Below are 57,671 nucleotides of genomic sequence, written 5' to 3'. Positions count from 1 at the left end.
TTAGCGTACAAGTTTATCCCAACGTGGCCGATCTTATGGCCGATAATGGATCCTGGGAAAACACCCGCTCCAAACGATAGTTCAAGACCATTGTACGTGGCTGAAGTGATCCGAGAATTTGCCTTAGTAGTGCACAGAAAAGATCAGGCGTAAACGCCGGCATCGACAGCGTCGATGTACTTGAGCACTTCGCCCGCCCTCCCTTCTCGGACGAGTTGCATGGCCGTCTGGCCTGAGAAGCCCGATATTCGGCCTTTGCCCAATCTTGGACAGGGGTTGGGCTAGGATTGGCCGGCAGTGGACGGGCAGCTTTTAAGACCGACACCAAGAAAGTTGACATTACTGCGAAACGCAGTGACACGTCAGCAGCAGAAGCAACTATACTTAAGCTTATGATTTTGGGAAAAAATTTCCTTCTCTTCAGCAGGTAAAATGATGGCCCCTTCAGTGGCCCGCGTCGACAATTGTTGGAGTGGTTCGAGTGTTGGAGAACTCAACAACGCTCGCAAAATCCCATAGCGCATCAGATGCGGGGCCGCAGTCGGCTCATGCGGTCTCACGCTCCTGAGGGCTCATTCGGCAACCCGATTCTTGCAAGCCAGCAGTGTACCGCCAATTGCACTGCACCGCCCTCGCTAGGCAAGGGCGGGCAGGCAAATGGCGCTAGGGAGCGCTAGTCAGATTGACGCGGCTTCTAGAATCTCGCGTCGACGGTGACGCCGAACGTGCGAGGTTCGCCGATCCGATAGTAATCCATCCCGAACCCCGAGACGTCGCCACCATATCGTTTGTAGAATGTGTTGAAGATGTTCTTCACCCACAGGCCGACGCCGTAGCGCTCCTCACCGAAGCGATAGTTTAGCTGGCTGTTCACGATCCCCACGCCCTTCTGGGCGACGCGGTCAGTGTTGAACAGGTCGAAATATTGCTTCGAATTATAGTTGCCGTTGACACCCCAATCGAGCTTTCCGCCATTCCCCTCAAGGACGGTCAACTCGAAGCCGCCGGAGATGCTGAGTTTCGGTGCGATCGGAAGCTTGTTACCGACGATCGACGCGCCGCTGACGACACCTTCCTGGATCTTGGTATTGAGCAATCCCAGCCCTGCGTTCAGCCGAAGGCTACTGGTCGGGCGAACGATCAGCTCGAGTTCGGCGCCGTACAGACGCGACTTGGGAATGTTGACCAGGGTCTGTGCGAAGTTGGCCGGATCGAAGCTGAGCGCCTGCTGGTTCTTGTAATCATAATAGAACAGCGCGCCGTTCAGAGTCACCGCCCGATCAAGGAATTGGCTCTTGAACCCGACCTCGTAGGAGTTGACGGTTTCCGGCGCCGCAACGTTCAGCTCCACCGGCGAAAAGAGCGCCTGCGAGTTGAAGGCGTTGCCGCGGTAACCCCGGCTGTAGCTTGCATAAATCAGATCGCCATCGGCGAGCTTGAAGTCGACGCCCACCTTCCCCGTGACCGTGCTCTTCGCGAACCGAAGACCCGTGGTCGCGTCAAGGTCGACCGGATCGCCCGGAACGGTATTGGCGATGACAACCCCGTCGGCGCCCTTGAGCTGCGCGATATAGTCCGACAGTTTTCCGGTATCGCGCGTAAAGCGAAGGCCGCCGCGCAGGATGACGCTGTCGCCGATCTTGTAGTTGAAGTCCGAATAGGCAGCGATCGTCTTCTTCACCTGCTTGAAGCTGTTCGAATATGTGCAGGCGATCTGAAACCCCGAATTCGGATCGAGACAGTCGTTGAAATCCACGGCGCCGTCGCCGTTGACATCGACATCGTTGAAATACCGAAACTCATTAGAATTTCGCAGGGTCTCGATGTTATAGTATCCGCCCAGAATGAAATTGAACGGCCCATCGAAATCGCTGCTGATGCGAAGATCCTGGGCAAACTGCCTTCCCTTGGCGGAAAGCGGATCTTCGAGCACCTTGAGCGGGCTACCGTCTCCATCATCGGGCACGAAGAGCTTGCCATAATCATAGGAGGTGATCGACGTGACGGTCAGGCCGTCGGTCATCTGCCAATTGCCGGTCAGCGACGCGCTGTAGGTACGCGCGCGATGCCGCTCGACATAGTTGGATTCGGTTTCGAAGCGCCCGATACCGGTCCTGAAATAACTTGAGCCGACCCCGAACGCCTCATAGACGCCGGCACCGACACCGTCGGGGCCGGGCTCGGTGTACACGCCGTTTTCGAACGGATTGGCGAGGCTGGTCGACAGGCGAAGAATGAACTCCACCTTGTCGCTGGGCTTGAAAAGGAGCGATCCGCGGATGCCATATTGGCGCACGCCGCTGGGATCCGCCTTCCCGGGCAACTGATTCTTGAACCACCCGTCGGCGCGCGAGAAAGTGAAGGCGACGCGCGCGGCGAGCGTGTCGGTCAGGCCGGCCTGTACCGCGCCGTCGACATCGAACCGGTTGAATTTACCGTAGCCGAGCTTCAGATAGCCGTCGGTATCGAAATCCGGCTTTCGGCTGATGAAGTTGATAGCGCCGCCGGTCGTGTTCTTGCCGTACAAAGTTCCCTGCGGCCCGCGAAGGACCTCGACGCGCTCAAGATCGTACAGCCCCAGGCCAAGGAACGGGAAGCTGCCCTTGTAAACTTCGTCATAATAAGTGGCGACCGGCCCCTGCTGGTTGAAGCTGTAGTCGCTCATCGAGATGCCGCGAAGCGAGAATACCGGCGTACTCTCGCCGGCCACCGTCGATGCCTGGAGGTTGGGCACCGCTGAGGCCAGATCGCCAGCTTGCTGGATGCGCTGGTTGGCGAGCGTGTCGCCACCGATCGCGGTTATCGAAACCGGGACATCCTGCAGCCGCTCCGATCGCCGCTGGGCGGTAACGACGATATCGGAACCGTCCTGCTCTGCCGCATCGGCCGGCGTTGCGGGCGGTTCCGGCGCCACATCCTGGGCGAGGGCCTGGTTGGAAAATGCCAGAAGGCTCGCGCCCAGCAGCAGTCGGTATTGCAGTCCCGTCATTACCTCTTCTCCATTCCAGTCCGCGCGTTTGCGCTCCCTTTTTTCAACTCATTCACCGCGGCCGCCCTCATCGTGGCAGCCTGTCGATTGTTTGGAACGATGCGAGGTCGAGCTCTGTGGGAGCCCCCTCCCCGACCGTTGCTGGATTGACCAGCTTATGTGGTCAATGTTATTTTTAGTCAATCGATAAAATTATATGTCGGTTGCGGATTTTGGACAGCTCAAGGACTGGCGAGATATTCTCCGCGAAGATTATTGCGGCTGCCGAGTCGCCATCGCGTGCCAGAAACTCCTGTTTCTGCCCGGATTTAAAACCGGATGCCGGACGCCAGGCGCTGCAGGTTCCAGTCGACTATCGTGCGAGCGTATCGCGCCTCATCTGCCGAGTTTCAGCCCGATCCAGATTGTCCGGGGCACGCCGAGATCGAGCGAGCCGGCCTGATTACGCGTCACGATTCGCGTGCCGGTGATATTTTCGCCGCGCAGCACCACGCCGAGCCGGTTGGCTACTGGCACCTCAGCGTAAAGGTCGAGCGTCGTCGCACGACCGAGCGAATCTGTTTCCAGATCATCCTCATACTGCTTGCCGACATGGCGAAGGGTTCCCGCAAATAGCCAACCATCGCGAGGATGCAGGGTCAGCGTCGCGCTTGCCGACCAGCGAGGCGTCTGCGCAGGCCGCTTGCCGTCAAGCCCCGCCGCAAGGCCACTGCCTCTTGCTTCGGCGTCAGTATAGGCCGCAGATCCGCGCAAGCCCAGAATCCCGCGGGTGAAACCGCCCGACACTTCTATGCCGCGCGCCTCGATCGCATCGATGTTGAAGCGCTGCCGTAAATTGGGTGCAAGAGTGACGTTCGCGATCGCGTGCTTCACCTTGTTGTCGAAGACGGTGACTGACAGGTCTGCGCCATCGGCAGGTCGCAGATCGACGCCCGCCTCATAGCCGACGAGCCGCTCGTTCCCCAGCGCCGCATTGGCGCGGGTCGTGACCGGAAACACGACGAACGGCCGGTAGAGTTCATTGAGGGTCGGGAGCCGAAGTCCGCTGTATGCCGATGCTCGCAACCGCACCCCGTCGCTCGCCTGCCACAACGCGCCGCCGCGGAAGGAGCCTTGCCATCCCGAGCGGTTCCCGAAGCGCTGGTCCGCGACGATCCGGTGGGCTCCATCGCGCTCCGAAAAGAATCCGTCCGTGATTGCATAGCGGTCGGCGCGCGCGCCTGCGGTCAGGGTGAGTTCGCCGAGCTTCCAGTCATCCTCGATGAAAAATCCGAGATCGCTGTTGGTGCCCCCCGCATTGCGACGAGCGGTCACCGCGCCCGAACCTGCATTGAAAGCCGTTTCATATAGCTCGCCTTCGGCGCGCCGATAATCGATCCCAAGGCGCAGCAAGTGCCTGTCTCCGACAGGCGGGCGCAGTTCGAACTTGCCGCCGAGCCCGGTCGACGGCGTGTTGCGTTGGTCCAGTGTTGGCCTGAAGCTGCTCGACGAGATCACGACATTGCTGAAATTGCGGGCCTGAATATAGCCGAGCAGATCGAACTGCCACGCCCCGCGCCCCACGAACCGAATGCTCGCTTCCTGCCCTTCGCTCGTCGAATCGGCGCCCTTGAAGCGAAGGGTCCGGCGGTCGTCGAAAGCCATCGCGCGCGCCTGCAGCTCGATCGTCTCGGACAGGGGGGCAACGAGGCGGATCTGCGTCGACCAGCTGTCATAGGCTGCACGCGCTGTGGCCGGCACGCGCTGGTCGACAGGTGTCGTGTAATAGCCTTCGCCATGATCGCGCCGCGCGGACACAACGGCGGATCCGGAGCCGAGCGGCAAAGCCAGGGTGGCACTGGCCTCGGTTTCGCCGCGGTTGTCGACGAGCAGTCGGCCGCTGGCAGTATCTAGCGAAGCTGCATCGGCGCTCGTAAGCTCGATCGTTCCCGCAAGCGCCCCGGCACCGAACGGCCCCGAACCGCCGCCACGCGTGACCCGAATGCTCGCCAGCCGCTCGGGTGCCAGGGCAGAGAATGGTATATAGCCGAAGAAGGGATCGGCGACTGGCACGCCGTCGAGCAGCATCTGCGCACGGCTGGTGGCGTTGCCGCCAAGCGCGCGCAAGGTGATGCCCTGTGCGGAAGGGTTCGACGCGCGGCTGTCCGAACGCCGGAATTGCTGAAAGCCTGCGACCGAGGCGAGAACATCTTCAATCCTGCCCGATGCCGCGATATCAAGCATATCGCCATCGAGACGTCGCACGTCATAGGCGGGTGCCGCTGGCGGATCGGGGAGGCCCGTGCCCGTAACGACGATCACCGGGACATCCTTTTCCGGCAAGGCCTGGGCAGCAGCAGCACCGCTAAGGCAAAGCGCCAGACCGAACGCCGGTAGCGCAAGCCATCTGCTTTCGGAGCGAAGGCTATCTATCTTCATGGTCGAGCTTCCTAGCAACCGAGGCCTGTGGGCGGATCCTGCCGCGTTTGCGTCCGGCCCTTTCCGACGATCCCGGAAATTAATAATATCACATGTTATCTATAATAGTCGAACGCGATCGCGCAAGCTTTGCGCCGGGTGGGCGAGTGCCTCGATACGGGTCGCCGTCCAGCCCATATTGCCGCAGCGTGATCATGCGGAAGACAATGATTTCAGGCGATAATCCTTATAGTCATCGCGGAGTTGGCGCTTCAGCAGCTTTCCTGTCGCCGTATGCGGCAACTCGTCGACAAACAGGACCTCGTCCGGGAGCCACCATTTGGCGACCTTGTCCCTGAGATAGTCCAGAACGCTTGCCTCGCTTACCTCGGCTCCGGCTTTCTTGACGATCAGCAGGACAGGCCGTTCGTCCCATTTCGGATGATAGACCCCGACGGCCGCAGCTTCCTGGACACCGGGAGCTCCGACCGCAGCGTTTTCAAGTTCGATGGAACTGATCCATTCGCCGCCCGACTTGATGACATCCTTGGCCCGATCGGTGATCTGCATGACGCCATCGGGGTGAAGGATCGCGACATCGCCAGTGTCGAACCAGCCTTCGGAATCGACGGATTCGGTGTCCGCCTTATAGTAGCGCTGCAGGACCCATGGACCGCGAATCTGGAGCCGCCCGCTTGTTACTCCATCGCGCGGAAGGACAAGATCATTATCGTCCACGGTTCGCAGTTCGACACCGAACGGCACACTTCCCTGCCGGCAGACAAGATCGACCTGTTCGTCGAAGTTCAGGTCGTCCCAGTTCCAGGGTCGCTTTCCCATCGTACCCACAGGAGAAGTTTCGGTCATGCCCCAGGCGTGCCCGACCTCGACTCCCGCTTGCATGAAACGCTCTATCATCGCGCGCGGCGCCGCCGAACCGCCGATGACGACAAGCTTCAATTGGCCATAGTCGGCCTTCGTCGCATCCATGTGCGCGAACATCGAGAGCCAGACCGTGGGGACACCGGCACTGTGCGTGACGCCTTCTTCGCGAACCAGTCGGCACAAGATTTCCGCATCGTTCACCGCGGAGAAGACGAGCTTCGCGCCAACCGCAGCCGCCGCATATGGCAGACCCCAGCTGTTGGCGTGGAACATCGGTACGATCGGCAGGACGACGGCGCGGCTCGAAAGGCCGAAGGCATCGGGCTGGATGGTAGACAGCGCATGAAGCACGTTCGACCGATGCTCGTAGAGCACGCCCTTCGGGTTGCCGGTCGTGCCGCTCGTGTAACAAAGGCCCGCCGGATCGCGCTCGCCGAGTTCCGTCCATTCATATGAGCCGTCCTCGTCTGCGATCAGATCGGAATAGGAACGGTAGATAGCCTCCCCCTCCGGAGCATCGAACATTATGAAATGCTCGATCGTCTTTAGCTGAGGACGGATCCGTTCGACGACCGGGAGGAAAACCAAATCGAAGAAAAGGACCCGGTCCTCGGCATGGTTCATGATGTAGACCAGCTGCTCATCGAATAGCCGCGGATTGACGGTGTGGATCACCCCGCCCATCCCGGCGGCGCCGTACCAGCTCACGAGATGATGGCTGTGGTTCATCGCAAGCGTGGCAATGCGGTCGCCCTTCTTCATACCGAGCTTCACCATCGCTGCGGCGAAACGCCGGGCATCGATGCCCACCGTGGCCCAGTTCGTCCGGCTCATGCGGCCATCGGCCCAATGCGACACGATCTCTCTCGAGCCGTGCTCGCGCGCGGCATGATCGATCAGGGCGGTGACCAGCAGCGGCTGGTTCTGCATTCCGTGCATGGATTATGTCCTCTCCTGCGGGCGTCATCCCGCCGATATTTTTCGCGGCCGCCTCTTCGGGCGCGGCTCGCGCAATAGGTTGAAATGGTTCAAGGCAGGGACGTTATCCGCTCGATGAAGTCGGCGAGCGATATGGAGCCGCGCCGCCGCTCCGTGCCGGGCTCATGCGACAGCATCCCGGCATTGACCCATGCGTACATTTCCAGCATCGCCTTCGCCAATTCAGGCGGGGTTTCGTCGGCTTCCAACATCGCCGCATGCTCCTCCGCCGAGATCATTGTCGGAGTGACCGAACGCGCGGCGGACAAGGTCAGCGCCGCGGCGATATCGTCCGCGCTCACATCCTCCGGACCTTCGAGCTCGACGATCCGCTGGCCCGCCCAATCCTCGAGCAACAAGTCGGCGCACGCCCGCCCGATGTCGATGGCGCTTATCATCGCCACTTGCAGCGCGGGCTCGAAAAAGGTCGGAAAGCTGCCGTCCGCGATCGCGGCACGCGCGGTTTCCTCTATATCCTCGAAGAAATAGCCCGCTCGCACAAATGCGGTGGCCGGCGCCGCATCCCTCAACCGGGTTTCGAAGCGATACATGGTCGAGATGGCTCCCGTTCCGGATGCATGCTGCGCGCCCATCGATGTCAATATGACGGCTTTCGGCACCTCCGCCCAATACAGGGCCTCGGCGAGTGTTGCCCCGCTTCTGTCCGCTTTCGAAAACAGGTCGTCTGTCGCGGGGAGCGGGTCGAACAGAAATGTCGCCGAAGCGCCCTGGAGCGCGGCTGCTACGCCGCCGACATCCTCGAGGTTCGCGATGGCGACCTGCGCGCCGGCTTCAAGCCAGCGATCGCCTTGATCTGCACGGCGCAGGACGACGCGAACCGGCTCGCCGCGCTCGAGGAGCACACGCGCGACCTCGCCGCCGACCCTGCCGCTCGCTCCGAATATTACGTACATCGCCTTCCTCCCATCGTCGTGCTTCGCTGATGGGCATCGCCATCAGACGCTCCGCCGGCAAGGCGGCCTGTTCCTTCGCATGAGCCCCGGCAGTCGCCGGGAGGGCCAGGGCAGGGCCGACAGCGAAGGCAAAAATTGCGGCACCCTCGCCTCCCCTGGGAAGGTCGGAACGAGGATGCCGCTAGTCAGACCGAGCTTGCGCTTCGGCCAGCGGGATAGCCGGGAGAGTGGGCCGCCCGCCTGACAATCGATAAGCCCCTATCGATCGCCCAAAAGAATTGCTGAAAACCGTCGCATCCGTTGCGCGCCGTTCAGGGTGCTGCACCGCCGGCTTGGCAACCGCTCGAACACCCCCGGCCCGAGGTTTACCGAAGACCCGCCGGCCTCACGCCTCATTCAACCCGGCATTTATGTAGCCGGTAACCGACCGGTCGATCTCGAGCAGATTGTCGGACTTCATGCCGCGAACCCAACCGTACATCGGCGCGGCCTGGTACCCGATCAGGCGCTGGGCTTTTTCGGGAAGGTTTCGCGCCGCTTCCGGCGGGATGGTGAGGAGCTGGTTTTCTTCCGGTGTAAGCCAGTCGACACCGAGGGCACAGATGAACCCCGTCCTTGGTTGCTCGGTCCGGTTGCTGGCGCCGGCGTGAAGGGTGGTGCCGAGCCACATCGCCACCGAACCCTTGGGCATTACGGCACGTACGACTTCGCCATCTTCGGCCTTGCGGCCCTCCTCCCACAGGTGGCTGCCGGGAACCATCATCGTCGCGCCATTTTCGGGAGTGAAATCGGTGCCCGCCCACATCGCGAACAGGATCAGTTCCGCCTGGCTGGTATCGTAAGGCAGGAACGGCCTGTAGATATCCATTTCCCTGTGCAGGAACTGGTTGTCGCCGCCGGGCACGATCCGCATGCCGGTGCTGACCTGAACCCGATAGTTATGACAATGCGGACCAAGGATGCGGTCGGCGACCGCGAGGAACATCGGATTGAGAAGCAGCGTGTCGGCATAGACGGGATCGATGCCAAGCAACCCGGGCACGGCCTGCACGGTCGGCCTCGTCTCGGGCACGGCGTCCCTCGTACCCGACATTTCGGAACCGAACTCGGGCTCGATCGCACCCATGAGCTTCGCAACCGTATCGCTGTCGAGCACGTCGTTCACGATCACAAGCCCGTACGTGCGCAGCGCCGCCGCGATATCATCGACACCGGTCTCGTCAGGAGGGTTCGAGAATATGAAGGTCATATCAGATCTTTCGTCGCAATCGGTCTGCCATGGTTGCTCCGGCACACCGGATCCGATCCGGAGAGGCGAAGAGTGGGATACCGACAGTTGGAAGCTAAAGCGGAACAACAACGGCTGTCAACTTATATTTTTAGTCGGTCGATAAATATATGACGGATCGCCGGCAGCAGCTAGGTTAAACACGCGTGCTGCCGAAGGGAGACCGGCTTCGATCATGGCCATTATATTATTGATTGACTAGAAATAATTTTCAGGCAAAATCGCCCCCCGTCCGGAACACGGCACAATCACGCGCAGGGGCCGGATAATGCGGTTCACGGGGTGGCGTATTGTCGTGCCTGTGCTCGATGCTTTGCAACCTGTTATTCTAGTGCAAAATTTTGTTCGGTCGATAAAATTGAGTTGGCATGCGTGCCAAGCTGTGGTCCAGCATCGATCCGCAACAATGCAACAGGCTATGCGGCAACACGCCGCCTTGGAGATATTTTCGCCCCATGGAATCGGAGATGATCGAGTTTCCCGAAGAAGTTGGCGAAAAGACGACGCCATGCACCGGCACCGGCGGCCTCGCGCCCACTCCCACAAGCGGGCAAGTCCCGGCCAGGAAAGTCATGAAGATATGAGTGCGGAAGCAGCCAAACGACCAGTAGGACGACCGCGCGCCGATGGCCGCAATCCGGTCAGCAAGGAAGATATTCTGAGAACGGCAAGCCTGCTTTTTGCGCAGCATGGCTATGCAGGGACATCGGTCCGAATGATCGCCGACGATCTCAAGATACACCCCGCATCCATTTTTCATCATTTCCCGGCAAAGGAAATGATCGTCCAAGACCTTATCGAAACCGTGATCACCGGGACGTTCGACGTGTATCGCGAGATCCTGTCTATCGGACTTAGTCCCTCAGCCGCACTTTATGAAACCATATGGCTCGATTCCTACCTGACCCGCACCAATGCACAGGAACTGGCATGCGTGTTCTATATCCCCGAACTGCGAAGCGGGGCGATCAAGACCGAGCGGAATTTGGAAGAGATGATATTGGATCATTATTCGTCGCTGATCGCCGCCGGCATGGAGTCAGGTGAATTTATCAGCGTCCATAGCCGCACGGTTGCCGACGCCATTTATTCGACCTGTGCCTCTATGGTGGTTCATTCGCCTGAAGCACAGGCGCCCACTGAAATCCAGGCGACCGATATCGCCACCGTTTTCCTCCGCGGCCTTCTCGACGATCCGGCGCGTTTGCCGGAGATTCAGCGCGAAGCATCGCGCTTCAACCTCTCTCCCGCCAAGATCAAAATCCTCGGATAAGTAGGAGACCGCATGCTTCGGTAGCATTTAAGCGAACGGAAGCCACTTCAGACCCCCGAACGTGGCGCGCCATCAACTGCGCTACGCGAAGCCACCCTGCCTTGCGACCGCCTCTACGCTCGCACAAATGCCGTTCACGATCGTTGGAACATCGTCATCGGTCATCGGGGTCGACAGCGAGAAAATGGAGCGACCGTTTCCGAGAATGCCGTGATTGACCAGTTCATGCTCGAGCCTGTCGTAAAGACCGGGCACTTTCGCTTTGTGCTCGGCGAGTGCCCTGTAGGTATCGGGCGCTTCTTCGGTCAGATACACCGCAAAGAATGATGCCGACTGTCGGACGGAGGCGCGAACGCCAAGATTTCCGAGCGTAGCGAGACCGGCGCGGAGCTGATCGCATACCGTCTGGCAGAGCATGTTCAAACGCTCCACCTCTTCGGCAGTAAAGAGCGTCATGGCGGTCAGGCCCGCGGCCATGGTCACCGGGTTGGCGCTGAAGGTTCCGCCATGCGACAGTCGGGGGGCGTTGCCCTCTTCCTCAAGGACAGCCATTGCTGCGGCGGTACCGCCGACTGCTCCAACGGGAAGGCCCCCGCCGATGACCTTGCCCAATGCCGTGAGATCGGGTTTCACCGCCGTCAATTCCTGTGCACCGCGATAACTGCAGCGAAAGCTGAAGACTTCGTCGAAGATCAACACGCTGCCGGTGCGATCGCAATAGTCGCGCAACATCTTGAGGAATTCGTCGCTGCAGGGGACCAGACCCGACGAATGGGAAACAGGATCCACCAATATCCCTGCGAGACCGCCCTTCTGTGTCTCGGCTTCCAATATGGCCCGTGATGCTTCGACATCGTTGAACGGCAAGACGACGACATCCTCGGCCATCGACTGAGGGGCGCCGGGCGCATAGAGGCTCGAAGTCGGATGGTCGCCCCGCCCCCAGTTACCGGGTCCGGCGCTGAGGCTTACTTCGGCATAATCATATGACCCGTGATAAAAGCCCTCGATCTTTGCGATACGCGACCGACCGGTCAGCGCCCGCGCCACCTTGATCGCGGTCATGACCGCTTCCGATCCCGAATTTCCGAACCGGATCTTCTCGACCGAGGGAATCCGGTCCACCAGATATTCAGCGAACATAACGTCGGCTTCGGTGGGCATTGCGAAGGCCGTCCCGCGCGCGACCTGATCGATCACCGCCTCGCCGATTTTCGGATGCGCATGGCCATGGATCAGGGACCAGTAATTGTTGGTCATATCGATCCGCGTCACTCCGTCGACGTCGGTGATATAGGCACCCTGCCCGGACTGCGCGTATATCGTGAAGGGTTTGCGGGCGAGCGTCGATCGAGTCAGCCCTGCCGGCATGACCCTGGCCGCACGGCGCCAGAGCTTTTCCGATTGAACCGAAGATTCAGGAAACGCCATTCGAGTCCTCCAGAATGATATGAGGTTGCGTTCAGGACGCGCCGGGTGGCACGCGGCCAAGCCAGGGCCGCGCGCGTTCGAGCTGGCCAGCCAGCCCGAAAAGTGCTGCCTCGTCGCCGAAGCGGGCGCCGAACTGCACCCCGATCGGAATACCGGCATCGTTCCAGTAGAGCGGAACGGACATCGCCGGACTGCCGGCGGCGTTGTAGATCTGCGTGAAGCCGACCGTTTCGGCGAGATGAGCAAAATGCTCGCTCATCTCGGGATGGCTGAGGCTCAGATCGCCTATCTTCTTGGGCGGCTGCGGCATTGTCGGCGACAGCAATATGTCGAAATCCTCAAAGGAGGTTGCGAACCGTCGGCCAAGCAGATGCATGTCTTCGAGCGCGAGAAGATAGTCGAGCGCCGAGAAGGAACTGGCCATGTCGAAATATTCGCGCGTAGCCCGTTCGATTTCGTCGTCCCTCGCCTCCCTGCCGAGCTCGGCCTCCCGACCACGCACATTGGCAATGACCAGCGTGCCGAACAGCGTAGCGATCACCCGCTGAAGCTTCTGGTGGTCAACGCTGACATCGACATATTCGACATCGTGACCGAGCGATGCGCAAAGCGCTGCGGCATCTTCCGTCGCGCTCAGGCAATCGACATGCACATTCGCTCCATTGAAGGCCACGCGCTGCACACCGATCCTGAGCCGGCGCGGATCCTTCGACGCTGCCTCCTCATAGCTGCCCCCCGACCGCGGCGCGGTGTAGGGTGCCCCCGTTTCCGGAGCACAGGTCAAGTCGAGCGCGCGCGCGCTGTCCCGGACCGACCGCGAGACGACATGGTGCGAGCCGAGGCCGTTGGCGATCTCGCCATGGGCCGGACCCGCCGGCACACGCCCGCGCGTCGTCTTCAGGCCGAACAAGCCGCAGCAGGATGCGGGAATACGGATCGATCCCCCGCCATCGCCGGCGCTCGCCAGCGGCACGGCGCCCGCCGCAACAGCGGCGGCGCTGCCGCCCGAGGAGCCGCCGGGCGTGAGGCTGCTATCCCAGGGATTGAGCGTTGGTCCGAAAAGCTGCGATTCCGTCGTGGTTGTCAGCCCGAATTCGGGGCTGGTCGTCCGAGCGACGAAGATGAGGCCCGCCTGGCGATACCGCGATGCCAGCTCGCTATCATGATCGGACACATAGCCGCGATAGAGGCGAGACCCGTTGGTGAGCCGCCCGCCCTTGCAATGAAGCGACAGGTCCTTGAGCGCGAACGGGACGCCGGCGAAACCCCCGTCGATATCCGCTTTGGCGGCGCTTTTGCGTGCCTGCTCGAACATCGGGTTCGCGAGGAAGTTGAGCTTTGCATTTTCGCTGGTCGTCCGGGCGATCGCGGCTTCGACCAACTCAATCGGCTGCACTTCTTTCTTCTGCACCAGCTCTGCGAGCCCGACGCCGTCGTAGCTCGCATATTCGGCGAAAGCACTCATCGCACGGCCTCCGTGGCCTCGCGATCCGGCGTCTCGCTGTCCCAGTCCTTGATCTTGGGCATGACCTCATCGCAGAAGAGCTTCACGCTGTCCTTGACGAGATCGAAGGGCATGTTCGAATAGTTGAACGCCACGCTGATATCGAACCCGCCGATATATTCGCGGCGCTGCTGGAGGCATTCGACGATGCGGTCCGGCGTACCCCACAGATTGTTCGCCATATAGCTTTCGATCAGGGCCTCTTCATCCGATTCCGCGATCAGCTTCTTGGCGGCGGCATAGGATTCGTAGGACTTGCCCGTCTTTTCGAAATGCGAGCCCAGCAGCTCATAGTGGGTCATCACCGACCGCCAGTATGCACCCATATATTTGCGGGCCATGTCCTCGGCGGTCTTGAGGTCCTTGTGGACGATCACGAAGTCGGCCGAGACGAGCGGCGGGGCCTTCTCCCCATGGGCCTCGCGATAGGCGACGCGATACTGGTCGATCTCCGCCGCCGCGCTTTCCCACGGTGCGTTCGAGAATTTCATGCATCCGAGCCCGAGGCGGGCCGCGGTCTTCACCGAGTCCGGCGACATACCGACCATATAGCGCCGGCCCTTGAAGCTCTTGAGGGGCCGAGGCCGGATTTCGACGCGCGGTTGCGGATAATATTGGGAATCGCTCTCGGCAAAGCCGGTTTCGAGCGATCCGACGATGAACTCGGCAGCCTGGTCGAAGCGGTCGCGCGATTCCGACATGTTGATGCGGAAGGCGTCGAATTCGCACCGGGCGAGGCCGCGGCCCATGCCGAGGATGACGCGGCCTTCGGACAGATGGTCGAGGAGAATGACTTTTTCGACCACCCGGAGCGGGTCGTTCCACGGAAGGATGATCGCGGCCGGGAACAGCTCGATGCGGCTCGTCTTCGCAGCAATATGGCTGAGCACCGCGATGTTGTCGGGGCAGAGGGCATAGTCGGTGAAATGATGCTCGACCGGCAGCAGCCGGTCGAAGCCCATCGGCTCCGCCTCGAGCGCCAGCGCGAGTTCATTCTTGTACAGGTCGCGATCGTTCATCCCGTCATGGCCGGCGAACAGCAGCTGCATCCCGATCTTCATTGATTTTCTCCTTTTACATCCCCGCCGCCGTCAGCCGCGGCTGCAATATTCCTGAGGTTCAGACGCGATGGATCCGCTTCAGATAGAGGGCGACCTCGTCGACAGCCTCCTTGGCTTCGGGAAGAGCGTCCCCGACCAGATGCCAGACATGAACGAGATCGTCGTAGGTGCTGAAACTGAGCCGGACGTCGGCATCGAGCGCCTTGCGAGCGAAGCGGACCGCATCCGAATAAAGGATGTCCCGCGTTCCGGCCTGAATGAGCAGCGGCGGGAAGCCGTCGAGATCGGCGAACAGGGCATTGGCTCGCGGATCGACCGCGCTCGCTTCGCCGAGATACAGGCCCGCAATGCCCTGCAGCATCTCGCGCGACATATGCGGATCGTCGACGCGTCCCGGGGTCGAGGACGCACCGACAACCTCAAGGTCGATCCAGGGACAGAGGGCCACGCCCGACGCGGGCATAGCAATGCCGAGCGCCCGAAGCTGGCCGAGTACGCTCAGTACGATGCCGCCGCCGCATGAATCGCCGATCATCGAGATCGTCCCGGGCAAACGCCCCTCGGCGAGCAGCGCCTTGTAGACGGCAATGACATCGTCGATCGGCGCCGGGAAACTCGCTTCGGGTGCAAGCCGATAGTTCACCGACACCACCTCGCAATTCGCGACACTGGCGAGACGCGAGGCAAGGTTACGGTGCGTGGCCGCCGAACCGAGGACGAAGCCGCCGCCATGAACGAGGAGGAGCGTGAAGGCGCTTTCGCCGCCCGCCGCTCGAACGCGCTCGACGGGCACACCGCCAAGTTCGGTTGGGGCGACGTCGATGCCGGCGACCGCCGGAATGCTCGCCATGAAAGCTTCAAATCCGGCGCGGCGCTCTTCGATCGTCGGAGGAGGCGCATCCTTCGCGGATTCCTGCGCGGCCTTGGCTTGCGCTACATAGTCTTGGTGGGCGGCGCTCGGCATCCCCATTCTCCCTGTCAGAGGCCGACGGCCTTCAGTTTGCCCCGCCGCCCGGAATTTTCCGACATGCGGCGCACATACCATTGGTGGAATTGCCACACGGGCTTTTCGAGATGCGAGTAGCGGCAGGGCTTCCAGCCCTGGCTGAGCATGCCGCGCCCGGCGTGCATGCACGCCTGCTCATCCTCGCTCTGGATGAGGTCTGCGAACTCTTCCTGCCCGCGCAAATATTCCTCGAACCCGTCCCAGTCCTTCAGCGATTTGGGAACGTGCAACCGCCAGACGAAATCGAGCTGATCATGCTTGTTGGGAATAAGATTATAGGAAGTTATACCCTCCGGCGCCGCCGATAAGCCGAGCGTCGGCGTGATCATCCAGAACCGCATCTCCTTGTCGGTCCAGCCGGGAAGGTCAGGCATCGCCGGCGGCGGATCGGCATCGCCATAGAATGAAACTTCGGTGTTGAAGGGGATGATCAGGTCCGTCACCGCACCGGTTTCATAGTCTGTGCTCGTCGTCGTGTGCGACGGAATGACGGGATGAGCGGAATCGCGGTGAATGGCGAGCGTGTGGTAATTCTCGATCCCGTTCTCCCACATCGTCTTCCAGTTCCAGTCGCCCTGGTAGCGATGCTCGTAGACGACTTCGAGATCAGCGATCGTCCAGGGCTTCACCTCCTCCGCAAGTCCCGCGAGGTCGGGCGCCAAGGGAGCGGCCGTGCCGTCGAAATTGATGAAGACGAACCCCTGCCAGAGCTCGACCCTGATCTCGGTCAGCCGGATATTCTTCCTGTCGAAGCCGGCGGTCTTCTGCATCTCGGGCGCGCCGATCAGCTTGCCGTCGGTGTCGTAGGTCCATGCGTGATAGGGGCATTCGAACGTCTTCGCATGACCGGTCCCCTGCACGAGACACATGGCCCGGTGCATGCAGACATTGTAATAGCAGCGGACATCGCCACCCTCGTCACGAACGACCATCAAGGGCTCGTCGAGAACGCGCACCGCAAAATAGTCGCCGGGATCGGGGATCTGTGCCGCCGTCCCGATAGCCATCCAGCCCGGCCGGAAAATCTGGCGCTTCTCTTCTTCCCAAACTTCCGGATCCTTATAGATCCGGCCAGGAAGCCACCATGCTTCCTCAAGCGGTTTGAGGACGCCTTCAATCTCTTCCGCGCTCAGCAATCCCGACATCGTCCCTGCATCCTTCTTATCGTGGTCATGGGACTCGACGCGCATCCCGCATCGAATGACGTTATATCTGTACCCTATTTTTATCGTCTGTCTAATATTTTTTATTGTATCGAACTTGCCGCGCCCCGCCGCTGCGACAAATCGAGTTGGGCAGGAGGCGGCTGCGGTCGAAACGGCGGGGGATTGCGCTCGTTGCGCGTTAGAAATGCTGAATTTCTTGCCGAGCGCCCTCGCCGGCGCAGGGGTCTTCAGGCCGCCCGCCGGGGTACGGAATCAACCGGGGGCGAGGCCACGTCCGGATAACCGGAACGCCGGCCCCGCCCCCCTGCTGACCATCCGGATTCACTCGTTACGGCGCCGGCTTCGCTCCGGGCTGCGTGCGATCATGGGCGAGCCAGGCCTCGTTGATGATATGCGCGAAGATGGCTTGGGCGTCGGAATCCGACATGTCCTTATACTGCGGCATCCCGCGAGTACGTAGCGCGCCGCCCTGGACGACCTGCTTGAAGATCTCCAGACTGGGAGGCGGCATCCGGTTCAGGTCTGGCACGGTGCCTCCCGCAGACGCGCCGCCATGGCGACCGTGACAGACGATGCAGGCATTGCCCTCGAAGAGCGCCTTGCCTGTCGCCGCAAGCCGCTCATCCTGTCTCGGCACGGACGGCATCGGCACGGGCTCGGCCTTGGCAAGCGAAGGATATGGCGCCTCTCCGCCGATCTTGAAGGCGAGGAGACGCGACGGCGTACGGGTCTCCGCGCTCGAGCTATGCTCCCGGGTTTCCCGGGTCGCGAAGGAGGATGAGCCGTTTCCGGTCGCGACGACGATATATTGCACGCCATTCAGAGTGACAGTCGACGGCGCACCGCGGATCGAGCCCCCCGTCTGCCGACTCCACACGATTTTGCCCGTATCCTCGTCGAGAGCGACGAGGCGGCCGTCCGCGAGGCCCTGGAAGACCAGTCCGCCGGCCGTGTGCAGCAAACCGCCGTTCATCGGCTTCTTCGTCGTCGTCGTGCGCCATTTCACCTTGCCGCTCGCAAGATCGATGGCGACCACCTCGGCATGCGTCTTGACCGGCGAACCCGGATGATCGCCGAATTCCATCAACGTACCGCCGATGAACGCTGCGGGATCGGTCTTCAGGACCGACGGCATCACGGTGGCGGGAACGAAGACCGTGCTCGACTTCGGGTTGAACGCCAGCGCTTCCCAGCTATGCGCGCCGACCGGGCTCGGCAGAACATTTGTATCCTGCCCGGGCCGGTCCCAATAGCGGGCGTCCGGCAGGTAAATGGGCCGGCCCTCGGCGTCGAGACCGCTCGCCCATGTCATCTCCGTATATTTGACGCCGCTCAGATATTTACCGGTGGCTGCATCATAAACATAGGTAAAGCCCTGCTTGGGCACCGAGACGACGGTGCGCGTGACCTTTCCGTTCACCGGGATGTCGGCGATCATCAGACCCACGGCAGCTTCATAATTCCATGCTTCATGCGGCAGCTGTTTGTGGTGCCACTTATATTTGCCTGTCTTGGCATCGACCGCGACGACAGAATTGGTGAAGAGCTCGTCGCCGGCGTCCGCCGCACGATCCTGCGGGTTTCCCGGCGACGGCGAGCCGGTGCCGAATACGAGTTGGTCGAGCTTTTCGTCATAGACCATCGCATCCCAGGCACTGGCGCAGCCCCGGCTCTTGGCATACCAGCCGGTCCCCCAGGTTTTCGCGATCTTCTGGTAGAAGGGATCCTTCTCGGTCGCGGGATCGCCGGGTACCGTATAGAAACGCCACTTGTGCTTGCCGGTCTCGGCATCGAATGCGTCCACGAAGCCGCGCGTCAGGCCCGAGTCCGCGCAATTGTTCCCAGTGAACACCATGCCACCGCCGACACGCGGCGCTGCCGTGATCCCATATTGCTCGTTCGGGTCGCAGCTCTGGGCTTCCCACCGCTGCTTTCCGCTCTTCTGGTCAACCGCAACCAGCCGGCAATCGCCGGTCGCAACGATCGCCATGTCACCATAAAGGGCGAGACCCCGATTGGCCTGACGTGAAGTGAAGGCGGTCAGCGACTGCTCGTCAGCGGACTTTTCGGGATAGCTTGCGGTGAACTCCCACAGCTGCTTGCCGTCCTTCAGGGAATTGGCGAAGATCCGGCCGCCGGGAGCGCTCTGAAACACGACACCGTTCTTGATGAGCGGGTTTCCGACCATGCCATATTCGGTCGGCATCTCGGCGGACCAGGCAAGGTCGAGATCATCGACATTGTCACGGTTGATCGCAGTGATGTCCGAGTGATGCTGAATGTTCGGGCCGTTTCCGATTTCCGCCCAATCGCTGTTGGCCGGATTGCCCGGCGAACAGGAGCTCGCGGCCAGCGCCAGCAAACTGCCCAGAAGCCCCTTCTTTGTCGCGAGTTTCATATGCCTGTCCTCTCCAACATCGGGGCAGCCGCACCCGACTTTCCACTTGCTAGTTCCGATTGTCCGATGGAGCCTTCTGCCGGTCGTGCGCATCCCAGGCCTTGTTGAGAATATAGGCGAAGAGCGCCTCTGCATCGGCATCGGTCACATAGGAGAATTGCGGCATGCCTTGCGTGCGGAGCGCGCCGCCCTGAACGACCTGCTTGAAGATCGCGAGATCGGCAGGCGGCATGCGATTGAGGTTGGGGATATTGCCTTCGACCGAAGCTCCGCCACGCGTTCCGTGGCAGACGTCGCAGCCATAATCTTCGAACAGCCCCGCGCCCCTCGCGGCAAGCACCACATCCTGCCGCGGAGCCGGCGGCCGTGAAATAGGTAGCGGGCGAGCGAGAGCCGGATAGGGAGATTTGCCGCCGATCCGGAATGCCAGAAGACGGGGTGGCGTCCGGCTCTCGGGCGTGGAGCTGTAATTGAGCGAGGCGGTTATCGCCGCGGCACCGTTTCCGGTCGCAATGACGATATATTGGACACCATTCAGCATGACCGTCGACGGCGCGCCACGGATCGCACCACCGGTCTGCCGGCTCCATACGATCTTGCCCGTAGTCTCGTCGAACGCGACGAGCCGGCCGTCTGCCAGACCCTGGAAGACGAGACCGCCCGCAGTGTGGAGCAGCCCGCCATTCATCGGCAGGCTCGACGTCGTCGTCCGCCACTTCACCTTGCTATTGGCAAGATCGATCGCGACGACTTCGCCGCTCGGCTTTACGGGCGCGCCCGGCCGCAGTCCGGCGTCCCAGTCGATCGAGATGCCGCCGACCAGGGCGCCGGCCTCGGTCTTGACGACCGCCGGCAGCACCATCGCGGGGACGTAGACGATATTTGTCTTCGGATCGAACGCGAGCGCTTCCCAGCCGTGCGAGCCCGAGGGACCGGGCAATATGGCCGTATCCTGACCCGGCCGATCCCAATAGCGGGCTTCGGGGAGCATGAGCGGACGGCCGCTCCCGTCGAGTCCGCTCGCCCAGTTCATCTGCGCATATTTGGTTCCGGCCAGGAACTTGCCGGTTGCCGCGTCATAGACATAGGCGAAGCCCTGCTTGGGCACCGACACGACCGTGCGCCGGACCTCGCCGCCGATCGGCAGGTCGGCCATCATCAGCCCGACGGAGGGTTCGAAGTTCCAACCGTCATGCGGCACCTGCTTGTGATGCCATTTATATTTTCCCGTCCTGGCATCGAGCGCGACAACCGAGCCGGTAAACAGCTCGTCGCCGGCATCGGGCGCACGGTCGGCGGGGCTCGCGGGCGATGGCGCGCCGACGCCGATGATCAGCTGCTGAAGCTTTTCATCATAGACCATGGCATCCCAGACGCTGCCGCAGCCGCGGGTCCTTTCGTGCCAGCCTGTGCCCCAGCTCTTCGCGAGATCGCGATAGAAGGGATCCTTCTCGGTCGCCGGATCCCCCGGGACTGTATAGAAACGCCAGCGATGCTTCCCGGTCTCGGCATCGAATGCGTCGACATAGCCGCGCGACTGCCCGGAATCGAAGCAGGCATTGCCGGTAAACACCATGCCGCCCCCGACGCGCGGCGCCGCCGTAATCCCGAATTGCTGTGCGGGATCGCAGCTCTCGGCTTCCCAGCGCTTCTTGCCGGTCTTCTGGTCCACCGCCACCAACCGGCAATCGCCGGTCGCGACGATCGCCATGTCCCCGTACAACGCGAGGCCGCGGTTGGCCTGACGGGCGATGAAGGACACCAAGGCGTCATCGGCAGATTTTTCTGGATAATCCGCGGTGAATTCCCAAAGCAGCTTGCCGTCTGCAAGGTCGTTGGCGAAAATCCTGCCCCCTGCCCCGCTCTGGAATACCACACCGTTCTTGATGAGGGGATTGCCGACCAGGCCATGATTAGTCGGCATCTCGGTCGACCATGCGAGGCCGAGATCTTCGATGTTCTCGCGGTTGATTTCGGTGATAGCGGAATGATGCTGGATATCGGGTCCGTTGCCGATTTCGGCCCAATCGCTGTTGCGCGGATTTTCGGGCCCGCATGAGCTGACGCCGAAGGCCAGCGACAGGATCAGCAGCGATTCCTTCCAATATGGCATAGTCCATCCCATCCTGGCCGCCTCCCCCACGTTTCGAACCAACCGGCTTCCCGCGGTTGCGTGGCCATCTTCTGCAAGACCGCGACGCGCCGACCACCTGGCCGGTTCATCCACCTGCGCGGCGCTCGAAGGCACCTTCCACCCCGCCGTCATAGGGCCGGCACCCCAGGGGTTCAACATTTTTTATCGTCTGTCTAATATTTTTTATGGCGCAACCCCTTTCGATGGTTTATGACCCCGGCCAGGAAGGACATCGATATGGCTCGCCAACCCGAGATTCGTGACGCCCGGCTGTCCACGGCCGAACAGATCATCGCCGAAGCGCGTAATGGACGAATGTTCATTCTCATCGATGGCGACGGTCGTTCGAACCAGGGCGAACTGGTGGTGCCGGCGCAGATGGCGACGCCCGACAAGATCAACTTCATGGCCAGATACGGCCGCGGCCTCATCTGCCTCGCGATGACCAGCGAGCGCGTCCGGGAGCTTGGCCTCGACGACATGCGCGTTTCGAATGGCCGGGAGCGCGGGCGGGCCTTCACCGTGTCGATCGAAGCGCGCGAAGGCGTCTCGACCGGAATTTCCGCCGCGGACCGCGCCCGCACGATCACGACCGCGATCGACGCGTCGAAAGGGCGCGCCGATATCGTCACGCCCGGGCATGTCTTCCCCGTGACGGCATCCGATGGCGGTGTCCTGGTGCGTGCCGGCCACGCCGAAGCAGCGGTCGACGTGGCGCGCCTCGCGGGCCTCAACGCCTCTGGTGTCATTTGCGGTATCATGAGCGCCGACGGCAATGTAGCGCCGCTCGACGACCTGTATGAATTTGCCGTCGAGCATGATCTCAGGATCGGCACGATCCGCGACATCATCGCCTATCGCCGCCGGAACGACCATCTCGTCGAACGCCGCGAAGAGGCGCGCTTCACGAGCGCATGGGGCGGTGAATGGAATGCGATCAGCTACAGCTGTTCGCACAGTCCGGGCGAAATGATAGCGCTGGTAAAAGGCAGCCCGGATCCGGACAAACCTGCGCTGGTGCGAATGCACGTCACAGACGTGTTTGCGGACGGACTCGCTGTGCCCGGCGAGCGATCGGGATTGCTGGAAAATGCGATGCGCGCGATCGCAGATAATGAGTCGGGGGTCATCGTCCTTCTTCGGCGCGAGGCGAATATCTCGGATCTTATCGGCGAGCGCTCACTCAGTGCTGCCGAAGATCAGGGCGAGCTGCGCGACTATGGCATCGGCGCGCAAATCCTCGCCGACCTCGGGGTCCATGACATGGTGTTGCTCACCAACTCGCGCGTTGCACCGAGCGCCCTCAAGGGGTTTGGGCTCAATATCGTCGAGCAGCGCCCGCTTTACGGTCAGCACGGCATGGAAATGGGCCTCGCTCTCGTCGGCTGAAGCAGGACGTGAAGAGCGGATCGCGGGCCCGATGGAACGGACACCGATGAGCTTCGATATCGACGCGCAGACCGGCACCATGGCCGTTCGCGAGCAGCACCGTTTCGATGAGGCTGCGCTGCAGCGCTGGATGGCCGAGCATGTCGAGGGCTATGAGGGTCCGCTGCGGATCGAACAGTTCAAGGGCGGTCAGTCGAACCCGACCTTCCGCATCAGCACGCCCGGCCGCGACTATGTGATGCGCCGCAAGCCCCCCGGCCCGCTCCTCAAGGGGGCCCATGCGATCGACCGCGAAGCGCGCGTCATAACCAGCGTGGCAAGCAGCGGCTTTCCGGTTCCCCATATTTTCGGCCTCTGCACCGACGACGCGATCATCGGGAGCTGGTTCTACATCATGGAGATGGTTGAGGGGCGTATCTTCTGGGATGCCACCCTGCCCGGCGTCGCGGAAGATCGGGCAGCCTATTTCGATGCGATGAACGCCGCGATGGCGAAGCTGCACGGCCTCGATCAAAACGCGATCGGGCTTTCCGGCTATGGCCGCGAGGGCGGTTATTTCGCTCGGCAGATCCATATCTGGTCCAGCCAGTACTTCAGCGATGCCGCAGCGGGGCGCGACGCGAACATGGATCGGCTGATCGACTGGCTCCAGGCCAATCTGCCTGCTTCCGACGAGACGTCGCTCGTGCATGGCGATTTCCGGATCGACAATATGATCTTCCATCCCACCGAGCCGCGCATTGTCGCCGTACTCGACTGGGAGCTCTCGACCCTCGGCCATCCGGTCGCCGATTTCGCCTATCATGCGATGATGTACCGGATGCCCCCGCTCATCGTGCCGGGCCTCGCGGGAACCGATATCGCCGCGCTCGGCATCCCGTCCGAAGAGGCCTATGTCGAGGCCTATTGCCGGCGCACCGGGCGGAGCAACCTTTCCGAATATTCCTATGCGATGGTGTTCAACTTCTTCCGCTTTGCCGCGATCCTCCACGGCATCCGCGGTCGGGTGATCCGGGGCACCGCGAGCAACAGGGAGGCAAAGGCACGCGCCGAAGCATTTACGCATTTCGCCGCGCTCGCCTGGGAACAGGTATCGCGACTTAAAGGGGCTGCGAGCAGCGGCTGATCCCGAGGGCTCGCCCGCGCCGCCGCAGAAAAACGTCACCGCTTCATGCGGTGCATCAGGAGAAAATCGATGCCGTCACCGCTATCGGACGAATTCAGACAGGCGATGCGCCGCCTTGCATCGACGGTCACGCTGGTAACGGCGGGATCGGGCGACAGCAGGACGGGGATGGCAGCCACGGCGGTGGTCTCCGTCTGCGCCGAGCCGCCCGCGCTGCTCGTCGCTGTCAATCGCTCGGCAAGTATCCATGCGATCCTTTCCGCTAGCGACGAATTCTGCGTCAATCTCCTGTCGCACCGTCACGCCGAACTGGTTGCGGCGTTCAGCGGCAAGCTCAAGGGCGCGGCTCGCTTCGCAGAAGGCGACTGGCGCTATACCGAAACGGGCGTTCCGGTTCTGGCAGATGCGCTCGCGAGCATCGTCTGCCGGACGATCAGCCGAGTCGACATCGGGACGCACACGCTTTTCATCGGCGAGGCCGCGGCGATCGCCAATCATGCCGACATCGCGCCGCTCGCCTGGATGGACGGCGGCTTCGCCCGATGCGAGCCTCTCGGCGCCCTTTAGGTCAGGGCACGGCCCGCTGGCGGAAACGTCCGCCGACTGCCAGAAATCACTTCGCCATAACCGCAAGGAAACGAGCGATCACCGCAGAGCGAGAGCGAGACCCTCGCCCCCGCTCCTCAGCGATATTGCGATCAGCCCGCCGCAACGCGCGCCGGTTGCGCCGGCAGTGCGCGCTCGATCTCATATTGATATTGGTGGCCGCCGTTGGCCGGGACCATTTCCCCGTCCCGATCGCCGATCGACCGCAAGGCAGAAGCCAGCAGCACCGGGTCGGCAGGGCCGCCCGCGAAATGCACGCCCCGCGTCATGGTCACATGCGCCTGCTCGAAACAGCCGGCGCCTGCCAATAGAACCATACGCGTCGGGGCCGAGGGTGCGGAGAGCGCAACGACCGCAGGACTGACGAGTTCGGGACCGAGTTCCTCAAGCGCCTCGGCCGAATAGAGACCGTTTGTCATGGCGGTTGCGGCGCTCGGCGCAAGACAGTTTACGTGGATGTTGTAGCGTTCGCCCTCGAGAGCGAGCGTCTGCATGAGGCCGACGAGAGCCATCTTCGCGGCTCCATAGTTGGACTGACCGAAGTTTCCGTAGAGACCCGATGAGGAGGTCGTGAAAAGTATCCGCCCATAGCCGCGGTCGCGCATGCCGTCCCAGACCGCCTTGGTGCAGTTTACCGAACCCATGAGATGGACGTCGAGCACGAGCCGGAAATCGGCGAGGTCCATCTTGGCGAAGGTGCGGTCGCGCAAGATTCCCGCATTATTCACGAGAATGTCGACCTTGCCCCATTTATCGACAGCGGCCGCGACCATCGCCTCGACCTCGTCGAAGTCCGCAACATTGGCCGCCACGGCAAGCGCCTGCCCGCCCCCCTCGATAATGGCATCACGAACTTCGGCGGCCGCTTCCATATGGAGGTCGTTGACGAGCACCGAAGCGCCCTGGGCTGCAAGAGCCAGCGCATGGGCACGTCCAAGGCCGGCGCCGGCGCCCGTCACGATTGCGACATGGCCGCTAAGATCGAGTTTCATCGGCTTTTCCCTTCGCGAATATTCCAGGTTCAGAAAATATGGGCGGGCGCGCCGGACGCGACATCGCTTCGCGACGCGACGAGCGCCAGCAGCGGGTGCGCATGCGGTAGTTCGCATTCGAAGAAATAACGGCAAGCGCGGATCTTCCCCTCGGCCAGATCCGCATCGATCGCACCGGCTGCAGCCGCCCGCGCCGCTGCGACCGCCTGGTCGAGCCAGAGCCACGCCACAACGACATGGCCGAACGCCCGAAGGAACGCCGTCGCATTGGCGAGCGGCGCATCGGCGCCGTCAAGGCGCCCGATCGCCACGCCGACATCGTCCCAGGCGCGCGCCAGCGCTTCAGCATAGGAAGCAAACCGGCTTGTCTCCCGAGCCGCAGCCACGGTTTCCCCGATCAGGCGCGAGAGGATCGGACGCGCCCGGCCATCGCCGAGAAGCTTTCGCCCCAGAAGATCCATGCCCTGGATTCCGGTCGTGCCCTCATGGATCGGGTTCAGCCGATTATCGCGCCAGAGCTGCTCGACATCGAAATCGCGGGTATAGCCGTAGCCGCCATGGATCTGGATCGCGATATCGTTTGCCGCAAGGCCATATTCGGACGGCCATGTCTTGGCGACCGGCGTCAGGAGTCCGAGCAGCAAGGCGCTTTCGTCATCTTCCTCGGCGCGGTCGACGAGGCGGGCGCAATAAAGACAAAGCGCGAGCGCGCCCTCGGCATAGGCCTTCTGCTGCAGGAGCATATGCCTGACGTCGGCATGCTCGATGATCGGAACCGGTGATCCGCTGCGAACAGCTGGCAGTCGCCCTTGCAACCTCTCGCGGGCGTAAGTAGCCGACAGCCGGTAGCCGCGATAGCCAAGGGCGGCGGCGCCGATACCGACACTGATGCGCGCTTCGTTCATCATGAGGAACATCTGCTGGAGGCCGCGGCCCGGCTCGCCGATAATCCAGCCGACCGCGCCGTCTGTCTCTCCAAAGTTCAGGAGACAGTTTGCCGTCCCCCGATACCCCATCTTGTGATTGAGCCCCGCGACGGTCACATCGTTCCGTTCATTCCCCGGAAGTATCTTGGGGACAATGAAGAGCGAGATTCCGGCTGTTCCTTCGGGAAGGCTGCCGTCCGCCCCCGGAATCTTGGCAAGCACGAGATGGACGATGTTCTCGCTGGCATCCTGATCGCCGCCCGAAATCCACATCTTGTTACCGGTCAGGCGGTACCGGCTGCCCCATGCGTCCGCGCCATCGGCGACCGCGCGCGTCCGCACGTCGGCGAGGCTCGATCCGGCCTGCGGTTCGGACAGGCACATCGTTCCGAACCAGCGCCCCTCGACTTGCGGGCGCCCGAACGTCTCGAATTGCGCTTCGCTGCCAAAGGTTGCGATAAGCCGGGCGTTGGCAACTGTCAGCATCGGGTAGGCGGCAGTCGCGATATTGGCTGCGGCAAAAAGCGAAAAAGATGCGGCGCAAACCAGATAGGGAAGCCCAAGCCCCCCCTTTTCTTCCTGAAAGCCCGCCGAAAAAAGCCCGAGCTCGGCATAGCTCGCAAGCGCAGGGGCAATCGCGGGGCAGATATGGACGCCGTGCGAGTCCAGCCAGGGCTCCTCAATGTCATTCTGCTTGTAATGCGGAAGAAATTGCTCTGCCGCGAGCTTCTCCGAGAGGTCGAGGATCGCGTCGACAGTTTCCCGATCGGCGAGCGACCCGGCACCCAGCCACTCGTGGAGAAGGAAATCGAGATCCAGCCGGGCGATGAGCGACGACGTCATGTTCACGCCACCACAGTCGTTCCGCCATCGACGGCGAGGATCTGGCCCGTGATATGAGCGCCGGCATCCGATGCAAGAAGCAATGCCGGCCCCATAAGGTCGGTCGGCCCGCCAAGCTTCCCCAGCGGCGTCCCGCGGATCATCGCATCGCTATGTTGCTCGACCGTCGCGGAGGTCATTTTCGAGGGAAAGAAGCCCGGCGCGAGCGCATTGACGCGAATGTTGCGCGGCCCCCACTCGGCGGCGAGCGCGCGCGTCATGTTGACGACGGCCCCCTTCGAAGCATTATAGGCAATCGTACCGATCCGATCGGGAAGATGTCCGCGGAGGCCGGCGATCGATGCGATATTGACGACCACGCCCTTGCCCGCGGGGAGGAAGCTGCGCCGCGCCACTTCGCTCGTTAAAGCGAACAGGCCGGTGACGTTGAGATTGAAAATCTTGTCCCACGCTTCGGGCGGATAATTTTCTGCGGGGGCTCCCCATGTCGCCCCTGCATTATTGATCAATATGTCGATGCGACCAAAGCGCTCGATGACCGCATCGACAAGCGCTGCGCCCCCTTGACGATCGCCGAGGTCTGCCGGGAATCCGTGAGCCGATATACCGCGCGAGGCCAGCTCGGCGACAGCGGCATCGAGTTCTGCTTCCTTGCGTGCAACGAGCGCAAGCGTTGCACCATATTCGCCGAGCGCCTGCGCCACCTGAAACCCGAGGCCGCGCGACCCTCCGGTAACCACGGCGACACGCCCTGAAAGGTCGAAGAGATTTGCAAGGACCGTCATGCTGATTGAGCTCCAATGAAGGCTGCGGCCGGCAAATGCGGCGCATTCCCGAGGCCCGAGCTAAGACGGTGCGAGCTTCAAGTCAATCCATTTTTATATATCTGTACCACTTCTAGTCTCATGGTTATGTCGTACAAAATGGCTAAAAATAGCGTATGATATTTCGATAGAAGCCGATCAACGCAGCCAATGCCAAGTTTCGTACCAAGTTAGAACCGGCAGCGGAAAAGGCCCACGTTCGCTATTTCCGCGTCGATGTGCATCGAAATTTTCCGGAAGCTCGCCCTCGGTCTGGGCTCGTCGTCCATCTGCGCCGCGGGATCGTCACCTCACTCCGCCTGAGTCAACCGCGGAACCTGCGCGCGATCGACAATTGCGAGCCGGTAGAATCACTCCCGCGTATCTGCACAATCACCGCAGGCCGGTCATATCAGTGCGGTACGCGCAACATCGGCGCTTGGTCGACTGGCACCCGGCGGTGACGCCAGATAACGAAAAAGATCCAGAAAAGTGCCGTTGCGCTCAGCAGGAAGGCCAAACCGTTCACGACCCGATAGTCCGGCGTCACCAGAAAACCCGCAATGGCGGGGCCGATGGCTATGCCGCCAAGCTGCGTTCCCCCCAACATCATGGCCGCGCTGCTCGACGAATCCACATCGGTCAGCGCGTCGAAAAGATAAGGAACCACGAGATTTGCAGAGAAATAGAAAATGCAGCCGAGAAGCAGGAAGGTTTGAACGGGCATCACCAGAACGAATAGAAGGAGAGCAAAAACGACGCCTGTCGCGCCCACTGCAAGCGGCCAGACATATCCGAACCGGGATCCCAGCAAGGTTGCGAAAATCGTCGCCGCCATCGAAACAATCATCATGATCGATACCGTGCCTTCGACCATTTCCCGGGAACCGCCCCAAGCTATTCCCATATATGCGATAAACCCGAAGGTCGCGCCGGTCGCAGTGAAATAGAGCGCCATTCCAACCACGACCGCCCAACCCGCAGGCGAAATCCGCCTTGTGTCCGCCACCGCCGATCCGGCTTCGGCCGGCCGATGCAAGCGGCCCTTCGGAAAGAAGCGGCAAAGCGGCAATACAAGCAACGTCATGATGGAGAGCGCTGCGAATAAACCGCCACCGCCGAACCGTGTGGCCAAATAGGACATGAGGAGCATGCCAGCCGCCGCGAAGGCGAGTTGCAGCGTATTGAATGCCCCCAAGGCGCGCGCCCCATCGCCCTCTGCCAGGACGGCATAGAGCACCGCATTGACCAGGCCGGCGCCAATGCCTGCCGGGATGCCGAAGATGAAGAGATAGGCAAAGCCGACAGGCGGGATCATCAGGAGATTTGCCAGAGCGATGAGCAATAGTCCGAGGATCGCGGTGCGCCGCCAGTTCAGGCGTTCCACGAGGCCGGGAAGCGACGCACACAGGAATACGCCCACCGCCAGGCCGCCCAGTTCCGCCAAGGTGAACAGGCCCCCCTCAACCTCGGTCAGCCCGCGGGTTCGCCCCAAGGACGTCAGGAGGACCGGAAGCGTATTCGAGAACGCGTTGGCAACCATGCCGACCAGCATCACGCAAGCCAGAACAGAGAGGCCGAAACCCTTCCGCTCGCCGCTGCCATCATTTTCCATCACTGGTTCCATCTCGATTTCGCCATGTCTCCGAATCCAAGTTTCGAGAAGGAATGGATCGCCCGACCGGCCACACTCCGGCCTGAGCCCTGTCGCTGCTGCGCACGTCCATTTGCCCTCTACTCGCCGGCTACGACAACGACCGCCTCCCGAATGACTTTCCATTCCTCGCCGCGCCGTTGCCAGACATAGAGAACATAGTTGGCATCAGCCGCCCGGTCATCGTGATGGCTGGTAACCAGCACCGTCGCTGCCGCGAGGTCGCCGGCGCCGAGTACCGCCCCCTGAAGCTCGAATGTGACATTGCGTCCCATGCTGGTCGCGAATTCGCGCGCGGTCGGGAGCAGCTCCGCCGTTCCCCGAAACAGATAGGGAGGCATCGGAAGCGTAACGATACCGTCAGGCCAGTTCAGCACTTGCAGGATTTCATCGCCGCTCCTGCCGGCAGCGAACATGGCGCTCACCTCCGCATATTTCCGGGTGATCGCACCGACCACATCCTCGGAGGCTGTCCCGATGGGGGCATCTTCGATGTTCATTCATGACCTCCTTGTCGTCGCTTCCGCCCATGCTGTCCGGTGCCGTTCAAGGGCACCTCCGCCAACCGCCCGATGCGTCAATCGTCCGCGCGGTACATGGTGGGAGACACATTGGTGAAATTCGCCACGTCGCCGATCACCTTTGCCGTATCCGGCGAAGACAGTGCCGCATTGAGCCAACCTTGATCCATAAAGCGGATGATCGTAACGGCCATAAACGGTTGAGGGCCGGCCGCGGGCGGCAAAACCTCTATCGTTTCAAGTCCGAAATCGCACCATGCGCCATGCGCGAGCGGAATATGTTTCGCTATATAATAGTCGTGGTCGAATGTTGCATCGTCCGCATGGGGGTAGAGTACGACCAAAGTAGCCATGGCGTGATAGGTCCTTCCAGTAAAACCAAGGGATTCCGCAGGGGACTCCCGGCACAAAATGCTCCCCGCAATCCCCCTGCCCGTTGCCCGCACAAGCTTCGCCCGCGGCGGATCCGGAGGCCCTGCATGTCGCGAGCCTTCGGTCTCGGCCCACATTCGCCAGGTCAGGGAGACCGCGTAAGCTCAGGCCTGGCCCGAGCCGACCACAGCGACGACCTGCATTTCGAGAAGCAGTTCAAGCGTTGCCAGCCGCGTAACCCAGACGGCGGTGAGCGCCGGAAAGGGCGCGGTGATGAATTCGTTCTTCACCCGCATGAAAGCTTCGGTATCATCATCCGAGACATCCGTCAGATAGAGTGTGATGTTGACGATGTCGGCCATGGTAGCGCCGGCCGCTTCGAGCGCGGTCTTCACATTTTCGAATGCCAGCCGCGTCTGCGCCTCAAGCCCTTCTGCCACCGTCATCGCACCGTCCGCACCGACCTGTCCGGACAGCCAGATCGTATCGCCCACGCGCATCGCCTGCGACAGTCCATACAGATCTGCGACTTGCTCGGTGCCGGAGGGATTGAAGGATTGCTTCTTCAGCTTCTCAGAATTCATATTCGCATTCCTTTCTCAAGGTTGACGGCCATTGAAGAGACATAGGCGAGAAACCTCTTCACCGGCTCAGGATATGGATGGCAATGGCCGCTTCCTCGATTCCGAGCAGTCCGCCGCCATTCTCCTGGATGGCGTGACGGGCGCCCTCGACCTGACGGGCGCCGGCCTCGCCGCGTAGCTGCGTGGTGAGCTCGTAGAGCTGTCCGATGCCGGTGGCACCGAGCGGATGGCCCTTGGACTCGAGCCCGCCGGAGGGATTGACCGGGATACGCCCGCCGATCGTAAAGTCACCCCGTTCGGCGCAGGGACCGCCCTCGCCGCGGGGAGCAAGACCGAGATTCTCGACCTGTAATATCTCGCCCATGGCGGTCGCGTCGTGCAGTTCGGCGACATCCATGTCCTCCGGACCGAGGCCCGCCATTGCATATGCCTGCTGCGCTGCCAGCGCGCTGACATGTCTTTCGGGCACACTCTCGAGCCGTGACGTCGCACTGCGCATCACGCTGGCCGCGATCCGGACGCAGCGGCTGCGATCGGCGCCGATACGTTTCAGACCCGCCTCGGTACACAGGATGACTGCCGCTGCGCCGTCGGTCACCGGCGAACACATCGGAAGGGTAAGCGGATAAGTGATCGGCGCTGCCGCCAGCACTTCGTCGATCGTGAAGGACTGCCGGTACTGCGACCAGGGATTATGCACCGAGTGCTGGTGATTCTTGGCGCAGACTGCCGCGATCTGCCGCTGCGTCGTGCCATAGGTCTGCATATGCCATCGGCACCAGGACGAGTAGATGCCCATGAACCGGCTGTACGGCCTAGCCGATTCTGACCCCGGAGGAGGCACAATGCCCTTGCCCATCGCCTCCAGCCGGGTGAAGGTTTCTTCAGCCCTTTCCACGTCGACGCCCATCTCGAACAAGGCCAGGGTCTTGGCCTTGTCTTCGACATTCATCTTCTCGACGCCGAGGGCCAGCGCGATGTCCGTCGCGCCCGAACGCAGGCTTTGCACTGCCAGGTGAACGGCGGTGCTGCCGCTCGCGCAGGCATTTTCCACATTATAGATCGGAATGCCCTCAAGCCCCAGGCGGCTCAGGTTTACCTGACCTATGATCGCAAACTGACCCTGAAGCGGGCCATTGGTAATATTGGCATGGAATGCCGCGCCTATATCCTCCGCGCGCGCGCCCGCGTCCTTGAGGGCGCCCTCCAGGGCTTCGCGCGCCAGGCTCTCGATCGTCCGATCGAGATGGCGCCCGAACTGCGTCATGGCAATGCCGGCGATATAGACGTTTTCCATCAGGCGCTCCTCAAATCCGCCGGCCGGCGTCCTGCCAATAGGCGGCACGCAGATCCTTCTTGAGCACCTTCCCGACCGGACTGCGCGGCAGGCTGTCGATGAAGTCGATCGTCTTGGGCGCCTTGACCGAACCCAGCTTGGCTTTGCACAGCGCGATCAGCTCGTCAGCAGTTGCGCTCTGCCCCGGATTGAGTTCGACCACGGCCTTGACAGCCTCGCCCCATTGTTCGTCGGGCACGCCGATCACCGCGCAATCCTGCACCGCGCCATGGCCCCAGATCACCTGCTCGATCTCGCTCGGATAGACGTTGAAGCCGCCCGAGATGATCATGTCCTTCTTGCGGTCGGTGATATGAAGATAGCCCGCATCGTCCAGATAACCGATATCGCCCGTGTGCAGCCAGCCGTCGACGATCGTCTCGGCGGTCTTCTGCGGGTCCTTGTAATAGCCCTTCATGACGATGTCGCCGCGCAGGCAGATTTCGCCAGCCTCACCCTGCGGCAAAATCCGCCCGTCGTCGTCCATGATCTCGACGCTGGTCAGCACATTGGGCCGGCCCACTGAAGAGAGCCGGTCGTCCGGCACCAACTTCCCGTCGCGGAAACATTCGTCGGGCGCCATGGCGGTAATGCCGACCGGCGCTTCGGTCTGGCCATAGACCTCTGCCATGACCGGCCCGAAGGTTTCGATGGCAAGCTTGAGCTTTTCCACCGACATCGGCGCTGCGCCATAGAGGAAATATTTCAGCGATCTGAAATCCTTTCCTTTCAGCCCCGGAACATCGAGCAGCCGGTAGATGACCGTCGGCGGCAGGAACAGTTCGGTGACCTTGTGCTCGGCGATCTTCTCGAGCACCACGGCCGGATCCGGCGTCGTGACGACGACCACCGTACCACCGCGCGCGGTGCAGGGAAGCGACAGCGTTCCCGAACTGTGGGTCATGGGAGCGGCCGCAAGATTGACCGGCGGATGGGCCGTATCATAATGGAAGGTCGCCATGAACTGCGCCACGAAGGTCTGCATGCTGCGATGGGTGTTCATCACGCCCTTGGGCATGCCCGTGGTGCCGCCGGTCGGGGACAGCGCTACCACATCGTCCCTTCCATAGGTGATCTGCGGCGGCGTGCCCGGCTGGTCCGCGGTCCAGCTTTCCAGCGAGACGGCGCCGGGCACATCGCCATCGATGCAGATCCAGTGGCGGATTCTCGGGAGGCTGGGTTTCAGCTTTTCGATGACGTCGGCGAAATATTTCTGGAAGAAGAGAATCTCGCAATCGAACTGATCGAGGACATAGCCATTCTCCTCGGCGCTGCTGCGGGCTCCGACGGGGATGACGCACATGTTGGCGCGCCATACTCCCAGCATGCAGGTCCAGGCCATGACATCATTTGCCGCCCAGGCGGCGGCCTTGGTTTCCTTGGCAAATCCCTCCGCCAAAAGCGCATTGGCGATCCGGCAAGTATGGGCGCGAATTTCGTCGAAGGTGAAGACCCGGTCATCCTGGATATAGGCCGCGCCCTTCGGGTTGATCCGCCAGCCGCGATCGAAGAAGTCGATGATTGCCATGGCAGGGGCCCTCAGAGCTGGCTGACCGAAGCGCGTGCCAGACCGCGTTGCTCCAGGAAGCCCAGCAGGTAGCGATGACCGAACGCCTTGCAGGCCGAGGCGAAGCCGACCGCTGCGGTGTCATTGTCCAGCAGCTTGACCACGGCAGCCGCCTGCACCGCGCCGGTCGAGATATAGGGGGTCTGGCCATGCACGGTCGCCCGGACAGCGGTCAGGTTACCGCGACCGATGGCGAAGTCGACGGTGCGCTGGAGCGTCGTGCGCTCGCGCGGCGGCATGGACGGCGTCGTCGATTCCACAAGGCGGAGGACGATGGCATCCTGCTCTTCCTTGGAAAGATGCTTATATTCGGTATCCCACTTCTTGCAGAGTTCGTGAACCGACTTCATCACATTGTTGTCGTAGAAGCCGACGCTTGCCAGGCAGCTGCGAACCCGCGGATCATTTTCATAATAGATCGGAAGTGATGTGCCGCCCCAGGGAAGCGAGAACACCGGCTCGATGAAATCCGGCGCCACGACATTGAACGACGCCAACGGGTCATGAACGACCAGCTTGTTGTCCCAGAGGTAACGCGCTTCATAGCGGGCCGCTTCGAAGATCGTGGCCGTCGAACCGACCGTAACGCCGGCAGTGCCGCCGCGCGGTCCACGCGCCAGTGTCGCGACTTCGAGAACGTCCACGCCCTGGGTTTCTAGCGCCAGCTCGGCTGCGATTTCCGCGAATGTGTACATATAGGCGACCGATGGCGAGACCAGCAGGCCGGCCTCGGCGAACCTCGGGCCGAAGCGCTCGCGCACCTCCATCATGAACACCTGCTCGCCGGTGGTATCGATATAGTGACAGCCCGCGTTGAGCGCAGCTTCGACCCCCGGCAGGCCATGGTGCAGGAAGGGGCCGATCGTGTTGCACACCACCCGCGCGCCCTGGAATGCCTTGGTCAGCGCTTCGACTTCGTTCGGCGCTTCGATGATCTCGTACACCGCGGATTCCAGCCGAACTACGCGCTGCGCCATCATGTCTTTGGTGCGCTGGGCATTACGGGCGACAGCGGTGAACGGAATGTTCTGGTCGATCAGCCAGTCCATGATCAGCATGCCGGTGTAGCCGCTCGCGCCAGTCACGACGACAGGATATTTGGCCATTTTTTACTCCCAAGATTTCTGTGGATTGTGATTTCGAACTGTCAGGGGTTGGCCCAGCCTGCGGCATAAAGCTGCTGCGCAAGCAGGCCGAAGCGCATGGTCAGGACCCGATTTTCGCCATCCTCGATCAGGGCGGACTTTGTGTCGCGCACCAGCTTCTCGATCGGATATTCATGGGTCGTGCCGACCCCGCCGAACAGGCGGAACGCCTCGTCCACGACCATCATCGCTTCTTCGGTAGCCGTGACCTTGGCCGACGCCGTGTAATAGGGATGGGTGAGCGGCGACTGGCGCGCATAGGCGAGCGCCCGACGCGAGACGGCACGCGCGACCTCGACCCGGCGCAACATGTCCCCAAGCCGCAGCCGCGTCATCTGCTGGTCGATCAGCAGCCGGCCGCCCTGGCGGCGCTCATGGCAATATTGCAGTGCCATTTCGAACGCGCCGCGCGCAACGCCAGTGAAGACCTGGCCCATATAGGTGCCGAGATAGGACCAGGACGAACAGCCCACCGCATAGGCGCTTTCCTCCTCGGTAACGGCGAAGCGCCGCGGCAGGCGAACATTGTCGAAATAGATTTCGCCCTGCGGCAATGAACGCTGGCCGATCTTCTCGAGCGGCTTGCCCTTCGACACGCCCGGAGCATCCAGCGGAACCACCGCGACCAGAAAATTCGGTAGCCCGTCCTTGCCGGTGTAGCCGTCGCCATAATCGCAAACGATCTGGATCAGCCCGACCTGCGCCACCGCGCCGTTGGACACCCATGCCGAACATTGACCGTTGATGACAATCTCGTCGCCGATGACCTTGGCGGTCAGGTTGCCGATGTTGCCGGCCTGCCCCGCAGGCCATTCGCGCGGCATGTCGAGAACCTGGGTATCGCTGCCACGATCGGGCTGGGTCACGATCCAGCAACCGATCTTGCCCTCGCAAAGTTCGACCAGTTCCTGCTTGCCCGCCGCAGCCGCCACCGATTGCGGCACGCCGGCGACGCCCAGCGAAATCGCCAGCCCCGCGTCGCCCCAGCCCAGTTCCTCGCCGATAAGCGCTTCGGTGCGAATGGCCGTTTCGGGCGGCAATTCTGCGAGCAGGGCCGGATCGAGTCCGAGCTTCGCATATTCCCCGAACAGAGAATAATATGGCGAACCCGGCGCAATCACATCCTGCGCGCTCATCCGGTCGAGTTCCCGGCCCAACGGCCGCATCACATCCTTGGCAAAGCGATGGACCGAACCCTGGATCGCCTCCTCTTCTTCCGTCAGCGGAGTCTCGAAGCCCGACAAGCCAACAGCAGGCAGGGTCAGGACCGTCTTCAGCGGGATCATCGACGTGCTCTCCTACCGGCGAGACCATATTCCAGCCCGACAAAATTGTGCCTTTTCATAGTCATCCTCGTAGCTTTCTAGTAACCCGGCGCGCTCTGGAGACTGAGGCGCGCTAGAGGGTGCAGCTCGGCGCAATGGCGCCACCAGTGCGGGCCGCCCTGGCGTTGAAGATGAATTTCCGGGATTCGCTAAAGTCTATCATAGCCACATCCCCCACCTTCAATGCGCGGGCAGGAAAGGCCGAAATTGAAACTATCGAATGACGAATATTTCAATAGAGAATGGGTTGTTTTTACAGATGACGTCGCAGATCACCCAATATATTTTCACCCATTCGGCCAGTTTTATGCATCGCTCTCGAATTTTTATTTTATAGTTTTCGAAAAATATCTGCCGTATTTTCGACACCTCGATATTTATTGTAACATTCGAAAAGCTACGCGATTCTCTTGGAAAATAATATGACTGGGGGCGCAACATTTATGACTTGGCGTGCAAATTTACGGCAGCCGCATGGCGAAGGCCGCTGACGCGGCCGGCGGGAGCGAGATCACGCCCTTCGAAATGCCGGCGCGCATGGACGAACAACGGGTTCGGCCATCTCGGGCAAGGCTTCGGTTGCCGGAGTCCGGGAGCCGCGGCGCACCTGCGGCGTCCGCCGCTACAGGCACGAAAATGCCGGCACTCCGCCGGTCTCCTGCCGCCATGCGACCCGCCCGGCCATCGGTTTGCAAATCTGCGCGTCAGAAAGCTCGCGCGTACCGCAGTTCACCACCGCAACGGCCAAATGCCGAGCTCGACATCGAGAAGCGCGGGCTATCCAGCCGGTCTCATCGTGAATACGGGCCCATCAGGGCGCCCGGCGCATTCGCTTCACACGATGAGCGATTGCTCTCCCTCATCCTGCATTTGACTACGAAATTGAGCCGGCGGCGTGCCCGTCCATCGCTTGAAGGCGCGCGCGAAGCTAGCGGTCTCCGCAAAGCCCAGGGACCGGCTGATGAGCCTTATGGGCATCTGCGTCTGCGAGAGCAGTTGGTGCGCTCTTTGCTGACGCGCCCGATCTAGGACCGCTCCAAAACTCGTATTCAATTTGGACAGGCGTGCGTGGAGACTGCGCTTGGACACGCCTATCTGCCGAGCGGCCTCTCCGGCCGAGGGAAAATGCTGGCCGCTATTCAAGAAAATACCCATCAGGACAGCGTCGACGTCCCCGCCCTTCCGGCTCCTGTTGACCTCTTCCGCGCATTGCAGCGTATAGGCTTCGGCCAACAGGGAATCGGCCAATGGCAGCGTCCTGTTCTCGGCACCTTTCCGGAAATGCCAGATCGTTTGCGACGCGCCGAACTCCACAGGACATCCGAAATCACGTCCGAACTCCTCCCATCCCGCAGGCTCGGGGACGGAAACGCTAACGCGCTCGAGCGGAAATTCGTCGAGCACCCAATCATTGAGCGCGCGCCGCATTCCGCCAAGGTCCCGGATGAGATAAAAGGCCTTGAGATGATCGGGCACGCCGGAGTCATCGACGCTCATGCCGCGAATTGCGCCTCCCGCATCCTCCAGTGCGTAATAGGTGAGGAGCGAATAGGTGAGATCCTGAAAGGAAGTAATTGTGCGGACGGCTTCCCCCGCATCCTTGGCCGAAAGAACCGCGAGACTGAACGTTCCATAGGCGGTCGCCCGATAGCGGCTGCCGAGCTCGAACCAGGCTTTGGCATCGTCGACGGTCGCTTCGGCCACCGTCTTCTGCAATCGCAGTTCGTCGCGGCCCAAGATCACGCCATCCGGCTGATCCATGCTCGACGTTTCAATCCGGGCAGCGTTGCAGACCGCGTTCCAATGAAGACCCCGGCTTACCAGCTCTCCTCGCATGATTCTTGCGCTTTGAGCGGACAACCGCACCGTACCAAGCGACTCCGCCTTCATTTGTTCCAACCTTTTTCCTGGCCAGATGCAAGCATGGCGGCGGCCTTGTCAGGACACGCCAAACAGCCAAAATATCATAATTTCAGATTGCCGCCGATGCAAGGCGGCGCCCGGTGCGGCGCGATCCCGCCCAACTGCCTGATCAGATTGAAGAAGAACGCGACAATGCCGCGGCATCGACGGAGAAAGCCCGTGAACTGCACTTCGGCATCGTTCAGAAATGGCGGGTTTATGGGAACGAAAATTTGCGGCAGATGCTCTTGAACGTGCCGTTGCGCCGGATTGGTGGACAGGCTGGGGAGGAACCATCGGCCGTTCGCCGGCTCACATAGCCGCTGCGCCACCCAGCTTCCGCCGAGACGGAGAGGCTGAATGACGCAGCGGAGCAAAGTGCAAATCCGTTTCGGGTGCAGCCTTAAAACTTCACGTCGAAATTCGCACCGAAAGTGCGCGGCTCTCCGAGGCGATAATAGTCATATCCCAAGCCGCTCAAATCGATGCCATATCTTCTATAATAGGTATTGAAGATATTTTTCACCCAGACGCCCACGCCATATTTTCCATCCGCAAAACGGTAGTTCAGATGGCTATTGAACAGTCCATAGCCCTTTTGCGAAATTCGCTTGTTGTTGAGCAGATCATAATATTGCCTTGAATTGTAGTTGGCATTGACGCCCCATTCGAGACTGCCGTTGTCACTGTCCAACACCGTCCAGTCAAAGCCGCCGGAAACGCTGACCGTTGGCGCATTCGAAAGGCGGTTGCCGACGAGCGAATTTCCGCCCACCACCCCTTCCTTGATCTTCGTGTCCAGCAGGCCCAGTCCCGCGTTCAGCCGCAGGCCATCGACGGGGCGCGCGGTGAACTCGAGTTCGGCACCCATCACGCGCGATTTCGGAAGATTGACGAGACTTTGCACCTGCGTAACGGGATCGGTGCTGAGCGCCTGCTGATTGCGATAATCATAATAGAATATCGCGCCGTTCAGCGTGACCGCGCGATCGAGGAACTGGCTCTTGAAACCCACCTCATAGGCGTTGACGGTCTCCGCCTTGGCAACATTGAGCTCGTCGGGCACAAAATAGGCCTGAGCGTTGAAGGCATTCGCCCGATAGCCACGGCTGAAGCTTGCATAAATCAGGTCGCCGTCCGCGGTCTTGAAATCGATGCCCACCTTGCCCGTGACGGTGCTTTTGCGAAAACTCCGGCCAGTCGTCGCATCCAGATCGCTCGGATCATCACCGGGGATGGTATTGGCAAGAACAACGCCGTCCGAGCCCAGCACCTGGCCGACGAAGTCAGAAACCCGGCCGGTGTCCCGCGTGAAACGCAAACCGCCGCGCAAGATGACATTGTCCGACAGCTTGAAGTTCAGATCGCTGTATACCGCAGCGGTCTTTTTGACCTGCCTGAACGTATTCCGATAGGTGCATCCCAGGAGACCGCCGGAATTCGGATCGCTGCAATCGTCGGAATTGAGCAAGCCGTCGCCATTCACGTCGAGATCGTTATAGTATCTGATTTCGTTGAAGTTGTTCAGGCTCTCTCGATTATAATAGGCGCCGAGAATGAAATTGAACGGCCCGCTATAATCGCTGCTGATGCGAAGATCCTGCGCGAACTGCCGGCCCTTCGCGGCAAACGGATCCTCGACCACCCTGAGCGGACTGCCGTCGCCGTCGTCCGGAACGAAAAGCTTGCCATAATCATAGGAGGTGATCGACGTGACGGTCAGGCCGTCGGTCATCTGCCAATTGCCGGTCAGCGACGCGCTGTAGGTCCGGGCCCTATGCCGCTCGACGAAGTTGGTCTCCGTTTCCCGGCGGCCGATGCCGGTCCTGAAATAGCTCGTCCCCTGGCCGAACAGTTCATAGACGCCCGCGCCGACCCCAAGCGGGCCGGGATCGCCATAGACCGCGGCTTCATAGGGATTGATCAGGCTCGTCGACAGGCGCAGCGTGAAGTCCACCTTGTCGCTGGGCTTGAACAGGAGCGACCCGCGAATGCCATATTGGCGCACGCCGCTGGGGTTCGCCTTGCCTGGCGCCTGGCTCTTGAACCATCCATCGGCGCGCGAGAAGGTGAAGGCGACGCGCGCGGCGAGCGTGTCGGTCAGACCGGTCTGCACCGCGCCATCGACATCGTATCGGTTATAATTGCCATAGCCCAGTTTCAGATAGCCTTCGGTGTCGAAGTCGGGCTTGCGGCTGATGAAGTTGATCGCGCCGCCCGTCGTGTTCTTGCCGTAAAGCGTTCCCTGCGGCCCGCGCAGGACCTCGACACGCTCCAGATCGTACAGCCCCAGGCCGAGAAACGGGAAGCTGCCCTTGTAGACTTCATCATAATAGGCGGCGACCGGCCCCTGCTGGTTGAAGCTGAAATCGCTCATCGAGATGCCGCGGAGCGAGAATACCGGCGTGCTCTCGCCGGCCACAGTCGCAGCCTGGAGATTGGGAACCGACCTCACAAGATCGCTGGCTTGCTGGATGCGCTGGTTGGCCAGCGTGTCGCCGCCGATCGCGGTAATCGAAACCGGGACGTCCTGCAGCCGCTCCGATCGCCGCTGCGCGGTGACGACGATATCGCCGCCATCGCTTTGCGCCTGCTCCGCGGGCGTCGCGTCCTGAGCCATGGACGTGTCGGCGAAAGCTAATGTGCAAGCCCCGAACAGCAAAATGGAACCTAATTTAATCATGACTTCCTCCCTATTCATGCATGCCGGGGATTTCATCCTCTCAGCATCAAATTGTACCCTCTGCAAATTCTCAACTATGCATCGATAATAGGCGCAGAAACTTATTCGATCGCGCCCGTACCCGGCACCCGATCAAAGGACGGCTTCTTTATTTTTATCCATACAGTATCTCTAGGAAGAGATACGGATACGCACCCTATGGTGGACTGTTTTTATACATCAAGGCCGCGCCTTTCGATTTCGCCCCGCATCATAGGCATCCCAGGCATTGTTGATCATATAAGCCTGCAGCGCCTGGAGATCGTCGTCCGAGAGATAGGAGAAGCGGGGCATTCCGGTTTGATTCAGCAGTCCATCGCGAACGATCTCCTTGAACAGACCGTGACGCGCCTCGTCGGTCCGGTGGAGGTCGGGCGCGGTGCCGCCGCCATTGACCATGCCGAGGCCATGACACACCTCACAGCCGGCAGCGTTGTACAGGCCCATGCCCTGGATGGAGAGCGCCTTGCTGAAGCGGGGCAGCGGCGGCTTGGGAACCGGAGGCAGCTTGGGATTGGCTGGCAGGACCTGCTTCCCGCCAAGCTTGAACGCCAGGATGCGTGACGGCGCCTGGCGGCAATCCTCGCACGATGAGTCCTGGGGCGAGGACACACCCGTTCCCGAAGAATTCGCATTGCCAAATGGCAGCAGGATATATTGCTCGCCGTCCCGAATGACGGTGCTGGGCGCGCCCTGCAACGAACCGCCAAGATATTTCGACCATAACAGCTTCCCGGTATCGGCCGCACGTGCCTGGAAATAACCGTCGCCAGTGCCTTCGAAGACCAGGTTGCCCGCCGTGGACAGGACGCCGCCGTTGTAGACCATCTTGTGCGTCACCTGCCAGCGGATCTCCTGCGTGACCGGGTCGATCGCCACCAAAGAGCCACTCAGTGGATGCTTCGGATCATTGCGGTTGAAGTCGAAAATCACGCCTCCGACAGAGGCGTCGTCCCGCGTCGCGATGTGAAAGGTGCCGTTACCGACCGGAATATAGATCAAGCCCGTTTTGGGGCTGAAAGACATCGGTTGCCAGACATGCGAGCCCAGGATCATCGGAGCAATCAGCGCCCCTTCCGAACCCTTCTCCCAATAATTGGCTTCCCCCGTCAGGATGGGCACGCCCTTGGCGTCGAAACCCTTCGCCCAATTGACCTCGGTCGTCTTGATCCCCGAAATGAATTCGCCGGTCTTGGCGTCCAGCGTGATCAGAAAGCCATGTTTGGGCGCGTTCATCAGCACGCGGCGCTTCTGGCCGTCGATGGTGAGATCGGTCACGATCGACTGGAAGGCTTCCCAGTTCCAGCCGTCGTTCGGCGCCAGCTTGTAATGCCAGACATATTCGCCGGTGTCGGCGTTCAGCGCGACGATCGAGCCCGCGAACAACTCATCGCCTGCTCCCTTGCCGCGACCGGTCGGCGACCAGGGTCCGGCTCCGGAGGTGGACACATACAGAAGGTTCAAAGCGGGGTCGTAGGTCATCCCGCCATAGGCGCCGCCGCAGCCCACCTGCTGCGTGGGCTGACCCCATGTCTTGGCCGCCATTTCGTGCGCCGGGGACTCCTGCCCTCCAGCCGGCTCCTCCGGGAATTGGGGCACCACGTGGAAGCGCCATTTCTCTTCGCCGGTCTTCTGGTCCAGGGCGTTGACGAAGCCTCGCCTGCCGCCGATGTCCATGCAGCTGTTGCCCGTGAACACGAGGCCCGCGCCCACCTGCGGTGCGCCGGTCTGCGTGAAACCCCCGGTCTTGTCGCAGGTCAGCTTGTCCCAGTTCTTCTTGCCCGTGACCTTGTCGAGCGCAATCAACCGGCAATCGGGCGTGGAAATGAAGACCTGGTCCCCCTCGAGCGCCAGACCGCGCTGAAACCGGGCGCCCATGAACGCGGTCAGCGCGGCCCCGGTGAAATTGGGTTCCGGATCGAACTCCCACAGGAGCTTGCCTTCGAGGCTTACGGCAAAGACGCGTCCGCCCGCTGCGCTCTGATATGCCACGCCGTCGGCCACCAAGATGTTGCCGACCGGCCCGTCCTTGGTGGGGAGGTCCACGCTCCAGGCGAGGCCGAGGCTCGACACATTCTTGTCGTTGATCTGATCGATCGGGCTATGGAAAAGCTGGCCGGGGCCATTCCCCATGAGCCGCCATTCGGCGGCGTCGGGTGCCTCGACGGACTGATCGGTCGTGTCGGCTCCGGCGTTAGCCGACAGCGTCAATGCGGCGGCAGCCATACCGGCGATCGTGACGCCGAGCGTGAGTCTCGCGAAGTTCCGGCGTTTCCACAACATGAGACATTCCTTCACTTCAATCAGGAGGTATCGACGAACCCAATATTCGGGCTGCCGACAACGGCCGCCCGGGATCCGAATTCGCTATTTCGCTTTCTTCTTCTTGTTCGTCTGCTCCCGGTCATGTGCGTCCCAGGCGCTGTTGACGAGATGAGCGTAGAGCGCCGCGGCATCGTCGTCGGTAACGCCCTTGAACTGCGGCATCCCGTTCGCCCGCAGCGCGCCCTGCTGAACCACAAGCTTCAGGAAATCGAGGTTGGCCGGCGGGGTCCGGTTGAGGTTCGGCACCGCGCCGCCAACAGAAGCGCCCCCATCGGTGCCGTGACAAACGTCGCAGCCCAGGCCCTCGAACAGGGCCGCGCCCCTTGCCGCCAGCGCCACCGACTGCCGCTGCGCGGAAGGGACGGGTGTTGCCTCGGGCTTGGCGAGCGGCGGATAGGGAGCCGTGCCACCGATCTTGAAAGCCAGAAGGCGCGGCGGGGTACGGCTTTCGGGCGTGGAATTATATCGATAGACTAACGAGGCCGAGATGGACGCCGCGCCATTGCCGGTCGGGACCACGATATATTGCTCGCCATTGAGCATCACCGACGCAGGCGCGCCGCGTATCGCACCGCCGGTCTGGCGGCTCCACACGATCTTGCCCGTCTCATCGTCGAAAGCGACGAGCCTGCCATCCGCGAGACCCTGGAAGACAAGGCCGCCCGACGTGTGAAGCAGTCCGCCGTTCATCGGCAGGGTCGAAGTGGTCGTCCGCCACTTGATCACATTTTTGGCCAGATCGATGGCGACGACTTCGCCGCGGGTTTTGACCCTGGATTCCGGGCGGTCGCCATAATACCAGTCAACGGCCAGTCCACCCACAAGGGCGCCCGGTTGCACCTTGTAGGTCGCGGGCATGACCATGGTGGGAACGTAGACGGTGCTCGTCTCGGGATTGAACGCCAGCGCCTCCCAGCCATGAGACCCGAGACCGCTCGGCAGGATCATGGTTTCCTGCCCCGGGCGTTCCCAGTAATTCGCATCTGGAATCGTGATCGGACGCCCATCCCGGTCGAGCCCTTTTGCCCAGGTCATCTCGACATATTTATTGCCCTTCAGGAACTTGCCGGTTTCGGCGTCGTAGACATAGGCAAATCCCTGCTTCGGCACCGATACGATCGTGTGACGGAGCTTCCCCTCCACCGGCAGCTCGGCGATCATCAGACCCACGGCCGGTTCATAATTCCAGGCATCGTGCGGCACCTGCTTATGGTGCCACTTATATTTGCCGGTGCGGACATCGAGTGCGACGACCGAATTGGTAAACAGCTCATCGCCCGCATCGCTGGCCCGGGCGGCCGGGCTGGCCGGCGAGGGACCGCCCACCCCGATAACCAGTTGGTCCAGCTTCTCGTCATAGACCATGGCATCCCACACATTGCCGCAGCCATGTGTCTTGCCATACCAATCGGTTCCCCAGCTCTTGGCGAGATCCTGATAGAAGGGATCCTTCTCCGTCGCCGGGTCGCCGGGCACCGTGTAAAACCGCCACCGATGCTTGCCGGTATCTGCGTCGAACGCATCGACGAAGCCCCGCGTTTCTCCGGAATCGGCGCAGGTATTACCGGTGAACACCATTCCGCCGCCGACGCGCGGAGCCGCCAATATGCCATATTGCTGACTGGCGTCGCAGCTTTGCGCTTCCCAGCGCTTCTTGCCGGTCTTCTGGTCGAGCGCCACCAGGCGGCAGTCGCCGGTCGCGAGGATCGCCAGATTCTTGTGGAGTGCCAATCCGCGGTTCGCTTGCCGGGCGATGTTGCTCGACAGCGACGCCGTCATGGCTGATTGTTCCGGATAGTCGGCCGTAAACTGCCACAGCAGCTTGCCCGTCTTGAGATCGTTGGCGAATGCCTGTCCGCCGGGGCCGGCCTGGAATATGACCCCGTCCTTGATCAGCGGATTGCCGACGAGCCCGTAGCTTGTCGGCATCTCCACCGACCAGGCAAGGCCGAGCTTGCCGACCGTATCCTTGTTGATCTGCGTGATTTCGGCATGGTGCTGAACCCGATCGCCGTTCCCGATCACGGACCAGTCGCTATTCTCCGGATCATGCGAGTTCGAACCGCAGGATGACAGCAAGACCGAGAGGATCACCAGGTAAAAAGATGCGAACTTCACGTTACCTCACCCCATCCTTTAAGCCTTCGGCATGGCACGGTTCGGCTGACAAGATGGTCGTCCGGCAGGTCAGCGCAGCTGAGGATAATTCGGCGACCGATACGGCTCGCCCGGCGTCAGCGAGGGATCGTTGAGATCGCTGATGTCATACTCATAGTCGCACCCCTCCGTCGGCAGCGGCCGATAAAAGAGCTTGTCGCCATGGAACCGGTATACGAGCGTATGACGCTCGGGGCAGTCTGGCGTGGTGGGAGCGCCGCCGTGCAAGATTCCGGAATGGAACACCAGCGCGTCGCCGGGCTCCACCTCCCAGGTGATCACATCCCAGGACGACGGATCTTTCGCACGATCGGCCTCGATCTCCGGCAGCCGGGGCCAGTCGCAATTGAGCCATAGCGGCTTTGTGGGATCGCTCGGGTCGTTGTAGGACGAGCCATTATACTGAATAGCCGTGTGGGACCCCCGGACGAATTCGAGTGAATTCTTGCGGGGCACCTTTTCGAAGCTGGTCCAGATATTGAGCAGTTGCGGTCCGTTCATCGGAACATAGGACGTGTCCTGATGCCAGGGCGATCGGCCACCGCTGTTGCCCTTTTTGATGAACAGCTCCTCGCCGACGAACCACACATGTTCGGAGTCCCACAGCGAGGCCGCAAAGTCGTCGAGCCCCAGATCCTTGATCGTCGCGCGATGCACCTCGCCATTTTCGGGATTGCCATAGTCGTTGAACAACTCGTCCGGCGTCCCCTCACCGACCAGCGCGTGCTGCGGACCGGGATGGGCGAGCCCATAGTCGAACGCTTCGCGCATCCGCCGAAGATGCTCCTGTGAGAACAGGCCGCGGACCACGATGGCGCCGTCAGCAGCCAAGTCCCGCTTCATCTCGTCGGTTACCTTCATCGATCCCTCCACTTGCATCTTCCGGCTCCATCTGACGACAGATGTAGCGATCGCGCGCTTTATTGGAATGCCTGTTATTATAACTCGCATGACCCACAAATGATATGGCTTGAGGCGCAACATTTATGGCTTCGCGCGCAAATTTACGCCGGCGTGACACTCTGGTTGCAAACATGTGCCAATGGGGCCGGGGCGTTTTGCAGGGGCAGGCGCCATATCTCCGGACCATCCCGGGAAATCATGCACGCCGCCCCGACACATTCGCCGGAACTCACGCCTTCACCTCAGGCATTTTCGAAACTTTCGGCGCCAACGGCACGACCGATGGCGAACGCCTTCTCGAGATGCCCCGCGCGGATCGCATCGTCCGGGCTCAAGCTGTCGAGCAGGAAATGCTTCCGAATTGTGGTCATCCCGCAATATTTGAAGATTCCCGTCTCGATCTGGGTGGTGAAAGCGACGTCATAGCCATGCTTTGCATAGCCCTCACTGTCGACGCCTCCCACGGCAAGCAGATGGACCGGAATATCGCGCATCGTGCCGGCGAGCTTGCCGTCCTCATACGCATAAGCCCACCCGTTGATGAATACCCGGTCGATCCATCCCTTGAGCACGGCCGGCATGGACCACCAGTAAAGGGGGAAGGCCAGCACCAGCGCGTCGGCCCGGTCAACCCGCGCCTGTTCCTGGAGCACATCGTCCGGCACCGGACCACGACCATGAAAGCTGTCATGGTCCGCCAGAAGCTCTCTCGGCTCGAACGCCTCCCCGACAAGATCGGCGATGTCGACTTTATGGCCGGCTTCCACCGCGCCCTTCGAAAAAGCCTCGGTAACGGCCCAGGTCAATGATGCGCGGTCGGGGTGCGCCACCACCACAAGCACATTCATCGATGGAATTTCATCGGCGCCGTCCATCACATTTTGCTTCATGATATCCATACAGTCGATCCTTTATACAGTTCACGGCGCGCGGAGCCGAGATTGCCCGCGTCGAATAAAATATGGGTCGGGTTTATGCCGTCGGGCCGGAGCCAGCGGCTTCGTCGCCTCGATGAGGCAGTATCTCCGCAAACCCGCCATCATCCATCGAGCCGATATAGGGATTGTCGATGGCCACGAGCCATGCGCCGTCCGGTTGCTTGCGCGAGACTTCGAGGGTGTGGAACGGCAAGGTGACGGCGGATCCATCAGGCCCGGTGGCCAGTATGCGGCCGCGGCACCGGGTCGTGGCGAGGTGGCCATCCCCGTGCATGACAGTCACGACTTCGTCGAAGATCGCTTTCGGCTTGATATCGGCGAGAGCCTGTAACTCGGCGCGGACCCCCTCGCGATCGGTGGTCGCTTCGCCGCTCGACAATATCATCGCCGCACCGGGTTCATAAAATGCAAGGGCAGTTGCAATGTCGCCGGCCTCGACAGCTTTCGAAATGAGAGGACCAAGCTCTTTCGGCGCTTGGGCGATCGCATGTTCGGTCATATTCTTCTCTCCCTGAGCCGACGGCCGGACGGCATGAGCGGTTTCCCGGTTGCCGCCTGCCGCCGCTATTGCGCGGTAAAGCCGCCATCGACGCGAAGGTCGGTGCCGGTGATCAAGCTGGCTTCGTCCGAAGCCAGGAACACCGCCGCCGTCGCGACCTGTTCAGGCTGGCCAATTCCGAGTGGTTGCACCGAGGCAGCCACTTTTTGAGCCTCCTCGTAGCCGCCAAGATGCTCGACGACGGACGAGCTCATCGGCGTGTCGATCCAGCCGGGGCAAACGACATTTGCGCGGATTCCATCCCGTGCATGTTCGAGCGCGACCGATTTTGTGAACATCAATACGCCGCCCTTCGAAGCGCAATAATGGGCATATTGCGGCTCTCCCACGAAGCTGTTGACCGATCCGATATTCACGATCGAGCCGCCTCCGGCCTTGAGCATTTCCGGGAGCGCATATTTGGTCGTCAGAAAGACGCCCTTGAGGTTGACGTCAATGACCCGGTCCCAATCCGCCTCGGTCATATCGATCACCGGGGATGCGATGAAGATTCCGGCATTGTTACAGAGAATATCCAGCTTGCCGAACCGCTCGACCGCCGCATCGACGAGTGCCTTGGCATCGGCGGCCTTCGACGAATCCGCCTGGATGGCGAAAGCGGCGCCTCCCGCCAATGCCTCAGTTTCCCGCAGTGCCGCCATATTGCGGCTCGTCGAAATGATCAGACGCGCGCCCTCCCTCGCGAAGGCGACAGCTATCGCCCTGCCTATGCCGGTCGCAGCGCCCGTCACGATTGCGACCTTGCCTTCCAGTCGACCTGCGCGCTCCAATTTCAAACTCCTCAACCGAACGATCGTTCGTAAGCCATCTATCAGGACGCCTGATTTTCGTCAAGCTTCCGCAATTTTGCTACATATATGCTAGGCATCGTCGCCACATCGATTCAAAAAACGAACGAACGATCATTCGGAAATCTTGACGTATGCGCAGGAAAAGGCGACAAATAGCTTCACCGGCGGCAACGGCGAAAAGATCGACCGACGTCGCCCTGCAACCAAGGACCCACATGAAAGCCGCCTCGCTACAGCACCGAAATTTGCAAAAGACGGAAAGCAATCCCGATCGGCCGGGCGGCGTCGCCGATCACTACCTTGCCCGATTCGAACTGGATGGGCTGCGCAATCTCGGCCGGGTCGGTTCCGACAATGGTACGCGGGAGCGGTTGCTCGTCGAGGCGGTCAACCTGTTCGCCGAACGCGGTTACGACGGCTGCTCGATGCGGGATCTCGCCAACGCCGCGGGTGTCGTAGCGGCATCGATCTACAGCCATTTCCGCTCGAAGCAGGAAATCCTCGTGGCCGCGCTGGATCACCTCCTCAGCGAATTTTACGTCCATACCTTTACGGGCCATACCAACCGCGACCCCCGCGAACTGCTCTTTGCCATATTGCGCCGGCATATCATCTGGTCCGCAACGCACCGGCAGATGGCAGCGGCTTACGAAACCCTCATCAACCCCGCGCTCATGAAGCGGGCACTCGATCCCCGGGAACTCGAAAGATTCACGGTGGCGTGCTCCGAATATGTCGCCATCATAAGAGAGTTGCTCGACGAGATTGCTGGCCCGGACCCTGAGGTCGATCGCCATACGCGTGCCCATGCGGTTTATGACATAGCGGATGGCGCCGCAGCCTGGTTCGAGCCTGACGGCCGCGTCACGCCCGAAGAACTCGCCGACCAGACCGCTATACTCATCGAGCGCATCATCGATCGCTGAATCCGTCCTGCGGCCGGGGACCAGCCGGGCTTACGACGCCAGTTTTATTCGAGCATTCTGGCTTTACAGCCAGAAGCGGCCCTGCGCGATGGCCTCGAGGTCTCTCGCGACCTCTCCGCGAATGAGCGCCAGATCCTCCACCATGGATCCCGTGGCCAGAATACGGACGAGCTTGCCGACGAATATCGATTGGGCGAGCATGCCGTCCATGGCACGCGGCTCCGCCATGATACGGCCGAGCATGCGCTGCCAGGCCCTGTACTGATCCTCGATCGCGCTCCAGATCATCGGGGTCAGTTCGCGCCGTCGATCGGCATCGATCCAGATGGCGTAAGTCGCCAGATTATTGCCGGCATATGCGCTTACCTCACGCACGAGGATCGTGGCGGTGCGGTCGATCAGGCGATCGACCGTGAGGTCCCCGCCGGAATCCGTAGCCGCGACGATCCGGTAACGGTCCTTCGACTGCGCGAAAAGCCGCTCCTGGGCAGCCGCGAGAAGACCGGCAATGGTTGGAAAATGATAAAAAGGACCGGCAGGCGTCAAGCCGGCATGAGCCGCCACCGACCGGAATGTGACGGAACCTGCGCCTTCCGAAATCAATAATTCCGTTGTCGCCTCGAGAATGCGCTCACGTGTCGCTGCGGATTTCCTGCTGATGCGCTCCGATCCGTCGGTTTCGCGATCATGCGGCTCCACATGCCAGGCCTCCAGCGGATCGGCCCCCTGATCGAGTACGGCTTCGACCTGCTTTTCGTCGAGCCCGGCTCCGATCACGATGAAGAGCAATCCTATCACCAGGTCGATACCCGATCTGGCAGCAGCTTCCGGTTCGGCAACCTTTGCGGCGCGCGCGATGCCGAGCCAAGCCGCGGCAATTTCATCGAACCACTGCCGCGCCAGTTGCAGGCTTGCAGGATGACGGTGAGCATCGAGCAGGATTTCCGCCCAGCAGGTCGTCCGCGAACGATCGCGCTGCGCGGCGTTGCGGACCAGGCGGATGGCCAGCCCCCTGAAGGCCTCCGGGCCGCCGCCTTCCACCTGCATCCGCGCGGCAGCGCGCTGAAACGCCTCGACATAGCCGTCGAGCGTCATTTTCGAAGCCGCGGCAAGAATGTCATCTTTGGTGTCGAAATGATAAGTGGTCGCCGCCAGGGAGACATTGGCCCGCTCCGCCACCAGCCGATGTGTAAGACCGGCAACGCCATGCGAGGCAATCACCTCGATGGCGGCCTCGGTGATAAGCGCGCGGCGCTCGAGGGAACGGCGCTGCTTGCCTCCTCGCACAGCCCGAACCGGAGCGAGATTTTCAGCAGCGAGCTCGGACAATTCTGTTTCGCCTGACATTATATCGCGAATAGCTTCCCGATGGCGCGCCCGGCAAGCCCGATCCATCCGACGTGCCGCCGCGATCTCGAAGCCCGGTCCGGACAAGCCGCAAGCCACGATCGCCGCGCTGCCCGGACGATCGATTGCCCAAAGCCGCGCGCAAGAATATTCAGAGCCGTCGCGTCAATTCAGGAACGACTGAAAAAAGGTCGCCAACGAGACCGATATCGGCAACCTGGAAGATCGGTGCATCTTCATCCTTGTTGATCGCAACGATGGTCTTGGAATCCTTCATGCCCGCAAGATGCTGGATCGCACCGGAAATCCCGACCGCAATATAGATTTCCGGAGCGACGATCTTGCCGGTCTGGCCGACCTGATAATCGTTCGGCACATAGCCTGCATCGACCGCGGCGCGGCTGGCTCCGACCGCCGCTCCGAGCTTGTCTGCAAGCGGTTCGATGATCGATTGGAAATTTTCGCTGTTTTGCAGCGCGCGACCGCCGGAGACGACAATCTTCGCCGAGGTGAGCTCGGGACGCTCGGACTTCGAAATCTCGGCGGCAATGAAGCTCGACAGGCCGGGGTCGCCAGCGCCCGACACCGCTTCGACCACGCCCGCACCGCCTTCGCGGGGGGCCTTGTCGAAAGCGGTGCCGCGCACGGTGATGACCATCTTCGTATCCGACGACCGCACCGTGGCGATCGCGTTGCCGGCATAAATCGGACGGGTGAAGGTGTCCGCGCTCTCCACCGACAGGATTTCCGAGATTTGCATGACATCGAGCAGCGCAGCAACGCGCGGCGCGATATTCTTGCCGTTGGCGGTGGCCGGCGCCAGGAAGGCGTCGTGATCGGCCATCAGGTCGACGACGAGCGGCGCGATATTCTCGGGCAGCGCGCGGCCATAAGCGGCACCTTCGGCGGCATGGACCTTGCCCACGCCTGCGATCTTCGCGGCCGCGGCCGCCACCGCGCCAATGCCTTCACCAGCGACCAGGAGATGGACTTCACCGAGCCTGGAAGCGGCCGTGACCGCCGCGAGGGTCGCGTCCTTGACCGTGCCGCCCTCATGCTCGACCCAAACAAGCGTCTTCATGCCGCGGCTCCCATTGCCTTGAGTTTTTCCACCAGCTCGTCGACGTCGGCCACCTTGATGCCCGCCGAACGCTTCGCCGGCTCGCAGACCTTCAGGGTCGTGAGACGGGGCGCGATATCGATGCCATAATCGGCCGGGACCTTTTGCGAGAGCGGCTTGGCCTTCGCCTTCATGATGTTCGGAAGCGAAGCATAGCGCGGCTCGTTGAGGCGAAGATCCGTCGTGATGATGGCCGGCATCTTGAGGTCGATCGTCTCCAGCCCGCCATCGACCTCACGGGTCACCCTGACCGTGTCGCCGGATATTTCGACCTTGCTGGCGAAAGTGCCCTGCCCCCAGCCCAGAAGGGCGGCGAGCATCTGGCCGGTCTGGTTGCAATCATCGTCGATCGCCTGCTTGCCCAGAATGACCAGGCCCGGCTGCTCTTCCCCGACGATCTTTGCCAACAGCTTGGCTACGCCCAGCGGTTCGACCTCCTCGTCGGTCTGGACGAGGATGGCACGGTCGGCGCCCATTGCGAGCGATGTACGCAGCGTTTCCTGCGCCTTCGCCGCGCCGATCGACACGGCCACGATTTCGGTGACAACGCCCTTTTCCTTGAGGCGAACGGCCTCTTCGACCGCAATCTCATCGAACGGGTTCATTGACATCTTTACGTTCGCCAGATCGACGCCCGTGCCATCCGCCTTCACCCGGGGCTTCACATTATAGTCCATGACCCGCTTCACGGGGACCAGCACACGCATCGCGATTCTCCAGCTATCCGTCGCCCAGGACGGTCATGATGAGCCATTCGGCCGCAAGCGCGGGGCTGTTCGCGCCCTCGATTTCGACCTTTACCGATATCCTCGAAAGCCAATGTCCGGGCTTCCGCTCTGTGCAGTCGAACAGATGGAATATGCCGCGAATGCGGCTGCCGACCTTGACCGGTGAAATAAACCGCACCGAATCGAAACCATAGTTGACGGACATCGTCGCCCCTTCGATGCGGGGGATGGTTTCGTAGGACATTGCGGAAAGCAGGGAGAGCGTCAGGAAGCCATGGGCAATCGTCGTGCCGAATATGGTTTGCGCGGCGCGTTCGGGATCCACATGGATGAACTGCTCAACATGGGTGCAGCGCGCGAATGCATCGATCTGATCCTGATCGACGGTCATCCAGGAGGAGGTCCCGACCGGATTTCCGGCGAGCGCCGCAAAATCCGGCAACGTCATCGCCGCCATCATCTCAAAGCACCTCGAACAGGCCGGCGGCCCCCATGCCGCCACCCACGCACATGGTGATGACGACATAGCGCACACCGCGCCGGCGCCCCTCGATCAGGGCATGCCCGACCATGCGGGCACCGGACATGCCATAGGGGTGGCCGATCGAGATCGCCCCGCCATTCACATTCAGACGGTCATCGGGAATGCCAAGCCTGTCCTGACAGTAAAGAACCTGGACGGCGAAGGCTTCATTGAGTTCCCAAAGGCCGATATCGGCCATCTTGAGTCCGAAGCGCTCAAGCAGCTTGGGGACCGCAAAAACGGGTCCGATCCCCATTTCATCGGGCTCCGTGCCTGCGACTGCCATACCCATATAACGGCCAAGAGGCCGGATGCCGCGACTTGCCGCGAGTTCCGCTTCCATCACGACGACAGCCGAAGCCCCGTCGGATAATTGGCTGGCATTGCCAGCGGTGATGACACCGCCGTCCACTACGGGCCTGAGGCTCGCCAGCCCTTCGGCCGACGTTTCCGGACGGTTGCCCTCGTCCTGGGTCAAGGTCACTTCGACGTATGAACTTTCGCCCGTCGCCTTGTCGACCACCAGCTTCTTCGCCGATACCGGAATGATTTCCTCGTGGAAGGCGCCCGCCGCCTGCGCTGCGGCCGTCCTGATCTGCGATTGCAGTGCATAGGCGTCCTGCCGCTCCCGGCTGACACCATAGCGCTTCGCGACAGTCTCGGCGGTTTGCAGCATCGGCATATAGATGTCGGGCGCAATCGCCTTCAGTTCCGGATCTTCATCGACCCGCAATTGCGGCGTCTGGACGAGCGAGATGGATTCGACGCCTCCCGCCACAATCACGTTCATGCGGTCGACGATCACCTGCTTGGCAGCGGTTGCGATGCTCATCAGGCCCGAAGAGCATTGGCGATCGAGGGATAGTCCTGGAACGCTGACGGGAAGGCCCGCACGAAGCGCCGTGGTGCGCCCGATCGTGTGCTGTCCGCCCTGAAGCAAGGAACTGCCGATGATGACATCGTCTATCTCGGCAGGATCGACGCCCGAGCGCTCTACGGCAGTGCGCACTGCATGCGCCGCAAGGGTGGGCGGCATCATGGCGTTGAAGGCGCCTCGATAAGCGCGGCCGATCGGGGTTCTGGCGGTTGCTACGATGACTGCGTCACGCATATGTCAGGCTCCCTGCATGGCCACGACGAAGCTGGCCTTTTCAAGTTCGAGCTGCCCTTGCTCGGCCCCGGAGGCGGGAACGCGTTCGCCGCCGCGATCGGAGATCGCCGGCCAGCCCAGAGCAATCTCGTCAGCGACCTCGTCGCCTGCGCCCAGATGAACGCCGCGGGTCAGTGTCACGAATGCCTGTTCATACGATCCTGCTCCGGCGCAAAGGATCGCCCGGGTGGGCGCCTCTTCAGCGACCAGCGCCAGCATTCCGGGACTCACGGCACCCGGCGCGAGCGCCTTCAGCATGGGCTCGGACATCAGTCCGTCGAGCATGCGGGTACCGGCGGTGGGGGCCAGGCAATTGACCCGGATGTCATATTTCGCGCCTTCGATCGCGAGCGTCTGCATCAGACCCACGAGCGCCATCTTGGCCGCGCCATAATTGGCCTGCCCGAAATTGCCGTAGAGGCCCGATGAGGAGGTGGTCATCACGATCCGGCCATAGGCCTGGGCTTTCATGGGGTCCCACACCGCCCTGGTGCAGTTGAACGCACCCATGAGATGAACGTCGACGACGGTCCGGAAATCCTCCAACGTCATTTTCGCGAAGCTGCGGTCGCGCAAGATCCCCGCATTGTTGACGAGAATATCGACGCGGCCCCAACGGGCGATCGCGGCAGCGACCATGGCCTCCACCGCTGCCGGATCCGTGACGGAGGCGCCATCGGCAAGGGCTTCGCCTCCCGCTTCCCGAATTTCCTCGGCCACTTTCTCGGCCGCGGTTCCGGACTGGCCTTCGCCGGACACGCTGCCGCCGAGATCGTTGACGACGACGCGGGCGCCCCGGCGAGCCAGCAACAAGGCATGTTCGCGCCCCAGGCCCCCTCCTGCTCCGGTCACAATCGCAACGCGGCCGGTAAGGTCGATCATGCAAATTCTCCTATCCGCGAAATCTGGCGCAATACTCCCCGAGCTGACGACACCAGCAGGCGCCAGGTCAGCCACACGAATCAAACGCAGGACCATGAATTCTTGACAGCCGTTTATGGGAGATTCTCTCCCCTCGTCAATCTTTTTTAGTTATATGTACCACTTTGTTGGAGCGGCCTGCCTGCGGACTGGTCCCCAGCTGCGCTCCGGCGCCGGCGGCGATGCCGCTAAACGGACCGGATAGGGAGGCGCTCGGCCTCGAAAACCACCGCGCCCGCGCCATGCGGCCCGACAGAGTAGCGCGCCGGGGGCAAGATGAGCGGATCGAAGCGGGAGGTGGAGACGGATGAAGGTCGTTACCCGGCAATTGATCGGTACCATGCGGCGGCGCCGGCCGCGATGTCGCGCGGCGGATCATTTATCACCGCGCTTGTCGTGGTATTGCCGTCGCCGAAATTCAACGGCTATAGCAAGTCCATGAAAGCGACCTTGAAACCCCTGACGACCGCCGCGCCCGATGCCCCGAACAAGGGCAAACCGAAGCCGGCTCGCGGCCGGGGGCGGCCTGTCGGCGATCGCACTGCGCAAAGGGCCAAGCTGCTGAAAGCCGTGATGGCTGTAATAGCGCAGGAAGGCTATATTGGCGCCTCGCTCCGCAAGGTTGCAACGTACGCCGGTTTCACGACGGGCGCGGTGTCCTATTATTTCGACAACAAGGAAGCGATGATCGTCGCCGCCGCCGAACATTTGTTCGATGAATTCGATGCGATGCTGCGCGCGATGCGCCGCTCGGCCGATCTCAGAGAGGGAATGGAACGCTGGCTGACATGGATGTCCGATACCGAACTGTGGCTCGCCAATGTCCAGCTCATCGCTTTCGCGGCGCAGGAGCCTCGCTGCGCCGAGGTCATTGCACGGCGCTACGCGCGATATCGCGAAAACTACACCATAATCATCAGAGCCTGGCAAAAATCCGGCAGCGTCCGCGACGATCTGCCCGCGGAAATTCTCACCGATCAGCTTTGCGCTATCACCGATGGCTGGATGTTGCTGCTGCCGATCGAGGCCGAGAGATTTTCCCCCCAGAATCTCCGGAAAATGACCGATGGCCTGATCAACTTGGTAGCTGCCCCGCCTCCATAGCGACGATATTAATGGGCTGCGAATGCCTCGTCGCCTTCGACCGCGTCCATATCATAAGCCACACCGGCACCCGGCCCACTGCTCGCGAACAAGGCGGTGTTCAGCAACGGGCTACCCCCGATGCCCCGCTGCCGCGCCGGGTATCAGTGTCCGCTACCGCTCAGCGCCTTGACGATATCGTCGGCCATCTTCTTGGCATCGCCGAGCAGCATCATCGTCTGGTCCATATAGAAAACGTCGTTGTCGACGCCGGCATAGCCGACCCCGCCCATCGAGCGCTTCACGAACAGCACAGTTTTGGCATTGGCGACGTCGAGGATCGGCATGCCATAGATCGGCGATGACTTGTCGGTCTTGGCCGCCGGGTTGGTCACGTCGTTCGCGCCGATCACGAAAGCGACGTCGGCCTGCGCAAACTCGCCGTTGATGTCCTCGAGCTCGAACACCTCGTCATAGGGCACGTTTGCCTCGGCGAGCAGGACGTTCATATGGCCGGGCATGCGCCCTGCGACCGGGTGGATCGCATATTTGACGTTCACGCCTTCCTTCTTCAGCTGGTCCGCCATTTCGCGCAGCGCGTGCTGCGCCTGCGCGACCGCCATACCGTATCCGGGGACGATGATGACATTCTCGGCCTGGCTCATCAGGAAGGCGGCGTCTTCGGCGCTGCCCGGTTTCCACGGACGTTGTTCCTTCGACCCGCCACCCGCGCCCGCTTCGGCATCGGCGCCAAAACCGCCCGCGATCACGCTGATGAAGCTGCGGTTCATCGCACGGCACATGATGTACGACAGGATCGCACCCGACGAGCCGACGAGCGCGCCGGTGATGATCATCGCGGTGTTGCCGAGCGTGAAGCCCATCGCCGCCGCGGCCCAGCCCGAATAGCTGTTGAGCATCGACACGACGACGGGCATGTCGGCGCCGCCGATCGGGATGATC

46 protein-coding genes are annotated in these 57,671 nt (G+C 61.5%); 7 read left to right on the top strand and 39 right to left on the bottom strand.

What is annotated here, in order from left to right; genetic code table 11:
- Positions 1 to 694: 694 nt before the first annotated feature.
- The 5 genes from VGU00_RS11110 to VGU00_RS11090 form a co-directional block, all read right to left on the bottom strand.
- Positions 695 to 2,989 carry a TonB-dependent receptor gene (locus VGU00_RS11110; RefSeq protein WP_327468452.1) on the bottom strand — a complete coding sequence of 765 codons (2,295 nt, stop codon included), beginning with the start codon at positions 2,987 to 2,989 and terminating at the stop codon, positions 695 to 697.
- A 375-nt stretch (positions 2,990 to 3,364) separates the two neighbouring features.
- The gene (locus VGU00_RS11105) at positions 3,365 to 5,407 is read right to left on the bottom strand and encodes a TonB-dependent receptor (protein WP_414713546.1); all 2,043 of its coding nucleotides are present in this window, start codon (positions 5,405 to 5,407) and stop codon (positions 3,365 to 3,367) included.
- 192 nt (positions 5,408 to 5,599) lie between these two features.
- On the bottom strand, positions 5,600 to 7,201 hold the full coding sequence (locus VGU00_RS11100) for a long-chain fatty acid--CoA ligase (protein WP_327469804.1): 1,602 nt from the start codon (positions 7,199 to 7,201) through the stop codon (positions 5,600 to 5,602).
- Positions 7,202 to 7,299: 98 nt separating this feature from the next.
- On the bottom strand, positions 7,300 to 8,163 hold the full coding sequence (locus tag VGU00_RS11095; protein ID WP_327468448.1) for an NAD(P)H-binding protein: 864 nt from the start codon (positions 8,161 to 8,163) through the stop codon (positions 7,300 to 7,302).
- A 385-nt stretch (positions 8,164 to 8,548) separates the two neighbouring features.
- The gene (locus VGU00_RS11090) at positions 8,549 to 9,523 is read right to left on the bottom strand and encodes a phytanoyl-CoA dioxygenase family protein (protein ID WP_327468446.1); all 975 of its coding nucleotides are present in this window, start codon (positions 9,521 to 9,523) and stop codon (positions 8,549 to 8,551) included.
- A gap of 296 nt (positions 9,524 to 9,819) precedes the next feature.
- Between VGU00_RS11090 and VGU00_RS11085 the strand changes: the two genes are divergently transcribed.
- Both VGU00_RS11085 and VGU00_RS11080 read left to right on the top strand, forming a co-directional pair.
- The gene (locus VGU00_RS11085) at positions 9,820 to 10,035 is read left to right on the top strand and encodes a hypothetical protein (protein ID WP_327468444.1); all 216 of its coding nucleotides are present in this window, start codon (positions 9,820 to 9,822) and stop codon (positions 10,033 to 10,035) included.
- Positions 10,032 to 10,724, top strand: coding sequence for a TetR/AcrR family transcriptional regulator (locus VGU00_RS11080; protein WP_327468442.1), 693 nt, complete (start codon positions 10,032 to 10,034; stop codon positions 10,722 to 10,724). Before VGU00_RS11085 ends, VGU00_RS11080 begins: the two co-directional genes overlap by 4 nt.
- Positions 10,725 to 10,805: 81 nt before the next feature.
- On the opposite strand, the gene VGU00_RS11075 is transcribed toward VGU00_RS11080, so the two are convergent.
- The 7 genes from VGU00_RS11075 to VGU00_RS11045 all read right to left on the bottom strand — a co-directional run bounded on the left by VGU00_RS11075 (position 10,806) and on the right by VGU00_RS11045 (position 21,403).
- Positions 10,806 to 12,155, bottom strand: a complete 1,350-nt coding sequence (locus VGU00_RS11075; protein ID WP_327468440.1) for an aspartate aminotransferase family protein — start codon at positions 12,153 to 12,155, stop codon at positions 10,806 to 10,808.
- Positions 12,156 to 12,186: 31 nt separating this feature from the next.
- Positions 12,187 to 13,620, bottom strand: a complete 1,434-nt coding sequence (locus tag VGU00_RS11070; protein WP_327468438.1) for an amidase — start codon at positions 13,618 to 13,620, stop codon at positions 12,187 to 12,189.
- The gene (locus tag VGU00_RS11065) at positions 13,617 to 14,720 is read right to left on the bottom strand and encodes an LLM class flavin-dependent oxidoreductase (protein ID WP_327468436.1); all 1,104 of its coding nucleotides are present in this window, start codon (positions 14,718 to 14,720) and stop codon (positions 13,617 to 13,619) included. Before VGU00_RS11065 ends, VGU00_RS11070 begins: the two co-directional genes overlap by 4 nt.
- Before the next feature lie 58 nt (positions 14,721 to 14,778).
- Complete coding sequence (locus VGU00_RS11060) at positions 14,779 to 15,684, bottom strand: alpha/beta hydrolase (protein WP_327468434.1); 906 nt, start codon at positions 15,682 to 15,684, stop codon at positions 14,779 to 14,781.
- Positions 15,685 to 15,698: 14 nt separating this feature from the next.
- Positions 15,699 to 16,871: an aromatic ring-hydroxylating dioxygenase subunit alpha gene (locus VGU00_RS11055; RefSeq protein WP_327468432.1), complete on the bottom strand. Its 1,173-nt coding sequence runs from the start codon at positions 16,869 to 16,871 to the stop codon at positions 15,699 to 15,701.
- A gap of 349 nt (positions 16,872 to 17,220) precedes the next feature.
- Positions 17,221 to 19,290 carry a PQQ-binding-like beta-propeller repeat protein gene (locus VGU00_RS11050; protein ID WP_327468430.1) on the bottom strand — a complete coding sequence of 690 codons (2,070 nt, stop codon included), beginning with the start codon at positions 19,288 to 19,290 and terminating at the stop codon, positions 17,221 to 17,223.
- A 49-nt stretch (positions 19,291 to 19,339) separates the two neighbouring features.
- The gene (locus VGU00_RS11045) at positions 19,340 to 21,403 is read right to left on the bottom strand and encodes a PQQ-binding-like beta-propeller repeat protein (protein ID WP_327468429.1); all 2,064 of its coding nucleotides are present in this window, start codon (positions 21,401 to 21,403) and stop codon (positions 19,340 to 19,342) included.
- Positions 21,404 to 21,661: 258 nt separating this feature from the next.
- On the opposite strand from VGU00_RS11045, the gene ribB reads away from it, so the two are divergent.
- The 3 genes from ribB to VGU00_RS11030 all read left to right on the top strand — a co-directional run bounded on the left by ribB (position 21,662) and on the right by VGU00_RS11030 (position 24,506).
- Positions 21,662 to 22,813: a 3,4-dihydroxy-2-butanone-4-phosphate synthase gene (gene ribB / locus VGU00_RS11040; protein WP_327468427.1), complete on the top strand. Its 1,152-nt coding sequence runs from the start codon at positions 21,662 to 21,664 to the stop codon at positions 22,811 to 22,813.
- 46 nt (positions 22,814 to 22,859) lie between these two features.
- Entirely contained in the window at positions 22,860 to 23,939 is a 1,080-nt protein-coding gene (locus tag VGU00_RS11035) for a phosphotransferase (RefSeq protein ID WP_327468426.1), read from the top strand.
- Positions 23,940 to 24,008: 69 nt separating this feature from the next.
- Positions 24,009 to 24,506, top strand: coding sequence for a flavin reductase family protein (locus VGU00_RS11030; protein ID WP_327468424.1), 498 nt, complete (start codon positions 24,009 to 24,011; stop codon positions 24,504 to 24,506).
- 131 nt (positions 24,507 to 24,637) lie between these two features.
- Here VGU00_RS11030 and VGU00_RS11025 read toward each other — a convergent pair whose 3' ends face one another.
- From VGU00_RS11025 to VGU00_RS10930, 20 genes are all read right to left on the bottom strand, one after another.
- Positions 24,638 to 25,537: an SDR family NAD(P)-dependent oxidoreductase gene (locus VGU00_RS11025; RefSeq protein WP_327468422.1), complete on the bottom strand. Its 900-nt coding sequence runs from the start codon at positions 25,535 to 25,537 to the stop codon at positions 24,638 to 24,640.
- 29 nt (positions 25,538 to 25,566) lie between these two features.
- The gene (locus VGU00_RS11020) at positions 25,567 to 27,306 is read right to left on the bottom strand and encodes an acyl-CoA dehydrogenase (protein ID WP_327468420.1); all 1,740 of its coding nucleotides are present in this window, start codon (positions 27,304 to 27,306) and stop codon (positions 25,567 to 25,569) included.
- Between the two features lie 2 nt (positions 27,307 to 27,308).
- Positions 27,309 to 28,091: an SDR family oxidoreductase gene (locus tag VGU00_RS11015; RefSeq protein WP_327468418.1), complete on the bottom strand. Its 783-nt coding sequence runs from the start codon at positions 28,089 to 28,091 to the stop codon at positions 27,309 to 27,311.
- Positions 28,092 to 28,521: 430 nt separating this feature from the next.
- On the bottom strand, positions 28,522 to 29,736 hold the full coding sequence (locus VGU00_RS11010) for an MFS transporter (protein WP_327468416.1): 1,215 nt from the start codon (positions 29,734 to 29,736) through the stop codon (positions 28,522 to 28,524).
- Between the two features lie 107 nt (positions 29,737 to 29,843).
- A complete protein-coding gene (locus VGU00_RS11005) occupies positions 29,844 to 30,263 on the bottom strand; it encodes a hypothetical protein (RefSeq protein WP_327468414.1) in 420 nt (139 codons plus the stop codon).
- Between the two features lie 77 nt (positions 30,264 to 30,340).
- Complete coding sequence (locus tag VGU00_RS11000) at positions 30,341 to 30,637, bottom strand: EthD family reductase (protein ID WP_327468412.1); 297 nt, start codon at positions 30,635 to 30,637, stop codon at positions 30,341 to 30,343.
- Between the two features lie 183 nt (positions 30,638 to 30,820).
- On the bottom strand, positions 30,821 to 31,240 hold the full coding sequence (locus VGU00_RS10995) for a RidA family protein (RefSeq protein ID WP_327468410.1): 420 nt from the start codon (positions 31,238 to 31,240) through the stop codon (positions 30,821 to 30,823).
- 58 nt (positions 31,241 to 31,298) lie between these two features.
- Positions 31,299 to 32,537, bottom strand: coding sequence for a thiolase family protein (locus VGU00_RS10990; RefSeq protein ID WP_327468408.1), 1,239 nt, complete (start codon positions 32,535 to 32,537; stop codon positions 31,299 to 31,301).
- Positions 32,538 to 32,547: 10 nt separating this feature from the next.
- Entirely contained in the window at positions 32,548 to 34,104 is a 1,557-nt protein-coding gene (locus VGU00_RS10985; RefSeq protein WP_327468406.1) for a class I adenylate-forming enzyme family protein, read from the bottom strand.
- Between the two features lie 11 nt (positions 34,105 to 34,115).
- Entirely contained in the window at positions 34,116 to 35,249 is a 1,134-nt protein-coding gene (locus VGU00_RS10980) for a saccharopine dehydrogenase family protein (RefSeq protein WP_327468404.1), read from the bottom strand.
- A 41-nt stretch (positions 35,250 to 35,290) separates the two neighbouring features.
- Positions 35,291 to 36,574, bottom strand: a complete 1,284-nt coding sequence (locus tag VGU00_RS10975) for an acyl-CoA dehydrogenase family protein (protein WP_327468402.1) — start codon at positions 36,572 to 36,574, stop codon at positions 35,291 to 35,293.
- A gap of 873 nt (positions 36,575 to 37,447) precedes the next feature.
- A complete protein-coding gene (locus tag VGU00_RS10970; RefSeq protein WP_327469802.1) occupies positions 37,448 to 38,503 on the bottom strand; it encodes an AraC family transcriptional regulator in 1,056 nt (351 codons plus the stop codon).
- Between the two features lie 74 nt (positions 38,504 to 38,577).
- Positions 38,578 to 38,847: a hypothetical protein gene (locus VGU00_RS10965; protein ID WP_327468400.1), complete on the bottom strand. Its 270-nt coding sequence runs from the start codon at positions 38,845 to 38,847 to the stop codon at positions 38,578 to 38,580.
- Between the two features lie 71 nt (positions 38,848 to 38,918).
- Entirely contained in the window at positions 38,919 to 41,264 is a 2,346-nt protein-coding gene (locus VGU00_RS10960; protein ID WP_327468398.1) for a TonB-dependent receptor, read from the bottom strand.
- A 153-nt stretch (positions 41,265 to 41,417) separates the two neighbouring features.
- A complete protein-coding gene (locus tag VGU00_RS10955) occupies positions 41,418 to 43,520 on the bottom strand; it encodes a PQQ-binding-like beta-propeller repeat protein (RefSeq protein ID WP_327468396.1) in 2,103 nt (700 codons plus the stop codon).
- A gap of 84 nt (positions 43,521 to 43,604) precedes the next feature.
- Positions 43,605 to 45,680 (bottom strand): PQQ-binding-like beta-propeller repeat protein, encoded by a 2,076-nt coding sequence (locus tag VGU00_RS10950; RefSeq protein ID WP_327468394.1) that lies wholly within the window; start codon positions 45,678 to 45,680, stop codon positions 43,605 to 43,607.
- 69 nt (positions 45,681 to 45,749) lie between these two features.
- Positions 45,750 to 46,580, bottom strand: a complete 831-nt coding sequence (locus VGU00_RS10945) for a phytanoyl-CoA dioxygenase family protein (protein ID WP_327468392.1) — start codon at positions 46,578 to 46,580, stop codon at positions 45,750 to 45,752.
- Positions 46,581 to 46,864: 284 nt separating this feature from the next.
- A complete protein-coding gene (locus tag VGU00_RS10940; RefSeq protein ID WP_327468390.1) occupies positions 46,865 to 47,521 on the bottom strand; it encodes an NAD(P)H-dependent oxidoreductase in 657 nt (218 codons plus the stop codon).
- A 73-nt stretch (positions 47,522 to 47,594) separates the two neighbouring features.
- Entirely contained in the window at positions 47,595 to 48,059 is a 465-nt protein-coding gene (locus tag VGU00_RS10935) for a YybH family protein (RefSeq protein WP_327468388.1), read from the bottom strand.
- Between the two features lie 65 nt (positions 48,060 to 48,124).
- A complete protein-coding gene (locus tag VGU00_RS10930; RefSeq protein ID WP_327468387.1) occupies positions 48,125 to 48,889 on the bottom strand; it encodes a glucose 1-dehydrogenase in 765 nt (254 codons plus the stop codon).
- A gap of 236 nt (positions 48,890 to 49,125) precedes the next feature.
- On the opposite strand from VGU00_RS10930, the gene VGU00_RS10925 reads away from it, so the two are divergent.
- Positions 49,126 to 49,836, top strand: a complete 711-nt coding sequence (locus VGU00_RS10925) for a TetR/AcrR family transcriptional regulator (RefSeq protein ID WP_327468385.1) — start codon at positions 49,126 to 49,128, stop codon at positions 49,834 to 49,836.
- Positions 49,837 to 49,899: 63 nt separating this feature from the next.
- On the opposite strand, the gene VGU00_RS10920 is transcribed toward VGU00_RS10925, so the two are convergent.
- From VGU00_RS10920 to VGU00_RS10895, 6 genes are all read right to left on the bottom strand, one after another.
- Positions 49,900 to 51,183, bottom strand: a complete 1,284-nt coding sequence (locus tag VGU00_RS10920; RefSeq protein WP_327468384.1) for a TetR/AcrR family transcriptional regulator — start codon at positions 51,181 to 51,183, stop codon at positions 49,900 to 49,902.
- A gap of 151 nt (positions 51,184 to 51,334) precedes the next feature.
- Complete coding sequence (locus tag VGU00_RS10915; RefSeq protein ID WP_327468382.1) at positions 51,335 to 52,264, bottom strand: electron transfer flavoprotein subunit alpha/FixB family protein; 930 nt, start codon at positions 52,262 to 52,264, stop codon at positions 51,335 to 51,337.
- The gene (locus VGU00_RS10910) at positions 52,261 to 53,010 is read right to left on the bottom strand and encodes an electron transfer flavoprotein subunit beta/FixA family protein (RefSeq protein WP_327468380.1); all 750 of its coding nucleotides are present in this window, start codon (positions 53,008 to 53,010) and stop codon (positions 52,261 to 52,263) included. The genes VGU00_RS10915 and VGU00_RS10910 overlap by 4 nt, the downstream gene beginning before the upstream one ends.
- Before the next feature lie 13 nt (positions 53,011 to 53,023).
- Positions 53,024 to 53,491, bottom strand: a complete 468-nt coding sequence (locus VGU00_RS10905) for a MaoC family dehydratase (protein ID WP_327468378.1) — start codon at positions 53,489 to 53,491, stop codon at positions 53,024 to 53,026.
- 1 nt (position 53,492) lies between these two features.
- Positions 53,493 to 54,665: an acetyl-CoA C-acyltransferase gene (locus tag VGU00_RS10900; protein ID WP_327468376.1), complete on the bottom strand. Its 1,173-nt coding sequence runs from the start codon at positions 54,663 to 54,665 to the stop codon at positions 53,493 to 53,495.
- 3 nt (positions 54,666 to 54,668) lie between these two features.
- On the bottom strand, positions 54,669 to 55,586 hold the full coding sequence (locus tag VGU00_RS10895) for an SDR family NAD(P)-dependent oxidoreductase (RefSeq protein ID WP_327468374.1): 918 nt from the start codon (positions 55,584 to 55,586) through the stop codon (positions 54,669 to 54,671).
- A 315-nt stretch (positions 55,587 to 55,901) separates the two neighbouring features.
- Between VGU00_RS10895 and VGU00_RS10890 the strand changes: the two genes are divergently transcribed.
- Positions 55,902 to 56,729 (top strand): TetR/AcrR family transcriptional regulator, encoded by an 828-nt coding sequence (locus VGU00_RS10890; protein ID WP_327468372.1) that lies wholly within the window; start codon positions 55,902 to 55,904, stop codon positions 56,727 to 56,729.
- 143 nt (positions 56,730 to 56,872) lie between these two features.
- On the opposite strand, the gene VGU00_RS10885 is transcribed toward VGU00_RS10890, so the two are convergent.
- On the bottom strand, positions 56,873 to 57,671 hold a 799-nt coding region (locus VGU00_RS10885; protein WP_327468370.1), incomplete at its 5' end, for an NAD(P)(+) transhydrogenase (Re/Si-specific) subunit beta.

The organism is Sphingopyxis sp. (genome assembly GCF_035944815.1).
Classification (GTDB): domain Bacteria; phylum Pseudomonadota; class Alphaproteobacteria; order Sphingomonadales; family Sphingomonadaceae; genus Sphingopyxis.
The sequence above is the reverse complement of the archived record's forward strand: the minus strand, read 5'-3'. Positions and strand labels throughout refer to the sequence as shown.

Coding starts and splice junctions, on each gene's coding strand:
- VGU00_RS10995 (WP_327468410.1), bottom strand. CDS start 31,240: ATGAATTCTGAGAAGCTGAAGAAGCAATCCTTCAATCCCTCCGGCACC.
- VGU00_RS11055 (WP_327468432.1), bottom strand. CDS start 16,871: ATGTCGGGATTGCTGAGCGCGGAAGAGATTGAAGGCGTCCTCAAACCG.
- VGU00_RS10940 (WP_327468390.1), bottom strand. CDS start 47,521: ATGGATATCATGAAGCAAAATGTGATGGACGGCGCCGATGAAATTCCA.
- VGU00_RS11050 (WP_327468430.1), bottom strand. CDS start 19,290: ATGAAACTCGCGACAAAGAAGGGGCTTCTGGGCAGTTTGCTGGCGCTG.
- VGU00_RS11000 (WP_327468412.1), bottom strand. CDS start 30,637: ATGGCTACTTTGGTCGTACTCTACCCCCATGCGGACGATGCAACATTC.
- VGU00_RS10915 (WP_327468382.1), bottom strand. CDS start 52,264: ATGAAGACGCTTGTTTGGGTCGAGCATGAGGGCGGCACGGTCAAGGAC.
- VGU00_RS11070 (WP_327468438.1), bottom strand. CDS start 13,620: ATGAGTGCTTTCGCCGAATATGCGAGCTACGACGGCGTCGGGCTCGCA.
- VGU00_RS10970 (WP_327469802.1), bottom strand. CDS start 38,503: ATGAAGGCGGAGTCGCTTGGTACGGTGCGGTTGTCCGCTCAAAGCGCA.
- VGU00_RS10895 (WP_327468374.1), bottom strand. CDS start 55,586: ATGATCGACCTTACCGGCCGCGTTGCGATTGTGACCGGAGCAGGAGGG.
- VGU00_RS11060 (WP_327468434.1), bottom strand. CDS start 15,684: ATGCCGAGCGCCGCCCACCAAGACTATGTAGCGCAAGCCAAGGCCGCG.
- VGU00_RS10920 (WP_327468384.1), bottom strand. CDS start 51,183: ATGTCAGGCGAAACAGAATTGTCCGAGCTCGCTGCTGAAAATCTCGCT.
- VGU00_RS10980 (WP_327468404.1), bottom strand. CDS start 35,249: ATGGCCAAATATCCTGTCGTCGTGACTGGCGCGAGCGGCTACACCGGC.
- VGU00_RS10945 (WP_327468392.1), bottom strand. CDS start 46,580: ATGAAGGTAACCGACGAGATGAAGCGGGACTTGGCTGCTGACGGCGCC.
- VGU00_RS11035 (WP_327468426.1), top strand. CDS start 22,860: ATGAGCTTCGATATCGACGCGCAGACCGGCACCATGGCCGTTCGCGAG.
- VGU00_RS11085 (WP_327468444.1), top strand. CDS start 9,820: ATGCGTGCCAAGCTGTGGTCCAGCATCGATCCGCAACAATGCAACAGG.
- VGU00_RS11110 (WP_327468452.1), bottom strand. CDS start 2,989: ATGACGGGACTGCAATACCGACTGCTGCTGGGCGCGAGCCTTCTGGCA.
- VGU00_RS11005 (WP_327468414.1), bottom strand. CDS start 30,263: ATGAACATCGAAGATGCCCCCATCGGGACAGCCTCCGAGGATGTGGTC.
- VGU00_RS10900 (WP_327468376.1), bottom strand. CDS start 54,665: ATGCGTGACGCAGTCATCGTAGCAACCGCCAGAACCCCGATCGGCCGC.
- VGU00_RS10955 (WP_327468396.1), bottom strand. CDS start 43,520: ATGTTGTGGAAACGCCGGAACTTCGCGAGACTCACGCTCGGCGTCACG.
- VGU00_RS11095 (WP_327468448.1), bottom strand. CDS start 8,163: ATGTACGTAATATTCGGAGCGAGCGGCAGGGTCGGCGGCGAGGTCGCG.
- VGU00_RS10925 (WP_327468385.1), top strand. CDS start 49,126: ATGAAAGCCGCCTCGCTACAGCACCGAAATTTGCAAAAGACGGAAAGC.
- VGU00_RS10990 (WP_327468408.1), bottom strand. CDS start 32,537: ATGGAAAACGTCTATATCGCCGGCATTGCCATGACGCAGTTCGGGCGC.
- ribB (WP_327468427.1), top strand. CDS start 21,662: ATGGCTCGCCAACCCGAGATTCGTGACGCCCGGCTGTCCACGGCCGAA.
- VGU00_RS11010 (WP_327468416.1), bottom strand. CDS start 29,736: ATGGAACCAGTGATGGAAAATGATGGCAGCGGCGAGCGGAAGGGTTTC.
- VGU00_RS10985 (WP_327468406.1), bottom strand. CDS start 34,104: ATGGCAATCATCGACTTCTTCGATCGCGGCTGGCGGATCAACCCGAAG.
- VGU00_RS11080 (WP_327468442.1), top strand. CDS start 10,032: ATGAGTGCGGAAGCAGCCAAACGACCAGTAGGACGACCGCGCGCCGAT.
- VGU00_RS11065 (WP_327468436.1), bottom strand. CDS start 14,720: ATGAAGATCGGGATGCAGCTGCTGTTCGCCGGCCATGACGGGATGAAC.
- VGU00_RS11020 (WP_327468420.1), bottom strand. CDS start 27,306: ATGACGTCGTCGCTCATCGCCCGGCTGGATCTCGATTTCCTTCTCCAC.
- VGU00_RS11105 (WP_414713546.1), bottom strand. CDS start 5,407: ATGAAGATAGATAGCCTTCGCTCCGAAAGCAGATGGCTTGCGCTACCG.
- VGU00_RS10910 (WP_327468380.1), bottom strand. CDS start 53,010: ATGCGTGTGCTGGTCCCCGTGAAGCGGGTCATGGACTATAATGTGAAG.
- VGU00_RS11015 (WP_327468418.1), bottom strand. CDS start 28,091: ATGACGGTCCTTGCAAATCTCTTCGACCTTTCAGGGCGTGTCGCCGTG.
- VGU00_RS11030 (WP_327468424.1), top strand. CDS start 24,009: ATGCCGTCACCGCTATCGGACGAATTCAGACAGGCGATGCGCCGCCTT.
- VGU00_RS11025 (WP_327468422.1), bottom strand. CDS start 25,537: ATGAAACTCGATCTTAGCGGCCATGTCGCAATCGTGACGGGCGCCGGC.
- VGU00_RS11045 (WP_327468429.1), bottom strand. CDS start 21,403: ATGCCATATTGGAAGGAATCGCTGCTGATCCTGTCGCTGGCCTTCGGC.
- VGU00_RS10890 (WP_327468372.1), top strand. CDS start 55,902: ATGAGCGGATCGAAGCGGGAGGTGGAGACGGATGAAGGTCGTTACCCG.
- VGU00_RS11075 (WP_327468440.1), bottom strand. CDS start 12,155: ATGGCGTTTCCTGAATCTTCGGTTCAATCGGAAAAGCTCTGGCGCCGT.
- VGU00_RS10975 (WP_327468402.1), bottom strand. CDS start 36,574: ATGATCCCGCTGAAGACGGTCCTGACCCTGCCTGCTGTTGGCTTGTCG.
- VGU00_RS10905 (WP_327468378.1), bottom strand. CDS start 53,491: ATGATGGCGGCGATGACGTTGCCGGATTTTGCGGCGCTCGCCGGAAAT.
- VGU00_RS10935 (WP_327468388.1), bottom strand. CDS start 48,059: ATGACCGAACATGCGATCGCCCAAGCGCCGAAAGAGCTTGGTCCTCTC.
- VGU00_RS11100 (WP_327469804.1), bottom strand. CDS start 7,201: ATGCAGAACCAGCCGCTGCTGGTCACCGCCCTGATCGATCATGCCGCG.